The following is a 45,274-nucleotide window of genomic DNA, read 5'->3' as shown; positions in this document are numbered from 1 at the left end:
CTTTGTAGTGATGATACATATCGATCGCATGTTGTGCTGGATAGAAATGCTCATCATCAAAATCGAACATTTTTCTCTCTCCAGTAATTACTGGAAAACGATCTGGCCCAACTGGTGCTAGATCTACATTGGCTAAGCCTCTGCCGCCTTCGTTATATCCACCTTCACATTGATTGGCTGCTGTTGCGCCGCCCCATAAAAAATCTTTTCTAAATGACATGTCAAAATTCCTCCATTTTATTATAGTAGGTGCCATCTCATCAACGGATGACTTTCATCACCTGTTCACCCGGATCAGACAACACACTTGTCAACGTAATAATATCGCCAAAATCTATCGAATTAGTTACCACAACAGGTGTAATTATATTATAGCCCTTTTCAGCAATTTTCTCTAAGTCAAATTTGATTAATTTATCACCTGTTTTCACTTTTTGCCCTTTTTCCACAAAATAATCATAGCCTTCGCCATTTAACTGCACAGTATCAATGCCGATATGAATCAATAGTTCAACACCTGTATCACTCGTCAATCCAATCGCATGTTTAGAATCAAAAACAGCTGTAACAATTCCATCAAATGGTGCATAAACGATATCTTCAACTGGTCTCACAGCAAGACCTTTACCTAAAATTTCTTCTGAAAACATACCATCTGCCACATCGGCTAGCTGGACGATCTCTCCTTTAACAGGATTTACAATATTGATGATCGATTCAGAAACTGCTTCATTAACAATTGGTTCAGCATTTGTTTGTTCGTTTTTTTGTTCCACTTGGGGCTCTTTATATAAAAGATAGGATATAACAAAAGAAATCACGATACTGATTACTGCACCGATACATGCCATATAAAAATGCGTCAATGTATCATCTCCAATATAGCTTGGTAATGTCAACAAGCCAGGTGAACCACCAGTAAAGTTTTTTACTCGTGCAATTCCCATAAACAAACCACCTATTCCACCACCGATCATAGCAGCATATAAAGGTGTTTTATAGCGCAAATTCACTCCGTACAAAGCTGGTTCGGTAATCCCAAACAATCCTGTCAAACCAGCAGAAGAAGCCAATTGTTTGATTGAAGAATCTTTACTTTTAAGTCCTACAGCTAATGAAGCCGCTCCCTGTCCAAGATTTGAGGCCAACATTCCAGGATAGATTACCGTATCATAGCCGGTTGTCATACGGTTATTGATTCCAATTGGAACAAGTCCATAATGAGTACCAGTTGCAACAAACAATGGTGTAAATGCACCAATGATTGTCGGCACTAACCAAGGACTAAATTCTTCTAACGCTTTAATACCAGTTGAAATACCGTCACTAATGAAATAACCGATCGGACCAATTACAACAAGCGAAATTGTTCCAACAACTGCAATCGTGATCAACGGTTTACTGAAAAATTTGATGACCTTTGGCGACAATTTATCTGCAATCGGTTCAACATAAGACATAAACCATACCGATAAAATAATTGGAATCACAGAAGAACCATAGGTCACGGCTGAAATTGGTAATCCAAATAAGTGAATACTCCCTTCACCAGCTTCTTTGATTGCATTAACCATGCCAACAAAATTTGGATGGAGTAAAATTCCACCAACCATCATTGCTAGATACATATTGGTTTTAAATTTTTGAGCAGAAGATGCAGCTAATAAAATCGGCAGAAAATAAAAGGCTGCATCTGCCATAAAATCAATGATGATATAGGTTTGACCCGTTTTATCTATCGCATTGAAAACAACTAATAAAGAAAGAACTGCTTTTAGCATCCCAGCTGCAGTGATCGCTGGCAAAATAGGGGTAAAAATCCCAGTAATCGTATCAATAACTTTTGATGCGGCGCTCCGGTCATCTTTTTCACCCGAGTCAGTTGACTGACCATCCAAAGCAGGCGCTTTTTTGACAATCTCTTTATAAACACTCCCAACATCACTACCAATGATTACTTGGTATTGGCCCCCCTTTGAAACAACCCCCATTACACCAGCAGTATCTTTTATCTCATCTGTCTGTGCTTTTTGCTCGTCTTTCAAATTAAACCGTAAGCGCGTCGCACAATGCGTTAAACCACTGATATTTTCTTCTCCGCCGATCTGTTCAATAATTTTATCTGCTAATTCTTGATAATTCATGTATCATTCCTCCTAAAAAAATAAAAAAATACCTAAGAAAGCTCTTTATCCAAAGAACTTTTTCTTAGGTATAGCCTGTGATGTACACAGTAACAATCCTTTAATTGTTTGTAATTCTTCTAATATGGATCGTGAGATAAATCATTTCATCTTCCTTTAACTCTCGATCGAATTCTTTTCCAATATACTCACGAATTTTCAATGCACAGAGATATTCTTCTTGATACTTCTCCTTTAGCATAAATAAAAATCCTTCGTCTTTATCCTTGTCTAATTCTATTCCACTAAATAGACGTTGGACGAAAAACTTTAAATGAGTAATAAACCGCTCGTAATTTAATGTATATTCGTCTAAATCTGTTTTATAGTGATATTTGACGATATTAATGATTTTTTGAATCACTTGTGTCATTTCAGAAACTTGACTGACTTGTGATAAATCAAGTTCAGCATTAACGATATGCAAGGCGATAAAGCCTGCTTCGTCTTCTGGTAATGAGATAGATAACCGATTGGAAATAATAGTTAAAGCTTCTTTTCCAATCAAATATTCATGATTATAAAATCGTTTGATCTCCCATAAAAGTGCATTTTGCACTGGCAAACCATTATTATGCCGTTCAATGGCATAGTCGATATGATCTGTTAGAGTAAGATAAATATTCTCGTTCAGCTTTTTTCCTAAAGAAACTTTTGCAAAACCAATAATTTCATTTGCCACTTGTAAATGCTCCAATCGAACATTTGACAATAACTGTGTCAATTTATTAGTGGTTAAGTCAGCATTACTTGTATAAATCTTTTCAATCAAACCATCGTCAATTGCATCTCCAACATTTTTTTTGAATCCAATCCCTTTGCCCATCACCAAAACTTCATGACCATCAGTGTTGAGAGATTTGACAATATTATTATTGATTACTTTTTTTACTTCCATAGTATCTCCTCAGTGAGATTCGATCAGCTAGCTAATAAAATGTTGATTAAAAATAAAGTATAGCCTGAATAATCAGTAACAATCTTCATTTCTCTTGTTATTAAAACATGAAAGTAAAGCGTTGTCAACACAGGAAAAGCTCTTACTTTTAGTATAAATACAATTTATGCAATCGCTCTAACTGACTCTCTTTTACACCTAACCCAAGTGTCAAATATTCTTTCATCGTGCCATAATTTTTTTCGACTGCTTGATAGGCACCATCTAAGTAGTCTTTTTTAGTTAGTTGTAGTGAGGCTAAGAAAGCAAGTACATCTTCATTATCAGTATATTTTTTATAAATAGCCATCCGCTTTGCATTTCTAGGCGCGTTCATCTTGTCTGTCAGAAGATAATCTTGATAAATTTGTTCCTTACTGACACCTAAGGCACCTAAGTAAATCGCAGCAGCCCAACCAGTACGATCTTTCCCACCTTGACAATGAAAAATCAATGGTGCTGCATCATCCTCAACCAAGGTTGAAAAAAACTGTTGATATGCTTTAACAGCATTTTCACCTAAAACTAACTGCTTCATTTGTTCAATCATCACATTCCGATTTTTCCTTAACTGCTCTTTTCCAGCTTCAGTGCGGACCATTTCTTCCAGCTGAGCGATTTTCTCTTCATCTTTTTTTGAAACAGATTGCGTACTTGCTTGTTGAGCAACATCGGCGTGAGGATTAAAATTGACCGTTTCACTCATTGAAATTGGCTGATTAGGGTCTTTGGCAATCTCTTGTGGTGAACGAAAATCAATGATTCGTTTGATCTCCAGTCTTTCGATATATTTCTGTTCTTCACTATCTAATTGATGTAACGCATCTGATCGAAAAACTAAACCCCACTTTGTCAAATGCCCATCCGCGGTAGAGTATCCACCTAGATCCCGACAATTATATAAATGCTCTAAAGGCAGACGGCGTTCTGCCCCGATAAAAGTATCTGAATCCGAAAACGCTTTGAAATATAAACGTGCACCTGGCTCAGGATCTTTAAATGTTTGCCAGCCTTTTTCACTAAACTCTAGATAGTGACTACCTATTATATTTTCAGAATGATTACTTCCATAATAGACTCTTACAGGAAAGCGCATAGTTTCCGGAATTTTTATTTTTAGGTATTCAGCATCTCTTTCTATTTGCAGCTTTTGCATAATGTCACACTCCTATTGTTTTTCAAGTGTTGCAGCCTCTTCTGCTACGCCTTGTTTATCCAATTTTTTAATGAACGGTAGATACAACAATAGTACCACAACAAACTGGATCAACTGAACAACCAATCCTTGCCAACCAGCCGCCATAAATCCCGATAAGAAGGTCGGAAGATTTTTCGGTACGTTTACACTGATCACTGGTAAAAAGCCGATGATCGTTGCAATGTAAGCAATTCCGACACAAACTGCAGCTGAGAGAGTCAAAGGAATAAAAATAACTGCATTCATAATCATTGGAATCCCGAATTTCATCGGTTCGGTGATACCAAAAATACTTGGAATAAATGAAATTTTCCCAATCGATTTAAATTTCTCACTCCGACTCATCCAGACTAAAATCACTGCCAAAGCTAGAGCTCTAGGTCCTTTGAATGCATCCAAGAAAAATGAATTGATGATGTTGGTTGCAACCTCTCCAGCAGCAACAGCTTCCATATTAGCATAGGCTTGTGAAGTGAACAAAACAGCAATTACAGACCCTACAACCATGCTACCATGAATACCAAAGAACCAAAGTAGTTCTGATAAAAACATGATAAAGAGTGCAGACCAGATTGATCCTCCTAAAGATTCAAGAGGTGTTTGAAGATTCGTATAAATGAAATCGTGGACATTACCAAACTGTGTTTCCGCAAAAAGCGTGCTGATAATAATGACAACGATAAAAATAATTGCGGCAGGGACAATGGCTTCAAACGTTTTGGCAATCGCAGTTGGAACACTTTCCGGCATACGGAACGTGATTCTTTTATCGACCATTTTTGCAAACAGCCATGTCACGACTAAAGCAACGATCATTCCCACGAAAATTCCTTTTGAACCAAGATAAGTCAGTTCATACGCCATTGCTGGCTTTTCTCCACCAGTATCAAAAGCTGTGATTGGTGTTAAAACAAAGAAAGACGCAAGTGATAAAATAATCGAAGCAATCGTATCCCCTTTTTTCTCACGCGCCATCGCACAAGAAATCCCGATAATGATATAAATAGTAATCAAGTTACTTGAAATCGAGGTCCCTAATGAGCAGGCCTTGATGACAATTTCAGGTAAGCCTGGAATCATCCCGATGATCGTTGTCAGACTTCCTACGATCGTAATCGGCAAAGTCATCATCATCCCATTTGCAATACTTTTAACAAAAACGTTATTTGAAAATTTATTGACAAACACATTCAACCCATTAATAAATGAACTTTTTTTACCCTCTGTCATTTTCTCATTCTCCTTTATCTATTCAGATTTAGCACTAATAATCTCTTGTGCCATTTTAAATACTTTCTCACCATTCATCATTCCGTAATCCATCATTTCAATTACTAAAACCGGAATGTCAGGATATTCATTTTTGACGTCTTCTTGCTGATAGCCAACTTGTGGACCAAGCAAAATAATATCTGATCCTGTCACTCTTTCTTCAAGCTCACTCAACCCACACGCCGATATATCAGCAGCTATTCCTTGTGACGCAGCATATTCTTCCATCTTTTTAACCAGCATTCCTGTAGACATTCCACCTGCACACGCTAACGTAATTTTCAATTTGATCACCTTTTCTGTTGTATTTTTACGCACTCTTTTTAATTAAGTTACGCAATTCTTGCATTTCTTCATGTAAATCAATAAATTCTTTTGTAAAATCGGTAGCAGTGATTGCTGCCATCATATGATCTTGTGCATGAGTCAAAAACATCGTAGCTGACTCTTCTGGGTTGTTCGCAAAATTTTGTAAAATAGTTGTATGTTGCTGGTGTGCGATTTTTAAGTTTGCTTTACTTTCCTCCAACATTTTCTTTGCATTAATGATTTCCCCTTTTTTTGCTTCTTTAATCGCATTCATAGCTAATGATTTAGCATTTCCTGCGTATACAATGATTTGCATCACATCTGTTTCCGAAATCATCCGATCTTCTCCTTTCAAATAAATTCCTAGTCACTTATCTATAAGCAACTTTTATGCCAAACACTCAAAAGGTAGATAAGAAGCCTATTCAGACACATGTGTTTCATTTATATTTGAAAGTAAAACACATAACAAAACACATGATATGAAAACAATACACATGACTTTGACTAATAAGCGTTTTCACCTTATACTTAGAACGAGTGTTTATTTATGAAAGAGTGGCATAAACTATGAAAAGAATCGATAAAATCGCAGAACTACTTACAACTTATTCAAAGGATCAACCAGCAACAGCAAAAGAAATAGCCGAAAAACTTTCTATTGGTCGAGCAAATGTCAGCAGTGATTTAAATCAGCTCGTCAAACAAGGGAACGCAAAAAAAACTGGCACAAAACCAGTTTATTTTTTCTCTACTACTCCCAAATCAGTGAAGACAGAAAATATTTTAGATGAATGTGTAAAGAAAAGTCCTAGCCTGTTTCATTGTGCTGAACAAGCAAAGGCGGCCATTTTATATCCGCCCAAAGGGATGCATATCTTACTAACTGGGGAAACTGGCGTTGGTAAAAGTATGTTTGCTGAATTGATTTTTTCCTACGCACAAGCACAACACAAAGTGAAAGCGGATTCTAACTTGATCACTTTTAATTGTGCAGATTATGCCAATAACCCACAATTACTGGTAGGCTCGATTTTTGGTATTGCAAAAGGAGCGTATACTGGAGCTGATAGTGATCGAATAGGATTAATTGAAAAAGCAAACGATGGTATTCTCTTTTTAGATGAGGTCCATCGCCTGCCGCCAGAAGGACAAGAAATGCTCTTTACTTTTATTGATCGTGAAGTCTATCGACGTTTAGGAGAAACAACAAGTGAACGTAAAGCGAAAGTATTATTGATCTGTGCTACAACGGAGGACATTTCTTCAACGTTACTTCAAACCTTCATTCGCAGAATTCCGATGAGAATAGAAATTCCTAATCTGCTAGAGCGTGGCTTAGAAGAACGCTTAACACTAATTTCTCTGTTCTTTCAAGAGGAAACTAAAAAACTGGAAACACCAATAGAAGTATCAACCAATACGATTCGGGCCTTGCTCGGTTATCATTGCCAAAATAATGTAGGACAACTAAAAGCAGATATCCAGCTTCTATGTGCGAAAGCCTATTCACAATTTATTGCTCGACAAGAAGAGAGCATTAAGATCAGCAGCTATGAATTACCTCACTATATTCGTGAAGGACTTTATAATAATGAAGATCGTAAAAAAATCTGGCTACTTCTACCTAATATGAATAGTCGCTTTTTCCTTTTTGATAATGAAGCCACTACACTTTTTTTACCAAACGACAATAAAGGAAACGATATTTATCAAATTATCGAGCAAAAAATAAATGATATGGAACGGATTGGTTTGGATACAGCTCAAACTGCTGAAATAATCGATACCACCATCACAAATTATTATCGCTCGTATACAACCGATTCACCTGTTGATTTACAAAGCTTAGAACAGATCGTTGGTTCAGAAATCATTGCAACATCTAATAAAGTCTGTGAAAAAGCTTCACGTTTACTAAATTGCTATTTTTCTGACAATGTTCGCTATGGACTAGCACTTCATTTATACAACACTATTCAGCGAATAAAAAGAGGACAAAAAATCAATAATCCTAAGATCTCTGAAATCAAAAAAAACTATCCACAACTTTTTGAAACTGCCCAGCATTGTCTTTCTGTGATCGAAACAGATTTCAGTGTCAAACTGCCCGAAGATGAAGCAGGCTTTTTAGCACTCTTTTTCTCTTCAGACGAACCTAAACAAAGGAAACAGATCCAGGTTGAAGTAATTGTAGTAGCACATGGTCAATCAACTGCAACCAGCATGGCCAACGTCGTCAATAAACTGCTTGGTGAGACAATCGCAGTTGGTTTTGATATGCCACTTGAGGAAAAACCTCTAGTAACACTATCGAATATTCAAGACTATTTACAAACTAGCAATCAAACAAAGGATGTTCTTTTACTTGTAGATATGGGATCATTGATCAATTTTAGCGATGAACTGAAGAAATATGCTGCAATTGACATACGCTGTATTGAATTGGTTAGCACGCTGCACGTCTTAGAAGCCAGCAGAAAGGCATCACTCGGCTATAGCTTAAGTGAAGTATATGAATCGACTCTAAACATTCGAGGTCTTTCTACCTATCAAAAACAACCATTGCAAGAAGCAAAAAATACAACTTTCTATCTGTTAACCTTATGTACGACAGGAGAAGGTTCTGCCCAGCTTATCAAAAAAATGCTCTATTCTCGATTAAATTTGAGAGGCGGTTCTTGTGAAATCATTTCCTTACAAATAACTGATTCTCATTTATTAGCTGAAACTATCAACAATCTAAATGATAAAGGAAAAATTATTTGTACGGTCGGAACCTTTCAAACAGAATTGAATGTGCATCATTTTTCCATCAATGATGCACTAAATGAAGACAATACTGTAAAAATACAATCACTCATTGATTATGAAATAGCTTTCGATGGCATGCGAATCAATATTACAGATATGCTACACTATGAACATGGTGAAAAACTTATCTTAACGGTTAGAGAGTGGATTGAAACATTGGCTGAAGAAATAACTCCTTATTTGTCTTATGAAATAAAAGTTGGATTATCCTGCCATGTTATCTGTATGATCGATCGTTTACTTCAAGGACAAGAAGTCAGTACCTTCCCACACAGCCAAGATTTCAAAGAAAAATATTCACAAGAAATCGGCCAAGTACAGCGAAACTGCCAATTTTTAGAAACCTATTATGGGATCATGATTCCGCAAGACGAGATACTTTACATCACCGCTTTCTTTATGAATGAATCGTTTCTTTAAGAATATTAAAATAAAAAGCAGTAAGCGTTGATGAATCAATTTATAGAATAAAATCAATAAATACTATTTACTGTAAAATAAACGCCTCATTCCATGGTGAAATAAGGCGTTCATTTTATTTATTCAGAGTGTTGTCTAACATTAAAAATATGTTAGACAAAAAAAGAACACCAACGCATCTTACGTTGGTGTTCTAAGTATACCGGCGGCCGGGGTCGAACCGGCACGCCCTCGCGGGCACTGGATTTTGAGAATAGAAAAACAGTATTACTTACGATAACTTTCGTTTACTTTCAATGTTTCTTCTATTATATACTATACTTCCGACTACCTTCATTCACTTCACGGGGTAGTCAAAAGGGTAGTCAAGATTTTAAGCTATATATAGTAAAGTATCTAACACTGGACAAGACGAACTGACGTTCGTATAATATCTACAAGGTGATAATAATGAGATATGTAAAAACCGTACATTTAAAACATCAAGTGCGCCCTGCTCAGTATTTCTATTCGCTGCATTTAGTTCCGTTCCGGAAAGTTTCATCGAGACGGATCAACATTGAAGAAACTGTTTATAATTTTTGGTCGTTCCCACCTGTACGAAAAAGAGATTATTTAGCAGCGTTTCCCTTAGAAAGAATAGATCACTTCATAGTCTTTGAATATCTTGAAGCTAGGCAATATTTGCAATTGCGTACTGATAAGATCTATAGGCTAAAGGATTTTAAAATGCAACCTAGAAAAATCGATTACCCATTTGATGATTGGGTACTTAAAAAAAAGGAAAAAAGACATGAACATAATTGAAGAATATGAAGCTGGGTTAATCAACTTTGAAGAGTTTGAAAAATATATATGGGGCTGTGGTCAAAGATTGATCAATGAGGTCGGAATCGACAAATTTATTTTTTATCTTAACGCTAAGGAGGGCGAATACTATGACAAAGAATAGTTATGTAGGTGTAGTTGATAAGATTAGAGTAATCAGAGCATTTCCCAATATGTTGGTACGTTTTACGTTGCATACCTCCTCTGAGGATATTAATTGTTTAGTCTGCAAAAAAGAACTGGCTAACCTTATACTATTTTTAGATGATGGTAAATTTGAGGTTGCAACTCATGGGCATTATAACGATCGCTCACAATTTATCGTTGATAAGTTTATTGTCCGCAACCCTGATAGCTTTATACGTGAGTTTGTCTTAAAACCACTTAAAACGATTGCTTAAAAAATGAAACTGAAAAATAATTGCGTATATTAAAAAAGAAGGAGGAGAAAACTTCTCCCCTCTTCCTTCACTAGCCCGCTAACTTCCCCAGCGGGCTTTTTTATAATTTTACGATGTCAGTTGCTTTTTCAATCATCTTCAAGGCATAGTTGTCGTGACTATATGCCTCTTCTTTAGTAGCATGTCCTGTCCGTTTCAATAGCAAATCAGCATTTTCCACGTGTTTAGGAGTTGGCAAATACATCCGCTTATTCCCAAATACAAACCAAATTTCTTTCGATCCATTTTTTTGCACTTTGATAAATTTAAACATAATATCATCATCCTTTTCCATTGTTTTTGTTGGTTCTTCATCGCTATTGCTTATATTAGCTGTCGTTCCGTTTCTAGGTTGTCTATAAATGGTAATTGTAGGCTGCCCATTAGCGTTCCAGATTTGATCATGATCGTTTACGGTGATGCCATTATAACCATAGTTGCAGTGGATAATATTGTCAGCGTCATCAATAAACATGCCTGTATGTCCTGCAGCGCCTAAAGTAAATCCACGATCACCCCAAATAAAAACATCGCCTCGTTTAGTTGGATAGTTACCATTTACAGGTTGGACTTGTTGCCAGCCGTTACGCTCTAAGTCGTTAAACAAAGTCTCGGTGTTACCTATATTTGTATTAGCTGGTAAAAATCCTCCGGCAATCAAAGCGTTATAAACAGCACTAGAACAATCATAACTACTTGGTCCTAAACGATAGTTCATGCTGTAGCTAACTTTGCCTTGTCGTTGCTGCAGCCAACTGAGCGCCTTGTTGATATCACTCATCATTATCACCTTTTTCATTTTTGATATTTTTCAAAAAATCCTCAAATAATTCTGTGCCAATACCCATTTTTTTATAGTTTTCTAATATCGATTTCAATTCCATCAACAGATATCCTACATACAACACATAAATCAAACCAACGCCAGCTCCTCCAGGGATTAGCGGCGCTAATGGAATGAAGAACATGAGCAGCACCATACTAGCCACTTTCCTCAAAATACCATTGATTCCAACTTTGCTTTTGAACTCAATAGCTGGGTTGATTTTAGCAGCTAATGTGCCGCTTAAAAAATCAATAATCATTGCCCCACAAATTAACGCTAATACATAAATCGCCTTGTGATCTGCATCAGCCACGAACTGATCTAAATAATTAAACACTATCATAAATACCACCTTTTCTTTATTTTAAACGCATAAAAATTACAACCAAAAAGGAATGACGAATAAGTAGCCATTCCTTAGACCTTTAAAAATTTGCCACTTTAAACAATATAAATGATATTGATAGGCAACCAAATGCCAGCTGGCATTGCTATCTGATTATTAGTAGTTGGCTCGCTATATCTGCCAATCGATAAACCACCCTCTTTAGATACACGAGATAAAAATTTTGCAACGTTAGTACCGTGATGCACATTACATACAAGTTGATCTCTTGGTCGTGCCCAACTTGGCAACAACGATCCTGATTTAAAAATTGACGTCTCACCAGCCGGTATTGTAGTTACAGGCGTAAGAGTACCGCATATTTGTACGACGTTTCCGCTGCGCCTTACTGTTATTTTGTCGTCAACATTTGTACTGTACTCTTTGAATTTTATTGCATCTAACAATCCCGAGAGCGCAGACTCTTGTTCGTTTTTCGCTTGCACTTGATCAGCAAAAGGTATCTCTCGCCACTCGGACCAAGTACCGTTATATAGATTTCGAGAAAATCTTTTAAAAGAAGTATTACTTGTATGATAAGTAGTCAATAACTGATTTACACCAGGTAAATCACCTGATGACACTAGTTCTTGCACTTCGAGCCTAAAAGCTATGTTAACTGGTGTATTTAAAACATTAGTTGCGTATACGCTTGTACGGCATAGGTAATACCCTGCTTTTGTGTAATTGTTTAAATCGTCTGATCCAGCGGTTGCAGCTACAATGAGTGCTGGCGTAAATTGATCATTTTTAGCGACAAAAACATCTGACATCTTAAAATTGATCTGATACTCTAAATACACTTGATCGATATTAATCACGCTAGGTACAACGCCATCGCTTGGAGGTGCATATAAAACGATGTAAACACAGCCGTCATCTTGCACACGCTGTCCAGTTTGATTTTTGTACCTCAGCAAAGTAATTTGATCATTTGGATTAAGCAATCCCCCTTGCCACATGGATCCTGTCCACAACTGCATGTTTACTTGTGATCTTGATGTACCAGGAGCTGTTGTGCTTGCTCCGCTACCTTTAGCGTAAGCTACCGGACTAATAGTGCCATCTACAATTTTTCTAGTAATGGCTACTTTTTGCGATTGTGTCGTTGCTCCTAATGCATCAAATAGTCCCGGATGTTTGCGGTCAATATCAGCAACAACATCAAAAGGAATGCCAACTTGTCGCATCTGCTCTGCCGCACTTGTTTGAGTTGTGTAGATTTTATTATCTAACTCTGCAGAATCATTATAAGAAGCAGTTCCTATCTCATAGTTAAATTGGCTAGGGTTTAAAATAGCTTTACCCATGTTTGAATACATTTTATGCGGATTTTCTACTAAGCTACCCGAAACTTTACCAACCATAGTCGCTTTTTCATCAATGATGATTTCTTTACCCATGATAAAGTTACGAAAATCATTATTGGCTATCTGATCGCTGATCTCATTTGCTTTGCTGTCTAGCTGATTGACTTTTTCGTTGACTGTATCTACACTTCCGGTCAACTCTGATAGATCCACTGTAATATCTTTAATTATCGCATCAGCCTTTTGTCTCAACTCTGTTATCACATCATCAAGCGACTTAAAATAAAAATCCTCAATCTCCGGAATGTCTTGATCGATCGCAGAACGAACCATCGTAAAACCATACTCGGCTAAATCTATTTGTTGACCATTTTTAAGGTCGAGATAAACATTCATAATGACTTTGCCTTGATACCCTTTTAAACGATCTGTGAGGATATAAGAGATACGTCGCCGATGACTTGCCTCGATGGTTGCTGTGTCTTCAATTTTCTTTGTTTCGCCATCTTGTGTGACTGTTAAAAGGACCTTTATCGCTTCAACCTCTTCAAAATTCAGTTCCACACCTTTAGGTAAAGCTACAGGAATAACCAATTTAGAAACATTTTTATCATAAGAATAAACGACACTCGCAAGCTTTTGCTGCTTGTGAGCGCCGAGAGTGATCTGCGCTGGTGGCGTGACTGTCTCTTGTTTAAAATAATTGGTTGTCATTTAAGCCACCCCTTCTATTTTTCTAATCCTCATATTACTTGCTGTATCTTTTCCATCAATTCCGAGACCTCTATTTCTTGCAATCGTCATTTGAGATGCAGAATTTCTAGTCACACCAATTTCGAAGAAATTTCCACCAATAGAGGTGCCATTGAAAATATCAAAATATCTAACATTAAAAGATTTATTAGATTCAAACTCTTGGCATATCCACGAAACACCATCATCTAATTCAACCCAAACTCTTATTGTTTTAAAGTGAGTCATTTGTTGATTGAATGTAATAATGTTCCCTGCATCTTTAGCTGTTCCTGTCCATACAACCTCAATACGAGGAATTCTCGTCCACCCTTCTGGATTGTACGATGCCGCTGTAGTGTGCATTGTGTAATACCATAGCGTACCGTTATATCCTTCTGTCAGCCATATTTGTTTTCTATCCCCAAGACCTCGTTCGATACGCAATTGAATAATATTACTAGAATTACTTAATTCATCAGGTAAATCACCAAAATCAGCGTATGTTTCATAAAGACCTGCTGGAATGTCGAAAACTGATTTATACTGTTTCAACGCTCCTCGGAGTCTAATGTTCCATGCACCTTTGAATACTTCCGGCGTAGCAAATCCATGAGTAAATTCGCTTGCTGCTTTGTGGGCTTCTTTCTCATTAGATCCAATATGATTTTCTACCAACGAGATTAATTGTTTAACGGACGGAAATAGCTTTAAATTTTTTAAATCAAATTTCATAATCCATCCCCCTTAATACGTAAATGATCGATCAATCGCCCGACCGAATCCAAATACATTTACTTTTTTAGCTACAGTATCGACAGACAAAACAGACCAGCAATCCTCCTGTGGTGTATCAATTAATGCTGGATCACTAAAGCCACCGTTTAAGCAGCGCATTTGTGTAAACTTGACGCTATCGCCTAGTTGATTAAATCCCTCATCGTGCCAGTGACCACAGATATAGCCAACAAGGATTCCTGGACCTTGCTTGATAAAATCTGCCGTAAAGTTGACCTCGTGATCTGGATAAACACTTTTGATTTGTACAGTAGTTCCCAGCTTGTACGCCTCTAATATCTTAATCAAGCATTCACGGTTATCAAATTTTTCGTCATGTATTGGGCAATGCCCAAATACGATAACATGATAATCGGTAGGTACTTTTAGCGCTTCATTTGCCAGCCATTTAAGCTGCTCTTGTTGCATTGCAAAATGATCGTGCGATCCGTACTTGTAAGTACCATCGGCATTTAGCACGCTTTGGTTATTGTCGTTTGTATTCAAACCAACGACACGGATTTTTTTATCTGGGAAATCTTTGTAAAAATACAAGCTATCGCCATTTCTTACTTCATCAAAGAGTTTTGATTTAGTTTCATAAAAATCCTTAAACTCTTCATTGGTGATAATGTCACCTGGCATCACTTTGCCGATGTCACGCTTAAATGGTGGTGATCCGTTGTCGTGATTGCCCAAATTAACAAACGTTGGTATTTTAGCCGCTCTTAATGCCTTGATACCAAATTTACGTTGCTGGATCTGCGACTGCTCCTTATCCTTAATGTAACAATCAGCATTATCACCGTTGTAAATCGCTACGTCAGCAACATCTTGCAATGACTGCATATTTGTAATATGCGACCAAAAATACTCGGCATATGTCCACGATGTAGCGCCATAACCATAATCCGTGTGGATATCAGTCATATGCAGCACGTTAAACTTGTTTTTATCAATCTTATTCCTTAGTAAGCTTAAAGCGGACACAAAAATCGAGCGTGGTGTCTCTCCGCCAATCTGCAACGCTGCATTTGTTTGTAGTGTGCCGTTTAGTTCTTCTTGTTGCTTCTGCAACTCGTTTAGACGATTAAGCAATGCGCCTCCTGGGTCGATCGCTTCCAAAAGCTCCTTGTTGTCTTCGACAAATTTCATCCACTCTTCCAGTAATTTATCCATTTCACCGTTGCTATTAGCAATAGAATTGTTTAATTGATTCAATAAGTCTTCTAAACGTTGAATATAAGATTCTCCATCCATCAGCATTTTTAAAATGGATGATTGGACTGTATAAGTAAAGTTTTGCGTTGTATCTAAAAGCATACCTTCTTGATAGATTTCAAAATAACCTTCTTGATCTCCTACCTTCTGCATACAATCATCATCCATCGTAAATTGAAAAAGTCCTTCTTCTGGCTTAAGGACAGTCGCTTCTTTTTCGACTAAAATGTATTGTTTAAAATTCGTACAAAAAAGCACCCGCAATCCTGTTAGATCGTAGGGCACTCCATTTTGCACTATTTTAAAGTCAAATATTTCACTATTCACGTTGCCTTGCCTTACAGACAAGACCCCCAAATGATTATAGGGTTCCGTAGTGCTTAATGTACCAGCCCATTTAGACATGCGCATCTTCCTTTCTTTTAAAATGTAATGACATCACGTGGATTGATTCTTGATGTCGCAGTAGATCCACCTCTTCGGACTTCGAAGTGCAAATGAACACCTGTGGAAGCTCCCGTAGTCCCCATTACACCAATAACAGTAGCATTGGTTACTTTTTCCCCTTGCTTAACATTTATACTGCTCAAATGTCCGTAGTAAGTGTAATAACTGTTGCCATGATCGATCATGATGTAATTCCCCTCTAAAGCAGGGTTGCTACCTACAGTCATAATCGTTCCTGAGTTAGCTGCGTATATATCCGGCGTGCTACCAGCTGGGACAGAAGCCAAATCAATGCCGCCGTGAATTCCTGCAGCGCCTCCGCTGTTGTAATCTGGTTCATCCCATTCTTGCGTGACTACATAATTAGCTCTAACTGGAGACAGCCATCCAGCGGTTGGCGGTTTCAAATCCTTCAACTTGTCATACCAATATTGCGCTTGAGTACCACGAATTGGCTGGTGGACATCTTTAGGATGCTCGTAGAATGCAATAAAGTATTCGGCAGCAAGTTTGACATCTTTCAATTGTGTAAATTCCCTGAAAGAAATATTCGCTAAATCCGGTCTTTCGTAGTTAGGGAACCATTGTACGTTATTCTCCATTTCCCATTGGATTCTTTGACATTGTGCATCTAACGTCCGATGATCAAGCCCTCGTTCGTTACACCAATCAACTAATTTAGATTTTGGCGTCCATTGAACAAGACCATAACCGCCACCCCCGCTGATTTCATCAATATCCGGCATTATTCCCGATTCCGATTGCATGTTCCCAAGCATTCCAGCGATCGATTCAATCGACCAACCTTTCTCTTTAAAAAACTGCCAAACCGCCCAGGCATTTTTTTCTTGATCTGTTGTTAGTTCGGGCGGCACTCCGCCACCTCCACCTCCACCGCTTCCTGATCCATTTCCGGTTATTTCTTTACCATTAAGGAAAATTTTTCCAGTAACGTATAAAGCTCCATTCACTTGTACTAAACCTTCCATATTAGTCGTAACAAAATCATTCCATTGACCTCCATCAATTTTTTCGCTAACAATATGAAACGGTGTTTTTTCTGAACCGTCTGGGTATTTGCATTTAAGATAATAACTATACGGTGCTCTTTGAGTAATCGTAATTCCTTTATCTTTCTTAGCATCTCCAAATTGAGCTGCTTCCATTACTCCGATTATCTCATCTTTTTTATCTCTAAACGTGATTGCTCCATTGTTTAGCCCAATGTCATAGTTATCGTTTTTGGAATGGACTTCAATCCCTTCTAGTATTCCTGTTTTGATGAAATTGGCGTTTAAAATGCCATCAATTGTCCAACCATAGTCAAACGGACCCTTCCATCCTTTTCTAGAAAAACCAATCCCTTTACTATTTAGCACAACAACATCTTTTGCAGTATCGATCGAATCTGTATCTAGATAATAAGTGGCGTATGGTCTGTTTTTTGGATATTGATATACCGCACCACCATCCACACCATTTATTAAATCGGTAATGTAATCCACAAACGAGCTAGCATATTGTTTTGTCGGCATTGCTTTCATAGTTTCTTCTAATTTTTTTACTTGATCTTCGAAAAAGGTGAAGCGTTCGTCACCTGCCGAAATTTCAACAACTTTCTCAAGTAAGCTATCATATTTGATTGATCGGACTTTAGCTGTAATATCTACTTTTGTCTTTTGGTGAACAACGGTGAACGTGTCACATAAACAAAGTTTCCTAAAATCAGCAAATTTCTTCGTTTTAGAATTTTCTTCAAGCTTTCGTATGTTTACCTTCAATTGACAAGACGGTTTATCTACACCTGGATTCATAGAAGTAAAATAATTCTTTGCTACCTTGTTTAAGCTTGCTTTATCTGTTACTCCTTGATCTTCTGTAAATTGAACATATCTAGAAAAAATTTCTTCTTCGTAATTTCCAATATATTTGCTATCAACCGGAGATCCATAAATACGTTCGGTTACTCCCTGATCATTTTGGAGATCGGCATAAGGCAAAATCCTTGTCAATAATCCATCATAATTCAAATCAACAGTTAAACCTTCCAGGTCTTTTCCATAGCGTACAGTTGTTACATTATCCCGTCCTCTCCTTTTCAATAAAGAAAGTTTAAACGGCTCATGCTTTATTTCCCCACCCCATAATTGAAGCATAGAACCCTGTGACCCTCCAATACAACTTAACGGGTTAGTTACTTCAAAAGTGGTACTCGAACGAGTCTGTATATCTGAATAAAGTTCGATATCAGAATCCGCATCCATACCATTTTCAAGCATCCGCATAGCTTCCATACCTGTTTTATTGGATATAACCACGTTGCCAACAGCGCGCCTACCTAAACGGTTTGTTCTTGACTTCGCTTTTACTGTTAAAGTTTTAGTAAATACATCCATGAAATGATCATAAATATCAAAAATCATATAGTCGTCTTCATCGCTTGGTTTCGTTTTTATCTGATAACCGTACTCTTGTAAATAATCGGCATATTTCGCATTTGTAGGAAATTCAAGCTCTGCTTCATACTGCCCGTTTTCCTCTTCGGTGACAATACAGCTTATGCAATCACTCAAAAAACCAATGCCAGCATTTTCATAATTTGTTTCTTTGGGTTTAAATAATGTTGGTGTCATATTTTTGTTCGCCACCTGCCTTTCACTTCTAAACTCTTAACGTCTCCTGTCCAAGATATTTCATTTTTTCCTGGCAGAAACTTAGGAAACTCTTTTGAGTACATCTTGCTATTTTCATTGATCATTCCAGCCGTTGTTTCTTTATAGACCTCTTGTATTTCTTGATCACAATCAATTTCAATAAATTCTTCTATGCCTTTTAAAATTAATTCGTAGTCATTAATCTTTATCGTTATATCTCCTTGCCCCCAAATTTTAAAATAGGGTTCCGAAGAATACCTCAATGGATTTTCTAGTGTAAATGGTGCATTAAATACTTGAGATTCATTTCCTCTAATCATCATTTTGAATGGAGCAACACTTAAATCAAAAGAAAAAGGCACGCCAAGTCCAGTACCTCGGTGTCCTTCAAAATTTGGTTCATTAGAATTGATTACGTTGTATACAAAATCCGGATCATAATACGGTATAAAATCTACGTACTCGCCTTTTGTATCAATAAACTCGGTTACTATATCTTCTAAAACAGCGATATCAAAATTGTTTTTCGCTAAATAGAAACAAGACAACGATAGCGTTGCATTCGTATAATACTCTTTGTCTACTGGTATCAGCTTGTTTACCCCAGCGGCTTCTTTAAGTTCCACGACTCGTTTCGCCTTCGTTTTTTTCGGTCTTGTACGGATATAGGAATGAATTTCTTTGCTATGTCGACCATTAAGCCAAAAAGTACCATCTTGCATGATCGTCATTATAATCCACCTCTTCCAAACGGATTTTTTTGAGTTTTAAGATCGGTAAATCGATACATGAAATACTCGGCCATCTCATCCATAGTCTTTTTAGGTAGATTCCCATATGCATTTATGTGTAGGTGGATTTCATCGCCAGAACTACCTTGCATTTGTTCAGCTACCGCAGTCCGAATATACCCCATTAATTGATCGAGAGGGGCAATTGCTTCTTTTCCTGCCTCGCCGCCACCTAACAACTGATTACCATTTCGACCGAAAATTGTCGGTTTCGTTAAAATACCACCATCAGCAAACCATTTCACATCTAGGCCATTCGGATAAGATATTTTCTTTCCGAAAACTGTCTTTTCCCCCATCTTTAAGGTAAAATGTGGCAGCTTAGGCAATGTTATCTCCGGAAATTTCAGCTTCAATTTATCAAAGAATCCTCTAACAATGTTTATTTTGTCGTTGACTGTTTTAACGATTCCATTCATTTTATCAGTAAAGAATTTCGCTACTCCCCCAATGGCATCTCCTGCTCCTTTACTAATCCCTTTCCAAAAATCACCCATCCATTTCCCAAAGCTATCCCATTTTTCTTTCAACCAATCAGATATCGCACCCCAATTTTTAACGATATTTATTACTGCAACAATTGCTGCAACAACTGCAAGGATAATTAAAATCAATGGCCCTAGCGCCGTAGCACCTAACGCACTTACAACGGCCATAATCGCGGTAATCAATGGAGCAATACTGGTTAACAGAACAATAAGCCCTCCTAAGATGACGATAAATTGCTTCACGGGTCCTGGCATAGCTCCAAACCACGAAGCTAATGTTTGGATAACAGGAATCAATGCATCTAGTATTGGAGCAAGCGCTTCTGCAATAATAGCACCAAATTCGGCCATCACGTTTGTAACGTTATTCATCGCTACTTGTTGACGATCGATAGGATCAAGAGTCGCCTCGAATGTGTCTTCAACAGTTCCATTTACATTTTTCACCGTTTCTGCTAATCCTTCAAAATTTAAAGAACCACGTTTTATAGCATCTTCCATAACTCCTGCGCCCTTTGTTCCGAACACTTCTGCAGCAATTGTCATTGCTTCGGTTTGGTTAGCAGCTCCATTAATCTTTTTGCTTGTTTCTTCTAAGCCTTGAGATAAAGACTTATTGTCTTTAGCATATACAACACTGGCTTTCGACAAATATGAAAGCATTTTACTAGAATCAATACCGGATTGCTCGAACTTACCCATTAAGGCGACGCTTTCTCCAAAACCTAATCCTAATTGTTTGATTTGAGGAGCACCCTTGATCGCTTTATCGAACAAATTATCGACTGATTGACCCGTATTTTGCGCCGTTTTTGTCGTAGCATCCAACACCATGTTAAAATCTTCATTCGTGAGACTGTATGCTTCGATGGCTTTTCTAGCATTAATTGCAGAAGAACTGACATCAGCTTCATTTATATTTGCAAACTTTAAAAGATAGTCACTCGATTCTTCGAGTTTATCGTCCATGAAACCGAATTGAGTGTTCATTTCTCCGACAGCAGAACCGACATCGGAAAAAGAATCGACCGGCAAAGAATTGGTTAGATTCTTATATGTCTCTGTCATACTGTCAATCGCTTCCGCAGAAGCACCAGTTTTAGTGACAATGATATCAGCACCATCATCTACTTCGCGAAACGCATCTTGAGCCTTTCCGGCAAATTCTTTGATTTTATCACCAGCAGCACTCAACTGTTCAGCTGCTGCCATCATATTTCCGGAGTTCAACTTTGAGCCAATTCCTTCCATACTATCGCCAGTCGTATCTGCAGTAGAAGAAAGTTCCTTAAGCTCATTTTTTACATTCTCGATCGAATCGCCATCATCAATTTTATCAAGCGAGTCCTTCATTTCTTTTAGATCAACTTCACTACCCAAAGCTGATTTTCCAATTTTATTGATTGCTACTTCCAAGTCATCAGAACTGGCTTTTCCATTTTTGATAGAATTTACAAGCTTATTACCTAAAATATCTTGATAATCTTCAATAGATGTTCCTGTAGCTTTGAACAACGAATCAAGACGGCTAGTATTTTGACCTAGCCTTTCTTGCTCCGTTTGCATATTCTCTATTTGACCCTTATAGCCTTTTAGCGCTCCTTCGGTAGTAGCGAGTTCGCGCTGAAACGCTCGATACTGTTCCGCGCCGATATCTCCATTTTTATAAGACGCTTCAACATCCGCTTGGGCACCTTTTAACGCTTTTAATTTATCGCTAGTGTTCTGAACTTGTTCTGATAATAGCTGCTGCTTTTGTGCCAATAGTTCAGTATTTCCAGGATTCATTTTCAACAATCGTTCAACTTGTTTCAACTCACCCGAAACTTTAGTCGATCGAGTTGTGATATCTTTTAGACCGCTCGTGACTCCTTTTGTATCAGCATCTAATGCAATCGTAATTCCATTAATACGCTTGTTCGCCATTTTTTCACCTACCTTTAGAATGCATCAAAGTCAGCTTGAGTCGCTTTTCTTTTCTTCGCTGATCTTTTACCACCATCATTATCACTTGTCTTTTCATCGATCCATTCTTGGATATAATCAAGACATTGTCCGATGTCCATTAGTTCCATTTCCTGAATTGACAATCCGATTTCTTTACAAATAAAAAGAAATGATTCCATTGTGAGTAATTCATCACTCGAAGCCATTTCATCATTTACTTTTTTTTAGTTCGTACGCTAGCTTCTAGGAGCTCTGCAATCTCTGGCAATATTTCTTCAAGCGGCATCGTTTCGAAATCATCCAACCAAGTAAAAGGATCCGGAATGTTTTCATCTCCCGACTTCGCCATAACCCAAATGAAATTGTAAATCACCATTGTATCGAGGTAATGTAAATCTTCGAACGAAATTTTTTCCATGTCGAAAGTAGCTTCGCTGTTTTTTTCAGTTTCTAGAATTGCTTTAATAAGCTGCCCTTTATTCATTTTTGAATAACCTTCAACATTTTTTGATTTCAAGATTGATTTTAACTCATCGTTGTTAAGCTCTTTTAGTTCCGATTTTCTGTTTTCATCTTCGTCACCGCCGTTACTTAAAACTTTAGAAAGTTTCAACAAGTCGGCGAAATAGTCAGTACCGAATTGCATTTTATAGCGTAATGGTGTAGCAGCCGATGTTCTTAAACGAACTTGCTTACCATCAATTGATATTGTTTTCTCCATTGGTTATGCCCCCATCGTCTTTTCATAAACTGAACTGAACCAATTATCATAGACGGTTGGTTTTGTATTTTCTGTTGTTTTAGTTTTTACTTTCTTGTCACCAGGTCGAGGAGTAGCATTAAAACTCAACTCGGTAGTATTTACATTTTTACCAGTTGCACTACCTAGACCTGGTCGATTAGCTGAACAGTTATAAAGCACATGGCGCACTGCTTTTTTATCTCCCTCAAATTGAAACATCAAAGCAAACGGACTAGAAGAAGCATCTGATTGTTCAGTTTGCACCCCGTCCTCTTCGTCAACTTCTTCTCCTAGTATTTCCACTAAAAAATCATTTGGTACCAGGGCCGCACTAAATGTTCCAGTGTAACCTTTATTATCAGGAGAAGAATAATAAATGATGTTATCTGCTTCAAATTCGATTAAATCTCCATTCACTTCAAGATTTAATTCTGTTGCACCTGGATATCGTTTTGGCGTTTCATAGGTCATTGATCCATCTGCAGCAATCACTGCTTTCGCATAATAACAGTTCTCTAGACCAAATGTTACAATATTCTTTTTTTCTTCCATCTTGTTTTTCCTCCTATAAAATGATTTGATACATTACTTCATGCATTTGTTCATCTTCAATAAAACGTTCGAATGCATCCCATTCGATTTTATGATGATTTAAAATAGTTTCCAATTTAGTTTCAGCTGGAATATTTTTTAAATTGCTGTATAGCTCGATCGTTACATTTATCTGCTTAAAATAAGATTGATTATCAGCCTTTAAATTATCGGTGTTTTCTTGATAATACAAAATATACGGAAGATCAGGGGCTTTGCCTGTCGGCCATTGACGATAACCAACTTTTAATTCTGTTTTATCTAGAATCACTTTCAATTCTTCTAACGTCATCGTCTCACCGCCTTCTCTACAGCTGTCATAAATTCTTGCACAGCTGTTTCTTCTACCGGAGCAATATGTTTAATCGGTTTCGATCTGCCGCCGTTTCTTAACGCGTGATCATTTTCCAACAAATGGGTTAGTTGGTAGTCTGTAGCATTATGCACAACATAGCTTAACGAGTGCCAACGCGAGCCATCTGAGATCTTTTTCACACGCCAACCTTTTGCATATTTTCCTTTTCGTTTCGGGCTGGATTCACTTATTTTTTTAGCAGCTGCAGCAGAGATTTTTTCCGCTTGTTCATCAATTTCTTGCTGGACCTCTTCCGTGTACTCGATCAAGCTCTCGTGAATTGCTTTTGATAGATCATTCGGTTTAATCTGCGAATAAGATTTTTTAGCCATTTTGATCACCGATTTTTTGAGTACATTTCAGTTCAAGTTCTTCCTGATTAATTGGGTAAGTATCAACGACACGAAGTTTCTCCCCTTCATAAATCAATGTGGCTTGTCCGTCATACTCGTAAGGATGAACAATTAAAATTTGTTGCAATTTGATTCCGTTTTGTCCTGCAGCCCAATGATCAGACCGACCAATAGGTCTTTTACAGCAGCAAACAATTTCCTTCTTTGGTGTTCCCTTAATGGGTTGCCCTAGTTTATCTTCTGTATAAACATCTGTTAATAAGGTAACTTCATCATCCCAAGTCAATTCATTCATCTTTTTTTACACCGCCATTCTTCAAAATCAAGTTGTGTAATCGATATTGAATATTTCTTGGCATAACTCCTTCTCCTCGTGATCGATACCGCCATGCTGCATAATCGACAACAAACATCAAATGATTATTGTCTGTTCCATCGATCGACAAACTTTTTTCATTTGTTAGTTCGCTGACAATGCTTTTCAAAATAGCAAGTAAATAGGCATCTCGATTATCTTTCGAGATACCTAAGTTCGCTTTCAGTAGAGGTAAAGCTAATTCTTCCATGCCTTACTCCTCCGATTCTTCGGCTTCTAGCTCTTCCGTTTCCTTTTCTTCTTGATCATCATCTTCTTCTAAAATAATTAGTGGCTTGCCAATTTTGTTTTTATCAGTCGTCAGCTCTGCTAAGCGTTTCTTTGATTTTTTCCCGATGTATTCATCACCGATTTCATAGATTTTATTGTTATCCTGTAAATCTCTAAATTTTTCAATCACTGTATACATACTATTCCCTCCTTTTATGCACCTGGTACTTCACTTTCAATTTCTAAAGTAACTTGAACAAATGCTGCAGGCTCAACTGGTTTCCCATCATAACGACCAATACCACGAATAGCTGTTTGATAATCACGGAATTTATAATGTTGTGAAGAATCGATTTTTGTTTCTTCTCGTTCTACAAGTGTGTATTTTTCAAATACCCCAAAAATCAATTTGTCTTTAGGAATATAGTTGTTAAACACGACCGGCAATCCTAAAAAGTTAGGTGTACTAAGGTTTGGTAACTGTACAACATCTTTACCGCCACTATCGACATGTAAGGTTAATGCAGCAATTCTTTCATAGTACGTTTGACGGTGCATCGCTACTGTAATATCTCCTGTTGCATCTTCACCAGTATCGATTTTACCGATATGCGGGATAATTTCAGCGTAAGCTGGTTTAGCTGTTACTTGATTTTCTGTCGGAATTGCTGGAATGATTCCAGCTGGTTGTTTTTTCTCTTTCCCTTCACCGACTGCAATTGCCTTATCAATCCCTTTAGCGATTGAACGAGCAATTCGTTTTGTAAGATAATCATCCAAATTAAGAATTGGTTGCGCATCATCTAATAAAGAATTATCAATGTAAACGATACGACCGATTAAGAATCCGTCAAATTCAACCGCTGATAATTCTGAATCGTCATCTTCCGGCAATGTAACTCCGCGCATTTCCATCCATGTTGCTTCTTTTGTGTCAACATCAAGAATTAATTTCACTCTACCTTTAGCTACAACTAAATCAACTAATGGATATAGAGTTGTAAAATCGCCAATACGTTCTCTAATTCTTGACATCACAAGATCAGGAACAATGATTTCGTTATCTCCCCCTGCTGGTAAAACATTTCCTGCTGCACGTGATTTTAATTTAGAGCGAAGTTCTGTATAAAAATCAAGAACTTCTCGTGTTAAATAGTTATCTCCTAATTCTTGAGTTCTTGTTTGTACTGTTTTTGCCATTGATCGAACATCTCCATTTCCTTTATCATCTTCCGGTTCTTTTTCTTCTAGCTCTTTCAATTCTGTTTCTAAATCCTCAATCTCTGCGACAAGTTCTTTTTCTTCTTCTTTTTTTTCGTCAATTTCTTTTTGAAGTTCCTCTACTTCTTCTTCAACAGCTTTGATTTCCTCATCTGTTGCAGCTTCCCCGATCGCTGCTTCTAAGTCCGATTCCCGTTTTTTCAAATCAGAGAAAGCAGAACGTAATTGGTCCAATAATGATTTACGTTCCTTAATTTTTTTATTTACTAATAGTTGTCTAAGTGCCATGATTTCATCCGCTCCTTAATGTTTTGTTTACGTTCATTTCTTCGTTTTTCATTCATTCCATTTACTTCTTTGCGTCTTGCTTCGACTTCCGTATCTTCATAGGCAGGAAAAGTTACAACGGACACTTCAAACAGTTCAATTTCTTTGATTGTCCATTTAACCGTTCCATCATCACGCCATTCTGTATCTTCCTCCAATACACGAAAACCAAAACTACATTGATCAATGTCACCGCGCTTCACTCGTTCATACAAATTGACTGCGTCTGAATCATTTTCGTTGATTAAGATTTCCCCAAACAATCCTTTAGAATCAGCCTTCAATGTAAGAGTTCCAGCTTTCGTTCGTCCTAAAACTTTCGAACTATCATGATCAAACAACGCCCGAACATCGTCAGGAATCGTTTGGCATGCTTCTGGTAGTATTTCTTCAAATGCGCCTGGCCATAATTCGGTTTCCGAATTAAAAACAACAAAATAGCCGGCAATCTTCTTTTCGCCAGCTTCTTCATTATCTCTTGTTTGTAAACTACTTACTACACTACGGATTTGCCTTTCTTTACTTCTCGTGGTCATTCGTCCTCTTCACCGCCTTTATCTAATTTCTTTTGATCTCCTATCATCCCTTTTGGAATATAATTTTCAAGAATGACTAGTTCGTCCAGCCCTTCCATGAAATCAAAGTCAACAAGTCCTCTTGCTTCGTTTCCAGTTGCCAACCCCATTTTATAGAGGTTCATACCTAAATTGCCTAGCACTTCTAAATCGTAGGCGTATAGGCTTCTAGCGTTGCACCTGAAATACCATTTTGGATTTACGAGCAAGTTTTTAGTTAATGTTTGTTGGAAAATTTGAGCAATCGACATGATTTTCGTTGTAATAAAATTGTTGTACTCATCTTTGTTATAGTTCCCGACTCCTAAGAAAAAAGCCGGAACTCCTAAAAGTCCAGCGACCGTCTTTTTATCGATCTCAACTGCATCATTAATGGCAATATCATTCAGCGTCAATGGTTTTACTTGTTGTACTTCGATCATTTCCCCTGGAACGATCCACGGCTTTCCTGTTTCTGATCGCGTTAGATACATTTCTTCAATTTTCTTTCTACCTTCTTCGTTGGTCAACTCTTCCGTTTCCCCGTCTACCTTAACTATAATGTTTGGCATATACTTAGAACCCATAAAGGCTCGTTTCGTTGCGGTCGCTTGTTTAAGATTCTGAGTGATATCTTTTAATGAAAGGCGATATCCCGTTCCTTGCCACGGCTTCTCCGGATCTGGATTGATTGCAAAATGGATAATCTCGTCCGGATCAAATACAGTCCCTTGATAACCAACTTTATAAGATAACCCATCTTCAATAAAGTTAACTTTAGAAGGTGCCAGCGGGATCAATTCATCTATCAATCCATTTTTAATTACTGGCCAAACAATACTATTTCCGTCGCCTGGTAGCAACATGGAATAAACAATCGCATATACCCAATTTTTTCTAGTCATAACAGAGTATGGATTGATATCCAATTTACGGGATAATTCATTTTTCACTCGAACATCACCTTCCGGAGTGTTCTCCATCAAATGAATAGTCATATTTGAAACTAAATCAGCAATCTTATCCACTGCGATTTTCACTTCCGGATTCTCACTCAACCGAGTATAGCCCGAAACAAATAATTCCTTGGCGCTATCCGAGATAAAGAATCCAACATTCGATTCATTTGTTGGCTCTGATCTAATTTTTGCTTTTCCTGCTTTTCGTTTTCTTTTGCTCATCTGTCATACTTCCTTCCTAACCGCCGTTTAACCATCCAGTTGCGACTTTTGAAATACCTGTATCTTCTAACATTTGGCAACAAGCAAACACACCTGCATCAAAAATATCAATCCTTTGTGTGCCACCATCTCCATCAACTTTTTCATATTGGATCATGTCATCTGTTTTTTCAATCGCTCTGACATTTTGAACACAATACTCAAATGATTCATTCCCTAAATAGTAGAACTCCGAATTTTTAACTTTCATTTCTATTCGTCTAAATCCTTCCGATTTACGCCAAAAGTACTGCGGCTGATCCACTATTTTAAATTTTGCTTGCTTCATTTTTCTAAAGAACTCACGACCGAATTTTTTATCAAAGCCAACTTTTTTTATTTTGAATCCTTTATTTTTCATCAAAATGAACCAGTTGACTATATCATCGTAACTGGTTGTCGGGGTATTCGACATCGTTAACCATCCGTCAGCTTTCCAACCGAACACAGGAATATCATCTTCTTCTGCTTTTTTTGTCGCATTAACCACAGGAAAGAACGCTTGTGTGATCACGATATCAATTTCTTCCCCTTTGAACTTATAAGTCCCATAGATGGCACCAGCCGTTAAATCATGCAATTTGGATAAATCTGCACCACCATACCAACTAATAGGTAATTTAGCTAGCTCTTCCATGGTCCAATTGTACTGATTATCACTGTAAATGAATTCATTTACATCAAAGTATGCTTTCATCGAATTTGTAAATACATTCAACGTTTTATTGAAAAATTCTCCTCGTAATTGTGGGTCATTCATCGCCTGCTCTGCATCTTTGATTAATTCATCAAGTGTTACGGTCACACCAACGGAAGGATTAGCCATTTCAAGAATTTTAGGATCTGTATAATCAAGTATCTCCCCTTTTTCATCTTGATCCGCCTTACAAATAAATATGAAATATGAATCATCTGTAACTGTTCCGTTCAGCACTTTTTTACAATACTCAAGACGTTGTGCAAGAAAACCGTTCGGGATATCTCCCGCTGTTGAAATGCCTAATAACAGTTTGTTTCGGTATGCTTTCTGTGCGTTTTTCATCAAAGAATACTTCTTAGCTCCAGCACGTTTCCAAGAATGAAGCTCGTCCAGGATCAACAAGTTACAGTTCAAAGAATCTAGTCTATTTTCGTCTGCAGCAAGTGCTTGTAAATATCCTGACCCGTTTGTCTTCCAATCAAATGAGATGGAATGTTCAGCATTATTATCTCGGATTCTAATTTTGTTTTTTCGAGCAGAAGGTTCAATATTCTTTCTAAGGAAGTCAAAAGCCTCCATTGTCTGTTTCAATGAATTCGCTAAAAGATAAAGTTTAGATCCTGCTTTTCTTTCTAATAGAATCATCGCCCAACTAAAGGCAGCCATAAATGCAGTTTTCCCTTGCTTCCTAGGAATGAATATTAATGATTCAACGAACCGCCGCATATTTGTTCCTGGAATAAAAAATCCTAACAAATTTACTACTACATAAATTTGCCACGGCTGTAATATCAATGGTGATCCTGGCAAATCATTTCCTTCAATATCTTGTCCTTGAACATGTTTGATCGTTCCTTGAATCAGTCCGATAACAAAATCAACTTGATCTTGTCGGACATCCCATTTGTCTGATTCAAGATCATTTAGAAATCTCTGGCATTCAAGAATCTTCTCTTCACACGCAACTTTCTTCCCTTCGACAATCGACGTTGCATATTCAACAGCGACTTTGAAATGCGGAGAATCAATTTTCTTTAGACTATTACGAGCCATGTTATTTTATCCGCCCATTTTTTCAAGGAAATTGGCTAACGGATTATCTCCGTCATCTTCTCCGGAAGTCTTTCTATTTTCTGCCGCTTTTGCGTTAAGACAGAGCCTGTCGCTGTATAAAACGATGTCTTTTCTTAGACTTTCGAGAGATGCAAGAATCGGGCTCTTTTTTACACTGTTTGTACCTGAAATAACAAAAGTTCTGCTCCCATCTTTTTCGAACTCCCGCAATTGAAAATAATATTGATGAACCAATCCGGCATAAATGCTGATAAGCCTGTTGTATTCAATTTTGTAAACACCTAACGATTTCATTTGTTTGATCGTATCGCGTTTGATCGTCTCTTCTTTTGGCACATTTTTTACCATGATTTTTTCACCTCATTTTCTCAAAAAAAATTTATGGGGGTCGGCGCATTTGGAAGAAGTTCCCATCCTCGGTTCCCAAAACTATATTTTTTGTTTTTAAATTAGGGGGGATTTGATTTTTTTCTTTCCCATTTTTCAAACTCCTTCCTTCTTTTTTTCTGCCAGTACTTCCCTTTAGCAGTGATAGAGTGATCCTTCCTACTATGGAATGTATTGTGCGCCTCGTTAGTTACAGGAAGTAAATTCCAATCAACTAAAGAGAGTTCAGGATAAAGCTCTAATGGATAAATATGATGAACTGTTTCAGCATCAACCGTGGTTCCGTATCTTAGTGTTTGCTGGCAAGTGTATTCATATTTCTTCAAGATGTGATTCTTTTTCTTTATCCATCTTTTGCTTTTGTAAAAAGGATTTACTTGTTTCATTTCGATTACATTCTTCCTTTGCTCGCGCTTCGGCAATCTTGATATAGATAAGATATCGTGTCTTTTTAGGGAACATCATTGCGCTCTCCTCATTTTTTTGTAATCAAAAGAGACACCGCGATTAATGCGATGTCTCTTTCCTCTATCTAACAATTGGATGATTTAGAATGACACTATGTGAGTAGTCTATTCTTATTCTCTCCATCGACTAAGTATCGAAAAAGTTTTTAAAAGATTACTGACTAATTGTGTAATTGTGTTTTTATCTCTCCTTACTTTTTCGACGCTATCATAGTAACACAGAAAGTGTGCACGATGTGTGCAAGGAATGTGCATTTAAAAGTTGCTCATAACAACTTCGACTCCAAAAAGTATTATGGAAAGTTTATTTAAGTATTCGGTAATTCTTTTAGTAATTACACTTCTATCTACTCTATACTCAGCAGCAATATCTGCATCACTTAGTTTAACATCGTTTAGATATTTCATTTTCAACATTGCATACCCAGTAGGATTTTTTTTCTTGAATTCATTCATTGATCTGTCTACATGGTCCATAAGCTTAGATGTTTTAGCTTTATTTTCTAATAGCGCAGTAAGATGGAATCGATCTTCTCCCCACACACCGCTTGTCAGCTCATCGGTTACTTGCTCACTAATTATTTCGCAATGTGATTTCAAGAGATGGTAATTGCTCAATAAAAGTTTCGTGTTATGATAAGCATTGTCTCTTAGTTTCTTTTTCTCTAGTAAATTCAATTTATGCAACTCTTTAGAAATTTTCTTAATTGTATTGTCACTTAGTTCGACAATTTGAATTTGCTCTTCCATAATCCTCTGTCCTCTCTATAGCAGACATCAACATTCTGTTAATTTCATTGACTCTTTAATTGTGTCACATGGAAAACAATTGTATCCGTTTTTGTCACATTTCTCTGTTGTATAAGAAAATCCAATATCCCCATTAACAAAATCAGCAGTAAAAAAATCAGTGCCCGCTTTTTCATAAGCACGTTCAACTGTATAAACTCCATCAATAGGTATTTCTACCAATCGAAACTCTTCCGGTTTAAATCCTTCTTTCGTTAACTGATCGGCGATCTCTTTTAAATGCTGCTTCTCTAAACATTCGTGATAACTCGCGATTACGGTATAGCTTAGCAGACGACCCCTGAACTTCTTTTCATTTTCTAAATAGTCAAGTGTTGATTTTTTCATAATGTTCTCCTTTCACTCTCTAGACATTAAATAAATACTCAGTCCTGCAAATATCCATATAGGAATGATACATACTATCCAATCTACCACGCCTCTTACCTCCGTTTTTCAAGAATCAATTTAAGGTTCTTTGATTTCCAAATATTCTTTGATCTCCGAAATCATATCTTCTCTCTCATAATGTTCTTGATCCAAAATTTCTTTGATATCATCTTGAGTAATTCTTTTATTTAAAGTATTCCTTTCAACTACATCCACTACCCACTTAGGATGAGCACCTGCTTTAGAGTATGCAGATTGTGGCAACAATCCCAATAACGCTTCGTATCTCTGTTCAAGGTCAATGGCCATCCCAAGACAAAGAACAAACTCTTTATCATCTTTACGTTTTTCATACAAATCAGGGCGCTCATCCTTCATCATTTGCAAACAAATAGCGAACCATTCCTCATCCTTGAATCTGCTTCTTGTAACCAAAGGACCATAGACTACTTCTTTTCCGTCAACTACTACTTTTACCATTTCTTTTCCTCCTAATTATTGATGATCTGCCAACCATTACTATTTCTATAATAGATACGCTTAAATGCATCTACCTTGAAAATCAATTCTCCTGTGCTGTTTGATCCGAAGACTAGTACAGCTTGTTCGTTATTCTCGTTTATCGGTATTAGATTTCCTTTAGCGATGTTCTTTTTCATAAATAAACCTTGTATGACCGCTGATGCTTCATCTACCGATATTCTGTTTATCATTACTGATCAGTTCCAATGATTCCATTTTTTCGAGGTAATCGTAGTAGTATAAATGTTCAGCCACCTCAAAAGGTACAAAATACGACAACGGAATATTCTTACCACCACCGGAAAGAATATGGCTTTCTATCGTCATATACTTCTCGATATCTAACAGGAATACCTTATGCAGCGGATTGAACTGAATCAGCAGAAACGCTGCACCACCTGTTTCCTTAAAATCCAATAGAAATTTCTTTTGGTGAGGTGATACAGTCGGTTTGTTGTGGCTGAATAGGTTAAACCTAGTTTTGGTTGCTGTACTCTTACAATCAAAAGCAACAGGTACACCTTTTAGATGTCCGATAAAGTCACAGCCTGTTTTTTCAGATGGTACAAACACAGTACTACCATAATTTCTAACTGCTCTTGTGCCAGTAGGTATTTTAGCTACAACTCCTAACTTTTGCCGCTGATACCATAAATTAGTTACAATAATTGTTTGCTCGAATCGGCTCCATTCTTTCATTTGATAATCTCCTTTCTTGAAAACATCTGTCTAAAAATTGCCATTAGCACTGCTCTTACAATAGAATTGCCAGCCTGCTTATATAACTGACTATTGCTACAGACAGCTTGTGCTTTATAAAAATCCTCATCTTCAAAATCCATCAATCGCCAACATTCGAGTGGCGTTAATTTACGGATTCTATATCCGTCCGTTACTCCTGCATCATGTTTGTTTGCTTTTAAGGTGCGACTTATTCCTTCTAACGGACCTCTATGAAACTCTGGTGAATCATTTGTGTATATTCCTGACTCTTCAACGACATAGTTATCTTTCTGAACAGTAGTGATTGTATTTGACGTTCCTTTTTTGTTAACCTCCAACCTTTGTTCAACAAGATTACCAGGTGCCCTGTCACTAGGATTCTTAGGATTCCGCCCCCTACTTGCGGCTATGACTGGTAAGGCAACAAAGTTATTCTCTTGCCAACTTGATGTTGTGATCGATGGACTGAGTTCATGTGATCCACCTTCGTTGAAACCTCTTCCTTTTTGTAATATTTTAGGTTCTTCACCTTTTCCAGTAGTAATTGTTGGTGCAATTCCGTTTTCGTCAAATACATCGCCCCCTTGACCTTTACCACTTGGGTTGACATTACCCACCTTTTCAATAATTTTAGGTTGTCGGTTTCCACCTTGCATAGTGTCTAAAGTTGGTGAAATACCTTCGGCACTGTATACTCTTCCTAGTTGTTCCCGATTAGAGTCAAAGCTACCAACCTGTACAATTTTTGGTGCGTCTTTATACATTGTTGCAGATAAAGTAGGTGCTAACATTTCTTGGCTGTAAACTCTATCCCTAGTCGCAAAACTTAAATCGTTTCTTTGGTGACAGGTACCAATTACTTGTTTGCTCAAATCAATCTTTCCGTCAGTGTTTTTCAAAAGCTGTCGGACTTTTTCATCTGACAAGTAATACTTCTCGTCAACTTCATCTTCCAATACATCTTTAAGCCTTTTAGTCAGTTCAAATGGTTTGGGAAAATCGAACTGTTCATGATCTCCTAAAATACTAACGACAAATACACGTTCTCGATTTTGTGGAACTCCATAGTGTTTAGCATTTAACACTTGCCAATAATTTGCGTACCCTTGACTTGCTAACCAATCCAACCACTTATCAAAATTAGGTTTGTGTTTTTTACCCACTAGATTTTTGACGTTTTCCAATAATAGATATTTGGGCTTTTTACCCTCAATCACTTTTCTACACTGCCACAACAGGCTACTTCGTGTTTCGCTATCCTCGTCTAATCCTTTTTGCTTTCCCGCTACAGAAATATCTTGGCAAGGAAAACTGTACGTAAACAAATCATGATCAGGTATTTCATCAACGCTAATTTTTGATATATCCCCTAAATTATTAACGGCACCATGGATTGCTTCGTAAGATTGAATTGAAAATTTGTCTATTTCACTAATAGCCACTACTTCATGATCTATTCCTAAATCTCTTAATGCCATCGCTTGGGAACCAACCCCTGCGAAAGCTTCAAAAACTTTTAATGTCATAATTTTTAAAAAGGAGTAAAAAGCTTTTTAAGTGCTGGCCAGCAAACCTCCACTCCTTTCTTTGTTTTATTTACCGAATGCGAATTTCTTGTCGCGTGTTCTACGGTTATATTTTTTGATGTATCGTTCGTTGCCTGTCAAGGTGTTATTTCTAACGACATTAATGGCGCTTGTCATCAAACAGCTCATACCGTTTTCTAAAGCGCGCTCGTTTCCCTCGATCTTCATTTTGTTTTTCTTAATGATATATTCAATCATCTTTTCCATGTGCTGTGTCCTCCTCTAAAAATCGATTATACGTATATCGTTTCGCTTGCTCTGACAAAAAATAGGTTGGTTTCTTAATCAAGTAATCTTCGGCATGCTTAGAAGCCCACCCGATATCGACTAATTCATCTAGCTCTTTATTTGGTCCGATATACTGATTCCTAACTATTTGCTTTCTTCTATCCAATCCAATCGTTTTTTTCATCACTTCGTATTGTTTATCCGTTATATTAGGCATATCTGTAACGCCTCCCTTTACGATCTGGCTCCCCACTATGCAAAAGCTTCGGCAATGTATTACTCCCTATTCTGCAACGTTTCTGTACCGTGGGTAATCCATAGTAAGTGATAATATTGCCGTCTGGATAAATTACTTCGATCTTTGTGCCCTTCGGGTCTTTTATCTGTTTCCCGATTTTACGAACCATTTCGGCAGCACCAGGGAATCCTTCATCTTCCATGTACAAGTGGTACAGCAACAATTTTCTTCGTGCTGCTTTTTCTTCTCTTTGATCCATGACACTATTTCTCCCCTTCCATTATTTTTCTGATTTGATAAGCGTTATCGATCAACAGCTTTATCGTGTCTTTTGGATACCAACGTTTCGTGTATCGCTTATTCTTTTGCCTATCCCTTGTTGTTAGCCAATCTAACTTCTTTGTTGTTTCTTCATCTAGCGAAAAACGAATCCTAGTTAGTTCGGATTGTTTTTTGTAGATGGGTCATCAAACAACGATAGGTGGGTCATCTGATTTTTAGGTTGATTTCTAGGCATCGACTTCTACTCCCTTCGTTTGCTCTTTCTATTCGGTGGTTCTTTTTTCCACATGATCAAATGAAAATGCCATCCAGTCTCTTCGTAGTACGTTGGTTCAATAAACGTAATGTGGTACTTTGGATATATTTTTTCAAAATATTCATAGCCGTAATCGTTTGATGTTGCATACTTTTCTATTTTTCTCATGGTGTACAAATTATCGTTTTTAGTTCGATATGGGCGTTTTAAGTTTTTGCTTGCTCGCCAGCTTTTTTTCTTTGATTTCCAGCTACGAGCTTTTGAAATATATTTTGCTAAACCGACGATACCATCCGATGTCGCTCTAACAACTGAATGATAAGTACGTCCTAAACTCTCTCGTTTTTTTCCTCTGCCAGTTGCCCAGAGATCATCTAGTTTGTCCATTGTTACACCTTTTTCAAAAAGAGCATGAAAATGAATATGCTTCAATTCGCCCGTTTCTTGATCTTCTGTAAATTCAAGAATATAAATATACTTCATTTTTTCTAATCCGATTTTTTTTCGATAGTAATTGATACGTGCAATAAATTTGTCGAAATCATCATAGGCATCTTCAATTGTCAATGGATGATATTTCGGTTTATAGGTGTAAGTTGCCCAATAATCTCCTTCACCGAAATTCCCCTGACATAACCATCTCAAATGACGTCTACTGTTCTTGTCATTTAGATTTCTTTGCTTGGGACGAGATACGCCTCTTTTGTTTGGCCTTTTATTTTTTACGATGGTTGCTGCTTCTTCTGTATAGTTATAAATATCTACTTCGACATATGGTCCCGTTTCTATTCTCTTTGCTCTCACAAATGACCTTGACATGTAAATCCATCCATTCTTGTTTATTCTTTCCCCGTAACGTTAATATCAATTACAAGGTTGACAAAACGTTGATAATACAACGTTCGCAACTTGATAAATCTATTCAAGAATGGTATAGTTTACCTATCAGTTGTTTTCATTCTTGAAAGCAAAAGCTTTGACCTTCTCTCACAAAGAAGGTCATTTTTTATCGATTGCTGCTTCGAGTTCACCGAGGCGGCTTTCTTTTTTTACTTTGAATTTCATCACTTCTGCATCTCGCCACGTATCTTTTTTCGTGCCGATATATTCAAGCTTGGTTAAACGATCCAGTTTTGCCCTGTATGACATAACATTTCCATTAACTGGATGCTTGATATGAAAATGAATACCGTTTTCCCTTAGTTCTTCTCTGACTATTTTTAGATTATTTTCTTTAAAATATGCAGCTGCTTGTTTGTATATCTCAACCCATAATGGCCTCACTTCTTTCGGGCATTGGTAGGGTATTCTCAATAGATCACGCATTCGATCACCTTCTTTTTAAAGCATAGAAGAATCAATCAATAATACTCGGCTTTTATTTTCATCAATGATGCGTTTCGCTTCGGAAAATCCTATCGGTGTATTTTCCCCTTCAACTACTGATTTTGATACTCTTTCTAACGCTTGTTGCTCTGAAATTACTTCTATGAATGGAATTTCATCATCGTTTGAGTACCCTCCAATTTCGATAGCTTCTTTTTTGTTCTTAGCCTGAATCAGTTGTTCTTCCTCAAAATCATAAAATTTCGTTCTAGACATTTGTTTTCTCCTTTCGTTTAAAATCTCGACCAGTCATCCTGATCACCGTTAGTATCGTTGCCATTTTTAGCTCTAAGGAAAGCGTATATCCCGTAAAGAATACACGCTGCCCCTATTATCAAAAGTATTTTCCCTATGAAAAATCCCATATGATCACCTATTTCTTAGCATCAACAATTGCTTCGCCAGTCTGCACTTCAACCCAGCCATGTTTTAAGCGGGCTTCTGCTTCTTTAAGGTTGATCAATTCCGGTGTGATCGATTCCGAAAGTTTTTTATTTGCATCAGCTTCCGCCTCTGCAGACTTCACTTTTTGATAAGCTTGGCTATCTGCTTTCGTTTTGGCTGTCTGTGCATCTAGCTTCGCTTTCTCATTGTCTTGACCTGCTCGGATGATGCCATCGATTGATTTTTGTGTTTCACTGTCAACTTCCGGTACTCCGACTGTTACATCTTCAACAATAAAACCTTTCGCTTCTACTGCTTTTGAGAAATTTCCAAGTAAAGAAGCCTCTACTTTTGAAGAATCGCCGGATAAAACATTTAACAAACTGTATTTTGAATAAACTTCTCGTGCTTCTTTCTGCAGCTTAGATTTTAGCCACCCTTTTTCAATATCTTCGGATGTGATATTTCCGAATTCCTTGTACATTTTTGATGCATTCGTAGGATCTACCTTGTAATCATATTTGATATTTACGGTAGTTTTTTTGCCATCAGAGGTTGAAACGGAGACATCTTTTGCCTGGATCGTTTGCAAACGAATCGGATATTGGATCACTTTATCTAATCCGACAAATTTAACTCCTTGTGATAATGTATTGTCTTTAATACCACCATTCATGGAGTATCGAACACCCACATAGCCATTATCGATCTTTTCGAAAAACTTAAATGCTCCGACTACTCCTAGCCCTATAACTACCGCTCCTGATACAAGCAGCTTGATCCCTGTGTCTTCTTTCATATTTCTTTTTCTCCTTTTCTGTGATAAAATTTGTTTGTAGAATATTTATATTAGCAACCTGACGGAAACTTCCCTTCTGTTAGGTTGTTTTTTTATTACCAATGTGTAACGACCCACTGATCGATATTTAAAGTTGTGCCTGAATAATCTCTCATTGCTTCATCTGTTCCACAAGCAGAACAAATATAGATACCTTGTTCATGTCTTGACATCGCATTTCTTGATGGTGTTTTATCCAAAGTAGAAATACCGCAACGTGGACACAAAGTCGGTTTCTTCTCACCTAAATATTTTTCGTTATATGATTTTACGTCCATCTGCATAACCTCCATTTCTATTATTTTCTTCTGCCTTTTTAAACAGACTACCTGGTGTAACATTAAATTCATCCGCTATTTTCTGTACCAGTTCAAAGGATGGTGAGTATTTATTTTCTTCAATCGATTTGATTGTAGCTGGTGATACATTCACTCGTTCCGCTAACTCCTCTACAGACATTTTTCTATTCTGTCTATATTGCGGGATCATGCATACAGTCGTGATTTTTGATCGCTGTTTTCTTCGGTTCAAATCTTGAGCGTAAGTCATAAAAGCTAGTGATATGCCATAAGTTGCAAGAAGCAATCCGTAAATCAAAACCATTGCTGGTGGCACTCGTAATCCTATTAACATACCTACCCCAAAAATACAGGCAATACCTCCACTTAAGTTGGCTTTTTTTGTTAGTAGTTTCATTTAGATATCCTCCGTGATATGTTCTAATGACTCTAACGCCGATTCTAATTCTAAAAACGCATCTTCTATATTTAAACTAGCTTCTTCCGAATTTTCATAACGTTCAGATCCATGCAAATTTTCAGGCATATTTTCTCTGTATTCTTCTTCCTCATCTCTAATTTCTTCCAATCGTTCTAAAGAAGTTTTTAGCTCTTCGGTAATCTTTTTGATCTCTCTTTTTCTTCTTAAGTTCAATATTCTTCTCTCCTTTAAATTTTGTATTTTTCCATCAAATCGTCGATGTCGTGCTTGTCATATCTTAAAAATCCATCTATCCTGATTTCTTTCAATCCATGGGCTATAAGATTCTCAAAACCTTTAGTATTCACTCCACCGACGTATTTCATTGCTTCGTTCTTTTTGAGGTATCGAACATGCGCAACGTTCGATCGGCTGATTGAATCTACCGCATCTCTTACAATTTGCACAATCGCAACTCTCAATGATTCTAGAAATGTTTTGCTAAATAGGTCCATTAGGCCTTCCCTCCTTTAGATCAGCACAGTTCTTTATTATGCTGACTTTTTGTGTTTTTCTTTTTCCAGCTCTAACCTTGCTGCTTGTTCAGCGACACCAATCATGTATCCTGTAATGAAAGATTTTTTAGGATCATCTGAAATAACGAATTTCTTCATTACACGATCTTGCACTTCTTCCTTTGTCTTATTCATAATCTCACCTCCAAAACGTTTTCGTTGATAACAATATAATACACGTTGGCGATATTGTCAATAAAAAAGTTGCCAATGAAAACTATTTATGTTTTAATTGTTTTTAGGAGGTGATCTAAAATGAACGAACGTATTTATCAATTAAGAAAAAAACTGGGATATAATCAAGAAAAATTTGGAACTTTAATAGGTGTAACAAAATCTGCAATTAGTAATTGGGAAAGCGGACGAAGAAAGGTTCCTGATTCGTCAATAAAACTGATATGCAGACAATTCAATGTGGACTATATTTGGTTAACAACGGGCGAAGGAGAAATGTTTCATCAGTCAGACGATGAAATAGAGGTTGCTGTTGAAAAGATTATGTACGGAGAAAATGAATTTCACAAAAACCTATTTAAAACATTTTTGAAGTTAGGCGAAGAAGAGTTACTCGCGTTGGAAAAAATCATGGACACGTACGATGAAATTGTAAAAAATGACAAAGAAAAGAGCTGACATTATTTGCCAGCTCTTTTCATATTTCTAAAAATATAATTATAAATTTTTTCTAGTTCTTCCGGTTCTTCTATTTCAATAACTATTTCTAGAATCGCTTTTTTATACGTCTCAACTTTGACTTTAGTCGCTTTATTTTCCATAAGTGCTGCTCCTTTTGATTGATCGAAAAACTTTATTATTCGTAAATTACAAAAAGATTGTATTTTAAATCTTACAGAATATTTCTAGTGATAATTAGTATTTAGTTTGTTATACTAGTGTTGTTTAGCGCTTATCGCTAAGATAGGAAATTCTCTGATATCTTATTTGGTTTAGCCGCCCGAAGATATCAGAGTATTTTTTTATACCCCTCCTACAAATCCATAACCGATTAACCCAAATAGCAATGACATCATTTGACCACACCTCCCTCTTGGATATTCCTACTAACAATTAAAACACCAAACATTACCTAGGAGTTCTAATTACACCCATAATGTAACAAATTAGAGATCAAAAGAAAAGACAAAATCTGCAAATTTTCACTATAGGAAATTATTAGCAGTTTTCCAACTCATTAATAAAAAAATGTATGTTTCTTTATATATTTTTGCTATAATGAAAATTAAGGAGGTGAAACCTTGAAAACAGGCGAAATTTTACGTTTTTTTAGAAAAAACAATAAGCAGAAACAAAAAGAAGTTCGACCACTTGAAATGAGCCTTTCAGTTTATTCAAGAATAGAATCAGATAAGCAATCAATGAACTTTGAAGATCTCCAACAAACTCTCGAAGGGTTATGTATTACTCCGGAGGAATTTATAGCTTTTTCGGATGCTGACTATAAACAACGGAAATTCATCGAACTATTTAATTATTGCGGTAGTCATCTAGAGAATCAAACAAAAAAAAAGCAATTATTATCATATTACAACCTTTATATATCTGATAATAATTTGTCACTTACTAGTTACTCAAACCTAATTGCAATTAAACGATTTTTCGGTGTTCATTGGGACGAAGTTGAGCAACTTAAAAAAAATGAAGTCCAGGACATTGTAAATTATATTTCAAATAGGCTTTTTTTAACATACTATGACTATAACATTTTATTGAATATCAGCTCTTTGTTATCTGCAGAACAGTCGAATGCAATAATACATAAAGCTCTCCCAATAAAGAAAGAAAACAAACGATCAAGAAAAACTAAAGTATTTGCGTACAACATTGCAAGAAATCTAATTACTGCTATGTTGTATGAAGGAGAGTTTCAGTCAGCAAGAAAATATATTGAGTTAGCTAAAATGCAGGACGTTGAGCTAGCAAATTATAATTATCGGATGCATATACAATATTTGCAAAACTTGCTAGATTACTTAGAAACCGGAAATGCTAAATATCACGAAAAAATCATGCATTACATCCACACCTTAGAAGATATTGGAGATCATACTACAGTAAATGATATTAACAAAGAAGTCAGATCGCTAACGCATCAAAAAGGCAACGGTATTTCATTGTGGAATGATGTTCATCCCATCACTATAATCAAAGAAGATTAAAGAAGCGATTTTTTATTCGCTTCTTTTTTTAGTTGAGTTAAACAATCTAATGATGATATAATCAAATTGTAAAATATTATTACAGGAGGTACACTTTGAAAAAGAGCATAGTACTATTTATGTCATTGTTAATGTTAGTTGGTTGTTCTAGTAATTCATCAAAAACTACACAAAAAGAAGGTACAAAAGAGTCGACTGTTACAAAAAAAGTTACTAAGAATAAGCAAAAGAAAAAAGAAGTTACTAAACAGTCAACTTCATCTTCCACTTTAAAACAGAGCGAAGAACAACAAATTGGTTTATCAGATTTTGTAGGTGGCTGGGGAGTACCACAAAGTGGCAATCTATTTTTTATTAATTCAGACGGAACTTATTCTTCAGCAACAGCGACTAACGCCAGTCTTGGTGATATTGCTTTTTCTGTAAATGATAATAAAACTTTTTTGATGTCTACTTCAATAGGTGATTTTGTCAAAGAGCTTGACGGAACTTTAACTGCGAAGGGACAAAATTATCAATATTTAGGAAACGTCACTATGGAACAATTCTTACAAAATAAAGAAGATAGTGCTGTTCAAAATCCTCAAGAACCTTCTTCATCTCCTTCAGCAGCATCTGAAAATAATGTTGCTGGAAGAGTTGCTCCAGTGGACAATAGCGAAAATATTGCTGAAATTGTTTCTTACTTTGATCAACAAAGAGCATTGATCATAAACAAAAAAAGAGAGCAAATTCAATCATGGAAAGATTCAGGCGAGGTTGAGTGGTCTGATGAAATAATAAATTCAGCATTCGCGGAATTTGAATCCTATTTGGGGTCATCTTCTGATTTCACCCATTTGGTCGGCAACTCTTCTCAAGATTATATTAAAGCATCAATAGATAAACGATTCCAACATGCTTTTGATACAATGATACAAAAATGATCTTTCATTAATCTAATAGAGTTTGACAACAAAATTAGGATATGTAATAATACGGATTGTATGGCAGACGTTACCACGTTGCCCGATTCAAACTAATTAGGGCTGATCTTATTAGGCAGTCCGCCATCACATTTTATGTGGTGGCTTTTTTAGTATAAAATTTGTATTGGAGGAAACAATGGCAGAAAAAAAATTAGATTCTAGAATTAAGGAAAAAGAGGTAAACGGAAAGACTCGTTACGAAGCACAATTATATCTAGGCGTTGATCCTCTAAATGGAAAGAAACGTAGAACGACACTACGGAGTTCTAAAAGCGCCGAGGATCTTGACCGGAAAATAAAACGAAAAGAAGCTGACATTAAAAAAAGTGGATTGCAACCAAAAATAGAGCAAAAGAAATTCAAAGAACTTTTTGATTTGTGGTTTGTTAACTACAAAATGACTGTAAAAGAAAGTACTTGGGCTTCTACCGATCTACTTTTTAGTGTTCATATCCTCCCTATTTTTGGAGACAATTATATTGATAAAATGGATGTCATGTTTTGTCAAAAGGAAGTTAATACATGGGCGGAGAATAGTCCTAAGAATTTTAAGAAATACAAAAATTATACTTCAAATGTATTTGATTACGCTGTTTCCATTGGTGTGATAAATTCAAACCCGATGAAACTCATAACAATGCCTCGAGGAGAAGTTTTGGATATACAAAAGAAAGATATTCCTTTCTACAATAAGAAAGAGCTAAATGAATTTCTTGAAGCAGCGAAAGATGGAGATTCAAAAATATATACTTTCTTTTTCTTACTGGCCTATACTGGCCTTCGTAAAGGCGAAGCTTTAGCATTAGAATGGTCAGATATAAACTTCCAACAAGGTGAATTAACTATTAATAAAACATTGACTCGTGGCGAAAATAACCGATTGATTGTTAACCGCCCAAAAACAAAATCAGGAAGCAGAACTATTTTGATTGATGATGACCTTTCTAGTGTTTTAAAAATGTATAAAACCACTTCCGGAAAAGTTGTCTCATTGAACAAAAAGAATTCTTTAGTATTTTCTGATAGCGAAGGTAATCATATTAACCCAACGATGACAAAAACATGGCTTAAATCCGTTTATAGACGTTACCCAAAAATGAAACAAATTTCGGCTCATGGATTTCGACATACACATGCTTCTCTATTATTTGAAGCTGAAGTATCTCTTAAAGATGTTCAAGAAAGATTGGGGCATTCAGATATCAATATCACAGCAAACGTTTATACTCACGTTACTGAAAATAAAAATAAACAAATGCTTAATAAATTTGCCAACTTCATGAAAAATGGGTAGTCAAAGGGTAGTCACAAAATAATATTGCGAAATAAAAAAACACCAACGATCAATTATAATCGTTGGTGTTACTAGTATACCGGCGGCCGGGGTCGAACCGGCACGCCCTCGCGGGCACTGGATTTTGAGTCCAGCGCGTCTGCCAATTCCGCCACGCCGGCATAAAATAATTTTGCAAGGCGGTAACCGGATTTGAACCGGTGATGAAGGTTTTGCAGACCTCTGCCTTACCACTTGGCTATACCGCCATATTATAATGTAAATTTTCTCAACTAGAGAAAAACTGGGGTAGCTGGATTCGAACCAACGCATGACAGAGTCAAAGTCTGTTGCCTTACCGCTTGGCGATACCCCAAAATTTATAAGTAAGGGCGACTGATGGGAATCGAACCCACGAGTGGCGGAACCACAATCCGCTGTGTTAACCACTTCACCACAATCGCCATAAAACACTTGGCAAAAATTTAAAACTAAGGGCGACTGATGGGAATCGAACCCACGAATGGCGGAACCACAATCCGCTGTGTTAACCACTTCACCACAATCGCCATAAATTTTAACAGGGATAGTAGGAATCGAACCCACAATGACGGTTTTGGAGACCGTAGTTATACCGTTTAACTATATCCCTACTTTTAAATGGAGGAAAGTGGATTCGAACCACTGAACCCTAAGGAACGGATTTACAGTCCGTCGCGTTTAGCCACTTCGCTATTCCTCCAAAATGGCGCAAGACAGAATCGAACTGCCGACACACGGAGCTTCAATCCGTTGCTCTACCAACTGAGCTACTGCGCCAAAAATATAAAACGGTCTGGACGGGACTCGAACCCGCGACCTCCTGCGTGACAGGCAGGCATTCTAACCAGCTGAACTACCAAACCGTAATTTAATGGAGGTTAACGGGATCGAACCGCTGACCCCCTGCTTGTAAGGCAGGTGCTCTCCCAGCTGAGCTAAACCTCCAATAAATAAATGAAAATGACCCGTACGGGAATCGAACCCGTGTTACCGCCGTGAAAGGGCGGTGTCTTAACCGCTTGACCAACGGGCCAATAATATATGAAACGGAGAGTAAGGGATTCGAACCCTTGAGACAGTGTTCACCGCCTACATGATTTCCAATCATGCTCCTTCGGCCTCTCGGACAACTCTCCAGAGCTAAAAGAAGCAATATACTCTATTATTTCCTATATTAAGGAACTCCGGCAGTAGGACTCGAACCTACGACATCATGATTAACAGTCATGCGCTACTACCAACTGAGCTATGCCGGAATAACAACGAGCGCGGCGACGTCCTACTCTCACAAAGGGAAACCCTTCACTACAATCGGCGCTAAGAAGCTTAACTTCTGTGTTCGGCATGGGAACAGGTGTATCC

The 45,274-nt window shown here is 37.1% G+C and carries 55 protein-coding genes, 13 tRNA genes and 1 rRNA gene; 7 read left to right on the top strand and 62 right to left on the bottom strand.

The genetic code is table 11. The annotated features are described in order from the left end of the window. The 7 genes from BCR25_RS09620 to BCR25_RS09590 form a co-directional block, all read right to left on the bottom strand. On the bottom strand, positions 1-220 hold a 220-nt coding region (locus tag BCR25_RS09620), incomplete at its 3' end, for a family 1 glycosylhydrolase (protein ID WP_139124563.1). Between the two features lie 40 nt (positions 221-260). Further along, positions 261-2,144 (bottom strand): beta-glucoside-specific PTS transporter subunit IIABC, encoded by a 1,884-nt coding sequence (locus BCR25_RS09615; RefSeq protein ID WP_069663402.1) that lies wholly within the window; start codon positions 2,142-2,144, stop codon positions 261-263. Between the two features lie 100 nt (positions 2,145-2,244). Beyond that, positions 2,245-3,081 (bottom strand): BglG family transcription antiterminator LicT, encoded by an 837-nt coding sequence (gene licT, locus BCR25_RS09610; RefSeq protein ID WP_069663401.1) that lies wholly within the window; start codon positions 3,079-3,081, stop codon positions 2,245-2,247. Positions 3,082-3,229: 148 nt separating this feature from the next. Further along, positions 3,230-4,276 (bottom strand): tyrosine-protein phosphatase, encoded by a 1,047-nt coding sequence (locus tag BCR25_RS09605; RefSeq protein WP_245792263.1) that lies wholly within the window; start codon positions 4,274-4,276, stop codon positions 3,230-3,232. Between the two features lie 12 nt (positions 4,277-4,288). Then, on the bottom strand, positions 4,289-5,548 hold the full coding sequence (locus tag BCR25_RS09600) for a PTS sugar transporter subunit IIC (RefSeq protein ID WP_069663399.1): 1,260 nt from the start codon (positions 5,546-5,548) through the stop codon (positions 4,289-4,291). A gap of 18 nt (positions 5,549-5,566) precedes the next feature. Continuing rightward, positions 5,567-5,875, bottom strand: a complete 309-nt coding sequence (locus tag BCR25_RS09595) for a PTS sugar transporter subunit IIB (RefSeq protein ID WP_069663405.1) — start codon at positions 5,873-5,875, stop codon at positions 5,567-5,569. Between the two features lie 25 nt (positions 5,876-5,900). Further along, positions 5,901-6,236, bottom strand: a complete 336-nt coding sequence (locus BCR25_RS09590; RefSeq protein WP_069663398.1) for a PTS lactose/cellobiose transporter subunit IIA — start codon at positions 6,234-6,236, stop codon at positions 5,901-5,903. Positions 6,237-6,469: 233 nt separating this feature from the next. On the opposite strand from BCR25_RS09590, the gene BCR25_RS09585 reads away from it, so the two are divergent. From BCR25_RS09585 to BCR25_RS09575, 3 genes are all read left to right on the top strand, one after another. Then, a complete protein-coding gene (locus tag BCR25_RS09585) occupies positions 6,470-9,133 on the top strand; it encodes a sigma-54-dependent transcriptional regulator (protein ID WP_069663397.1) in 2,664 nt (887 codons plus the stop codon). 793 nt (positions 9,134-9,926) lie between these two features. Then, positions 9,927-10,085 (top strand): hypothetical protein, encoded by a 159-nt coding sequence (locus BCR25_RS20380; RefSeq protein WP_169819007.1) that lies wholly within the window; start codon positions 9,927-9,929, stop codon positions 10,083-10,085. After that, positions 10,072-10,362, top strand: a complete 291-nt coding sequence (locus tag BCR25_RS09575; RefSeq protein WP_069663395.1) for a hypothetical protein — start codon at positions 10,072-10,074, stop codon at positions 10,360-10,362. The genes BCR25_RS20380 and BCR25_RS09575 overlap by 14 nt, the downstream gene beginning before the upstream one ends. A gap of 100 nt (positions 10,363-10,462) precedes the next feature. Here the strand turns inward: BCR25_RS09575 and BCR25_RS19885 are convergent, their stop codons facing one another. The 40 genes from BCR25_RS19885 to BCR25_RS20370 all read right to left on the bottom strand — a co-directional run bounded on the left by BCR25_RS19885 (position 10,463) and on the right by BCR25_RS20370 (position 39,587). After that, positions 10,463-11,182 carry a peptidoglycan amidohydrolase family protein gene (locus BCR25_RS19885; RefSeq protein ID WP_083242632.1) on the bottom strand — a complete coding sequence of 240 codons (720 nt, stop codon included), beginning with the start codon at positions 11,180-11,182 and terminating at the stop codon, positions 10,463-10,465. Beyond that, the gene (locus tag BCR25_RS09565) at positions 11,175-11,570 is read right to left on the bottom strand and encodes a phage holin family protein (protein ID WP_069663394.1); all 396 of its coding nucleotides are present in this window, start codon (positions 11,568-11,570) and stop codon (positions 11,175-11,177) included. Before BCR25_RS09565 ends, BCR25_RS19885 begins: the two co-directional genes overlap by 8 nt. A 98-nt stretch (positions 11,571-11,668) precedes the next feature. Continuing rightward, a complete protein-coding gene (locus BCR25_RS09560; protein ID WP_069663393.1) occupies positions 11,669-13,636 on the bottom strand; it encodes a BppU family phage baseplate upper protein in 1,968 nt (655 codons plus the stop codon). Further along, a complete protein-coding gene (locus tag BCR25_RS09555; protein WP_069663392.1) occupies positions 13,637-14,389 on the bottom strand; it encodes a hypothetical protein in 753 nt (250 codons plus the stop codon). It lies immediately after the preceding gene. 12 nt (positions 14,390-14,401) lie between these two features. Beyond that, positions 14,402-16,057 carry a BppU family phage baseplate upper protein gene (locus tag BCR25_RS09550; RefSeq protein WP_069663391.1) on the bottom strand — a complete coding sequence of 552 codons (1,656 nt, stop codon included), beginning with the start codon at positions 16,055-16,057 and terminating at the stop codon, positions 14,402-14,404. A 17-nt stretch (positions 16,058-16,074) separates the two neighbouring features. Continuing rightward, a complete protein-coding gene (locus BCR25_RS09545; RefSeq protein ID WP_249023539.1) occupies positions 16,075-18,747 on the bottom strand; it encodes a phage tail spike protein in 2,673 nt (890 codons plus the stop codon). Continuing rightward, positions 18,729-19,484, bottom strand: coding sequence for a hypothetical protein (locus BCR25_RS09540; RefSeq protein ID WP_069663389.1), 756 nt, complete (start codon positions 19,482-19,484; stop codon positions 18,729-18,731). Before BCR25_RS09540 ends, BCR25_RS09545 begins: the two co-directional genes overlap by 19 nt. Next, positions 19,484-21,958 carry a phage tail tape measure protein gene (locus BCR25_RS09535; RefSeq protein WP_069663388.1) on the bottom strand — a complete coding sequence of 825 codons (2,475 nt, stop codon included), beginning with the start codon at positions 21,956-21,958 and terminating at the stop codon, positions 19,484-19,486. Before BCR25_RS09535 ends, BCR25_RS09540 begins: the two co-directional genes overlap by 1 nt. A 14-nt stretch (positions 21,959-21,972) precedes the next feature. Continuing rightward, on the bottom strand, positions 21,973-22,098 hold the full coding sequence (locus BCR25_RS20810) for a hypothetical protein (protein WP_281247215.1): 126 nt from the start codon (positions 22,096-22,098) through the stop codon (positions 21,973-21,975). A 95-nt stretch (positions 22,099-22,193) separates the two neighbouring features. Beyond that, positions 22,194-22,700 carry a Rho termination factor N-terminal domain-containing protein gene (locus BCR25_RS09525; RefSeq protein WP_069663386.1) on the bottom strand — a complete coding sequence of 169 codons (507 nt, stop codon included), beginning with the start codon at positions 22,698-22,700 and terminating at the stop codon, positions 22,194-22,196. A gap of 3 nt (positions 22,701-22,703) precedes the next feature. Beyond that, on the bottom strand, positions 22,704-23,273 hold the full coding sequence (locus tag BCR25_RS09520) for a major tail protein (RefSeq protein WP_069663385.1): 570 nt from the start codon (positions 23,271-23,273) through the stop codon (positions 22,704-22,706). A 13-nt stretch (positions 23,274-23,286) separates the two neighbouring features. Next, entirely contained in the window at positions 23,287-23,604 is a 318-nt protein-coding gene (locus tag BCR25_RS09515; RefSeq protein ID WP_069663384.1) for a hypothetical protein, read from the bottom strand. Continuing rightward, positions 23,601-23,999 (bottom strand): HK97 gp10 family phage protein, encoded by a 399-nt coding sequence (locus tag BCR25_RS09510; RefSeq protein ID WP_069663404.1) that lies wholly within the window; start codon positions 23,997-23,999, stop codon positions 23,601-23,603. The genes BCR25_RS09515 and BCR25_RS09510 overlap by 4 nt, the downstream gene beginning before the upstream one ends. Then, positions 23,992-24,315 (bottom strand): phage head closure protein, encoded by a 324-nt coding sequence (locus BCR25_RS09505; protein ID WP_069663383.1) that lies wholly within the window; start codon positions 24,313-24,315, stop codon positions 23,992-23,994. The genes BCR25_RS09510 and BCR25_RS09505 overlap by 8 nt, the downstream gene beginning before the upstream one ends. Then, positions 24,308-24,586, bottom strand: coding sequence for a hypothetical protein (locus BCR25_RS09500; protein ID WP_069663382.1), 279 nt, complete (start codon positions 24,584-24,586; stop codon positions 24,308-24,310). Before BCR25_RS09500 ends, BCR25_RS09505 begins: the two co-directional genes overlap by 8 nt. A 3-nt stretch (positions 24,587-24,589) precedes the next feature. Beyond that, positions 24,590-24,805: a hypothetical protein gene (locus BCR25_RS09495; RefSeq protein WP_069663381.1), complete on the bottom strand. Its 216-nt coding sequence runs from the start codon at positions 24,803-24,805 to the stop codon at positions 24,590-24,592. Between the two features lie 14 nt (positions 24,806-24,819). Then, positions 24,820-26,115 (bottom strand): phage major capsid protein, encoded by a 1,296-nt coding sequence (locus BCR25_RS09490; protein ID WP_069663380.1) that lies wholly within the window; start codon positions 26,113-26,115, stop codon positions 24,820-24,822. After that, positions 26,094-26,690: an HK97 family phage prohead protease gene (locus BCR25_RS09485; RefSeq protein ID WP_069663379.1), complete on the bottom strand. Its 597-nt coding sequence runs from the start codon at positions 26,688-26,690 to the stop codon at positions 26,094-26,096. Before BCR25_RS09485 ends, BCR25_RS09490 begins: the two co-directional genes overlap by 22 nt. After that, complete coding sequence (locus BCR25_RS09480) at positions 26,687-27,889, bottom strand: phage portal protein (protein ID WP_069663378.1); 1,203 nt, start codon at positions 27,887-27,889, stop codon at positions 26,687-26,689. The genes BCR25_RS09485 and BCR25_RS09480 overlap by 4 nt, the downstream gene beginning before the upstream one ends. A 16-nt stretch (positions 27,890-27,905) precedes the next feature. Continuing rightward, a complete protein-coding gene (locus BCR25_RS09475) occupies positions 27,906-29,681 on the bottom strand; it encodes a terminase large subunit (RefSeq protein ID WP_069663377.1) in 1,776 nt (591 codons plus the stop codon). A gap of 6 nt (positions 29,682-29,687) precedes the next feature. Next, positions 29,688-30,050, bottom strand: coding sequence for a P27 family phage terminase small subunit (locus tag BCR25_RS09470; protein WP_069663376.1), 363 nt, complete (start codon positions 30,048-30,050; stop codon positions 29,688-29,690). A 101-nt stretch (positions 30,051-30,151) separates the two neighbouring features. After that, entirely contained in the window at positions 30,152-30,475 is a 324-nt protein-coding gene (locus tag BCR25_RS09465; protein ID WP_069663375.1) for an HNH endonuclease, read from the bottom strand. Between the two features lie 336 nt (positions 30,476-30,811). Next, positions 30,812-31,306, bottom strand: a complete 495-nt coding sequence (locus BCR25_RS09460) for a hypothetical protein (RefSeq protein ID WP_069663374.1) — start codon at positions 31,304-31,306, stop codon at positions 30,812-30,814. A 27-nt stretch (positions 31,307-31,333) separates the two neighbouring features. Continuing rightward, entirely contained in the window at positions 31,334-31,693 is a 360-nt protein-coding gene (locus BCR25_RS09455; RefSeq protein WP_069663373.1) for a hypothetical protein, read from the bottom strand. Positions 31,694-31,813: 120 nt separating this feature from the next. Continuing rightward, positions 31,814-32,215 carry a hypothetical protein gene (locus tag BCR25_RS09450; RefSeq protein WP_069663372.1) on the bottom strand — a complete coding sequence of 134 codons (402 nt, stop codon included), beginning with the start codon at positions 32,213-32,215 and terminating at the stop codon, positions 31,814-31,816. 11 nt (positions 32,216-32,226) lie between these two features. Beyond that, entirely contained in the window at positions 32,227-32,448 is a 222-nt protein-coding gene (locus BCR25_RS20375; protein WP_069663371.1) for a hypothetical protein, read from the bottom strand. Further along, positions 32,423-32,956 carry a Holliday junction resolvase RecU gene (locus BCR25_RS09440; RefSeq protein ID WP_069663370.1) on the bottom strand — a complete coding sequence of 178 codons (534 nt, stop codon included), beginning with the start codon at positions 32,954-32,956 and terminating at the stop codon, positions 32,423-32,425. The genes BCR25_RS20375 and BCR25_RS09440 overlap by 26 nt, the downstream gene beginning before the upstream one ends. Then, positions 32,953-34,506 (bottom strand): DNA (cytosine-5-)-methyltransferase, encoded by a 1,554-nt coding sequence (gene dcm / locus BCR25_RS09435; protein WP_069663369.1) that lies wholly within the window; start codon positions 34,504-34,506, stop codon positions 32,953-32,955. Before dcm ends, BCR25_RS09440 begins: the two co-directional genes overlap by 4 nt. Positions 34,507-34,572: 66 nt before the next feature. Then, a complete protein-coding gene (locus tag BCR25_RS09430) occupies positions 34,573-34,773 on the bottom strand; it encodes a hypothetical protein (protein WP_069663368.1) in 201 nt (66 codons plus the stop codon). Then, entirely contained in the window at positions 34,757-35,011 is a 255-nt protein-coding gene (locus BCR25_RS09425; protein WP_069663367.1) for a hypothetical protein, read from the bottom strand. Before BCR25_RS09425 ends, BCR25_RS09430 begins: the two co-directional genes overlap by 17 nt. Next, positions 35,004-35,291 carry a hypothetical protein gene (locus BCR25_RS09420; protein ID WP_069663366.1) on the bottom strand — a complete coding sequence of 96 codons (288 nt, stop codon included), beginning with the start codon at positions 35,289-35,291 and terminating at the stop codon, positions 35,004-35,006. The genes BCR25_RS09425 and BCR25_RS09420 overlap by 8 nt, the downstream gene beginning before the upstream one ends. A 264-nt stretch (positions 35,292-35,555) precedes the next feature. After that, a complete protein-coding gene (locus BCR25_RS09415) occupies positions 35,556-36,389 on the bottom strand; it encodes a rolling circle replication-associated protein (RefSeq protein WP_069663365.1) in 834 nt (277 codons plus the stop codon). A gap of 180 nt (positions 36,390-36,569) precedes the next feature. Further along, positions 36,570-36,896: a hypothetical protein gene (locus tag BCR25_RS09410; protein ID WP_069663364.1), complete on the bottom strand. Its 327-nt coding sequence runs from the start codon at positions 36,894-36,896 to the stop codon at positions 36,570-36,572. Between the two features lie 15 nt (positions 36,897-36,911). Beyond that, the gene (locus BCR25_RS09405; RefSeq protein ID WP_069663363.1) at positions 36,912-37,172 is read right to left on the bottom strand and encodes a hypothetical protein; all 261 of its coding nucleotides are present in this window, start codon (positions 37,170-37,172) and stop codon (positions 36,912-36,914) included. 157 nt (positions 37,173-37,329) lie between these two features. Beyond that, complete coding sequence (locus BCR25_RS09400; RefSeq protein ID WP_069663362.1) at positions 37,330-38,139, bottom strand: SPFH domain-containing protein; 810 nt, start codon at positions 38,137-38,139, stop codon at positions 37,330-37,332. 95 nt (positions 38,140-38,234) lie between these two features. Then, the gene (locus tag BCR25_RS09395) at positions 38,235-38,456 is read right to left on the bottom strand and encodes a hypothetical protein (RefSeq protein ID WP_069663361.1); all 222 of its coding nucleotides are present in this window, start codon (positions 38,454-38,456) and stop codon (positions 38,235-38,237) included. Then, complete coding sequence (locus tag BCR25_RS20710; RefSeq protein WP_245792264.1) at positions 38,437-38,874, bottom strand: helix-turn-helix domain-containing protein; 438 nt, start codon at positions 38,872-38,874, stop codon at positions 38,437-38,439. Before BCR25_RS20710 ends, BCR25_RS09395 begins: the two co-directional genes overlap by 20 nt. Next, positions 38,875-39,111: a hypothetical protein gene (locus tag BCR25_RS09385; RefSeq protein WP_069663360.1), complete on the bottom strand. Its 237-nt coding sequence runs from the start codon at positions 39,109-39,111 to the stop codon at positions 38,875-38,877. Between the two features lie 14 nt (positions 39,112-39,125). After that, positions 39,126-39,392 (bottom strand): hypothetical protein, encoded by a 267-nt coding sequence (locus BCR25_RS09380; protein ID WP_069663359.1) that lies wholly within the window; start codon positions 39,390-39,392, stop codon positions 39,126-39,128. 36 nt (positions 39,393-39,428) lie between these two features. Beyond that, positions 39,429-39,587, bottom strand: coding sequence for a hypothetical protein (locus BCR25_RS20370; RefSeq protein ID WP_169819005.1), 159 nt, complete (start codon positions 39,585-39,587; stop codon positions 39,429-39,431). Positions 39,588-39,707: 120 nt separating this feature from the next. On the opposite strand from BCR25_RS20370, the gene BCR25_RS09375 reads away from it, so the two are divergent. Further along, positions 39,708-40,085, top strand: a complete 378-nt coding sequence (locus BCR25_RS09375) for a helix-turn-helix domain-containing protein (protein WP_069663358.1) — start codon at positions 39,708-39,710, stop codon at positions 40,083-40,085. Between the two features lie 2 nt (positions 40,086-40,087). Here the strand turns inward: BCR25_RS09375 and BCR25_RS20365 are convergent, their stop codons facing one another. Further along, positions 40,088-40,228, bottom strand: a complete 141-nt coding sequence (locus BCR25_RS20365) for a hypothetical protein (protein WP_169819004.1) — start codon at positions 40,226-40,228, stop codon at positions 40,088-40,090. A 480-nt stretch (positions 40,229-40,708) separates the two neighbouring features. Between BCR25_RS20365 and BCR25_RS09370 the strand changes: the two genes are divergently transcribed. The 3 genes from BCR25_RS09370 to BCR25_RS09360 all read left to right on the top strand — a co-directional run bounded on the left by BCR25_RS09370 (position 40,709) and on the right by BCR25_RS09360 (position 43,891). Next, positions 40,709-41,629 (top strand): helix-turn-helix domain-containing protein, encoded by a 921-nt coding sequence (locus BCR25_RS09370; protein WP_069663357.1) that lies wholly within the window; start codon positions 40,709-40,711, stop codon positions 41,627-41,629. A gap of 95 nt (positions 41,630-41,724) precedes the next feature. Further along, complete coding sequence (locus BCR25_RS09365; RefSeq protein ID WP_139124562.1) at positions 41,725-42,555, top strand: DUF4950 domain-containing protein; 831 nt, start codon at positions 41,725-41,727, stop codon at positions 42,553-42,555. Between the two features lie 178 nt (positions 42,556-42,733). Beyond that, positions 42,734-43,891 (top strand): site-specific integrase, encoded by a 1,158-nt coding sequence (locus BCR25_RS09360; RefSeq protein WP_069663355.1) that lies wholly within the window; start codon positions 42,734-42,736, stop codon positions 43,889-43,891. Positions 43,892-43,968: 77 nt separating this feature from the next. On the opposite strand, the gene BCR25_RS09355 is transcribed toward BCR25_RS09360, so the two are convergent. The 14 genes from BCR25_RS09355 to rrf form a co-directional block, all read right to left on the bottom strand. After that, positions 43,969-44,052 (bottom strand) — tRNA-Leu (locus BCR25_RS09355). 16 nt (positions 44,053-44,068) lie between these two features. Beyond that, positions 44,069-44,139 (bottom strand) — tRNA-Cys (locus BCR25_RS09350). A 35-nt stretch (positions 44,140-44,174) separates the two neighbouring features. Then, positions 44,175-44,246: transfer RNA gene (locus BCR25_RS09345), tRNA-Gln, on the bottom strand. A gap of 15 nt (positions 44,247-44,261) precedes the next feature. Further along, a tRNA-His gene (locus BCR25_RS09340) sits at positions 44,262-44,334 on the bottom strand. Positions 44,335-44,366: 32 nt separating this feature from the next. Beyond that, positions 44,367-44,439 (bottom strand) — tRNA-His (locus BCR25_RS09335). 12 nt (positions 44,440-44,451) lie between these two features. Next, a tRNA-Trp gene (locus tag BCR25_RS09330) sits at positions 44,452-44,522 on the bottom strand. 9 nt (positions 44,523-44,531) lie between these two features. Further along, positions 44,532-44,612, bottom strand: a tRNA-Tyr gene (locus tag BCR25_RS09325). 4 nt (positions 44,613-44,616) lie between these two features. Continuing rightward, positions 44,617-44,689, bottom strand: a tRNA-Phe gene (locus BCR25_RS09320). A gap of 12 nt (positions 44,690-44,701) precedes the next feature. Then, positions 44,702-44,775: transfer RNA gene (locus BCR25_RS09315), tRNA-Asp, on the bottom strand. 9 nt (positions 44,776-44,784) lie between these two features. Next, positions 44,785-44,857: transfer RNA gene (locus tag BCR25_RS09310), tRNA-Val, on the bottom strand. Positions 44,858-44,873: 16 nt separating this feature from the next. Continuing rightward, positions 44,874-44,945: transfer RNA gene (locus BCR25_RS09305), tRNA-Glu, on the bottom strand. Between the two features lie 14 nt (positions 44,946-44,959). Continuing rightward, a tRNA-Ser gene (locus tag BCR25_RS09300) sits at positions 44,960-45,048 on the bottom strand. 46 nt (positions 45,049-45,094) lie between these two features. Further along, positions 45,095-45,168 (bottom strand) — tRNA-Asn (locus BCR25_RS09295). Between the two features lie 10 nt (positions 45,169-45,178). Next, positions 45,179-45,274, bottom strand: a 5S ribosomal RNA gene (gene rrf, locus BCR25_RS09290); the annotation flags it as partial.

It is taken from the genome of Enterococcus termitis, from assembly GCF_001730305.1.
Taxonomy (GTDB): domain Bacteria; phylum Bacillota; class Bacilli; order Lactobacillales; family Enterococcaceae; genus Enterococcus_L; species Enterococcus_L termitis.
The sequence above is the reverse complement of the archived record's forward strand: the minus strand, read 5'-3'. Positions and strand labels throughout refer to the sequence as shown.

Bases quoted from the DNA above. Each gene is read 5' to 3' on its own strand.
- BCR25_RS09490 (WP_069663380.1), bottom strand. From the start codon at position 26,115: ATGGCACTTAGACAACTATTAGTAAATAAAAAAATTAAGGAACGTAAA.
- BCR25_RS09380 (WP_069663359.1), bottom strand. From the start codon at position 39,392: ATGGACCTATTTAGCAAAACATTTCTAGAATCATTGAGAGTTGCGATT.
- BCR25_RS20810 (WP_281247215.1), bottom strand. From the start codon at position 22,098: ATGGACATCGGACAATGTCTTGATTATATCCAAGAATGGATCGATGAA.
- BCR25_RS09395 (WP_069663361.1), bottom strand. From the start codon at position 38,456: ATGGACGTAAAATCATATAACGAAAAATATTTAGGTGAGAAGAAACCG.
- BCR25_RS20710 (WP_245792264.1), bottom strand. From the start codon at position 38,874: ATGAAACTACTAACAAAAAAAGCCAACTTAAGTGGAGGTATTGCCTGT.
- BCR25_RS09375 (WP_069663358.1), top strand. From the start codon at position 39,708: ATGAACGAACGTATTTATCAATTAAGAAAAAAACTGGGATATAATCAA.
- BCR25_RS09420 (WP_069663366.1), bottom strand. From the start codon at position 35,291: ATGGATCAAAGAGAAGAAAAAGCAGCACGAAGAAAATTGTTGCTGTAC.
- BCR25_RS09360 (WP_069663355.1), top strand. From the start codon at position 42,734: ATGGCAGAAAAAAAATTAGATTCTAGAATTAAGGAAAAAGAGGTAAAC.
- BCR25_RS19885 (WP_083242632.1), bottom strand. From the start codon at position 11,182: ATGAGTGATATCAACAAGGCGCTCAGTTGGCTGCAGCAACGACAAGGC.
- BCR25_RS09415 (WP_069663365.1), bottom strand. From the start codon at position 36,389: ATGTCAAGGTCATTTGTGAGAGCAAAGAGAATAGAAACGGGACCATAT.
- BCR25_RS09465 (WP_069663375.1), bottom strand. From the start codon at position 30,475: ATGAAACAAGTAAATCCTTTTTACAAAAGCAAAAGATGGATAAAGAAA.
- BCR25_RS09605 (WP_245792263.1), bottom strand. From the start codon at position 4,276: ATGCAAAAGCTGCAAATAGAAAGAGATGCTGAATACCTAAAAATAAAA.
- BCR25_RS09585 (WP_069663397.1), top strand. From the start codon at position 6,470: ATGAAAAGAATCGATAAAATCGCAGAACTACTTACAACTTATTCAAAG.
- BCR25_RS09590 (WP_069663398.1), bottom strand. From the start codon at position 6,236: ATGATTTCGGAAACAGATGTGATGCAAATCATTGTATACGCAGGAAAT.
- BCR25_RS09430 (WP_069663368.1), bottom strand. From the start codon at position 34,773: ATGGAAAAGATGATTGAATATATCATTAAGAAAAACAAAATGAAGATC.
- BCR25_RS20370 (WP_169819005.1), bottom strand. From the start codon at position 39,587: ATGAATAAGACAAAGGAAGAAGTGCAAGATCGTGTAATGAAGAAATTC.
- BCR25_RS09405 (WP_069663363.1), bottom strand. From the start codon at position 37,172: ATGTCTAGAACGAAATTTTATGATTTTGAGGAAGAACAACTGATTCAG.
- BCR25_RS09475 (WP_069663377.1), bottom strand. From the start codon at position 29,681: ATGGCTCGTAATAGTCTAAAGAAAATTGATTCTCCGCATTTCAAAGTC.
- BCR25_RS09400 (WP_069663362.1), bottom strand. From the start codon at position 38,139: ATGAAAGAAGACACAGGGATCAAGCTGCTTGTATCAGGAGCGGTAGTT.
- BCR25_RS09455 (WP_069663373.1), bottom strand. From the start codon at position 31,693: ATGAAAAAATCAACACTTGACTATTTAGAAAATGAAAAGAAGTTCAGG.
- BCR25_RS09550 (WP_069663391.1), bottom strand. From the start codon at position 16,057: ATGTCTAAATGGGCTGGTACATTAAGCACTACGGAACCCTATAATCAT.
- BCR25_RS20380 (WP_169819007.1), top strand. From the start codon at position 9,927: ATGAACATAATTGAAGAATATGAAGCTGGGTTAATCAACTTTGAAGAG.
- BCR25_RS09560 (WP_069663393.1), bottom strand. From the start codon at position 13,636: ATGACAACCAATTATTTTAAACAAGAGACAGTCACGCCACCAGCGCAG.
- BCR25_RS09575 (WP_069663395.1), top strand. From the start codon at position 10,072: ATGACAAAGAATAGTTATGTAGGTGTAGTTGATAAGATTAGAGTAATC.
- BCR25_RS09510 (WP_069663404.1), bottom strand. From the start codon at position 23,999: ATGGCTAAAAAATCTTATTCGCAGATTAAACCGAATGATCTATCAAAA.
- BCR25_RS09540 (WP_069663389.1), bottom strand. From the start codon at position 19,484: ATGACGATCATGCAAGATGGTACTTTTTGGCTTAATGGTCGACATAGC.
- BCR25_RS09565 (WP_069663394.1), bottom strand. From the start codon at position 11,570: ATGATAGTGTTTAATTATTTAGATCAGTTCGTGGCTGATGCAGATCAC.
- BCR25_RS09555 (WP_069663392.1), bottom strand. From the start codon at position 14,389: ATGAAATTTGATTTAAAAAATTTAAAGCTATTTCCGTCCGTTAAACAA.
- BCR25_RS09515 (WP_069663384.1), bottom strand. From the start codon at position 23,604: ATGACGTTAGAAGAATTGAAAGTGATTCTAGATAAAACAGAATTAAAA.
- BCR25_RS09525 (WP_069663386.1), bottom strand. From the start codon at position 22,700: ATGGAGAAAACAATATCAATTGATGGTAAGCAAGTTCGTTTAAGAACA.
- BCR25_RS09485 (WP_069663379.1), bottom strand. From the start codon at position 26,690: ATGACCACGAGAAGTAAAGAAAGGCAAATCCGTAGTGTAGTAAGTAGT.
- BCR25_RS09480 (WP_069663378.1), bottom strand. From the start codon at position 27,889: ATGAGCAAAAGAAAACGAAAAGCAGGAAAAGCAAAAATTAGATCAGAG.
- BCR25_RS09450 (WP_069663372.1), bottom strand. From the start codon at position 32,215: ATGGTAAAAGTAGTAGTTGACGGAAAAGAAGTAGTCTATGGTCCTTTG.
- BCR25_RS20375 (WP_069663371.1), bottom strand. From the start codon at position 32,448: ATGATAAACAGAATATCGGTAGATGAAGCATCAGCGGTCATACAAGGT.
- BCR25_RS09470 (WP_069663376.1), bottom strand. From the start codon at position 30,050: ATGGTAAAAAATGTGCCAAAAGAAGAGACGATCAAACGCGATACGATC.
- BCR25_RS09600 (WP_069663399.1), bottom strand. From the start codon at position 5,548: ATGACAGAGGGTAAAAAAAGTTCATTTATTAATGGGTTGAATGTGTTT.
- BCR25_RS09460 (WP_069663374.1), bottom strand. From the start codon at position 31,306: ATGGAAGAGCAAATTCAAATTGTCGAACTAAGTGACAATACAATTAAG.
- licT (WP_069663401.1), bottom strand. From the start codon at position 3,081: ATGGAAGTAAAAAAAGTAATCAATAATAATATTGTCAAATCTCTCAAC.
- BCR25_RS09410 (WP_069663364.1), bottom strand. From the start codon at position 36,896: ATGCGTGATCTATTGAGAATACCCTACCAATGCCCGAAAGAAGTGAGG.
- BCR25_RS20365 (WP_169819004.1), bottom strand. From the start codon at position 40,228: ATGGAAAATAAAGCGACTAAAGTCAAAGTTGAGACGTATAAAAAAGCG.
- BCR25_RS09535 (WP_069663388.1), bottom strand. From the start codon at position 21,958: ATGGCGAACAAGCGTATTAATGGAATTACGATTGCATTAGATGCTGAT.
- BCR25_RS09505 (WP_069663383.1), bottom strand. From the start codon at position 24,315: ATGAATGAATTGACTTGGGATGATGAAGTTACCTTATTAACAGATGTT.
- BCR25_RS09500 (WP_069663382.1), bottom strand. From the start codon at position 24,586: ATGGAAGAATTAGCTTTACCTCTACTGAAAGCGAACTTAGGTATCTCG.
- BCR25_RS09440 (WP_069663370.1), bottom strand. From the start codon at position 32,956: ATGAAAGAATGGAGCCGATTCGAGCAAACAATTATTGTAACTAATTTA.
- BCR25_RS09520 (WP_069663385.1), bottom strand. From the start codon at position 23,273: ATGGAAGAAAAAAAGAATATTGTAACATTTGGTCTAGAGAACTGTTAT.
- BCR25_RS09425 (WP_069663367.1), bottom strand. From the start codon at position 35,011: ATGCCTAATATAACGGATAAACAATACGAAGTGATGAAAAAAACGATT.
- dcm (WP_069663369.1), bottom strand. From the start codon at position 34,506: ATGACATTAAAAGTTTTTGAAGCTTTCGCAGGGGTTGGTTCCCAAGCG.
- BCR25_RS09495 (WP_069663381.1), bottom strand. From the start codon at position 24,805: ATGTATACAGTGATTGAAAAATTTAGAGATTTACAGGATAACAATAAA.
- BCR25_RS09615 (WP_069663402.1), bottom strand. From the start codon at position 2,144: ATGAATTATCAAGAATTAGCAGATAAAATTATTGAACAGATCGGCGGA.